We start from the raw sequence: 57,671 nt of genomic DNA, 5'->3' as shown, positions 1-57,671 counted from the left end.
CACAGTTGCCGAAAGGCCTGAGCTGTTCGGTTACATGCTGATATTTCTGGCTATTCCTGAAACGCTTGCCATCTTTGGGTTCGTTATTGCAGCGATGATCCTGATCATGTAAGAAAAGACCTTGAGAGACTCAATAGTCTCCCCATGATCATCATAAGAGCAGTGCCTGCGCTTTGGAAAAAGAGAGATATATTTGAGTCTTTCAGATGAAAGAGAGATGGAGTGGCACATGAGCGAACAACTGATAAAAACCGTTGATGAGTCTGCCGAAGAGGAGATACAGAGAATCCTGGAGGAGGCAGAAGCCCGGGCTGAGCGGATACGAGAGGAAGCAGACGCCGAAGGCATGAAACTGAAACAGCTCCATCTTGAGCACTGGAAGAATGCCGGTGCTCTGGAACGGATTTCAGTTGTTGCCGCCCGGGAAAAAGCAAGGCTTGAACTATTGCAGATAAAAGAAGAATTTTTTGAGGCCGTCTTCCTTCGTGCAGAAGAAGAGATCGCTTCCTTCAGAGAAAGTCCGGAGTATGAAACCTTTTTGAAGGCTGCAACGCGTGAAGCTCTCTCTCTCCTTGACCACGACGCCGCCATCCTCCACATCGATCCTGCAGATCAGGATCTCTTTTCCCGGATTAAAACCGATACCGGCCTGAATCACGATGTGATTGCAGATATTGAGACGCCTGGAGGATTAATTGCAATGACTCCGGATGAGAGTATCGCCGTTGACAACACACTTGAGTCGAGGCTTGCGAAATCCAGGGAACTGCTCAGGAAAGAGATCTTTTCTATACTGGAAGGAGGGTGAGATGGATTACGGAAATGCGAATGCCCGGATTAAAAGCATGAAAAGCCGGCTTCTGGATCAACAGGATCTCGATGAGCTCTCAAACAAACCGGATATCGATTCCTTAATCATTGCACTTGAGGATACCGCATACAGAACAGAGATTCAGAAGGCAGGTATAGAATTTTCCGGGATCTCCCAGATCGAGACGGCAATACGACGGGATCTCGTCTTCTCGTTCCGGCAGATTCTCCGCTTCTTCAGGGGTGAATCCGATGAGGCCTACATTCGCATTCTGCTCAATCGCTTTGATGTCCAGAATATCAAAACGGTGCTGCGTGGAAAGAAGATTGGCGCTCACCACAATGAGATCATCGCAAATCTTGTACCGGCAGGAGAACTTGGTATGGCTGCACTCAGCGAGCTGACTGAACAGCCGGATGTCAGGGCTGTTATTGACCTGCTTGCAACCTGGAGGATCGATTATGCCGCTCCCCTGACCCGGAAACTACCAGCCTATCTTGAAAAACGTGATCTTGCCATCCTCGAATTCGCACTGGATCAGTTTTACTTCAATCATGCTCTCTCAATCCTGAAAGAGGATGAGAGTGATGATGGTGTCATTGTTCTAGAGATGATCCAGACTGGAATTGATGTTGCGAACCTCAAAATTGTGCTCAGAATCATCAGGGACCGGATCAATGTTGATGATCCCAATGACTACCTGATCGCAGGAGGCAAATATATCAGGATCGATCAGCTGGCACCGATGCTGACTGCACGATCTGTCGAGGAGTTCGTCAGGGAACTGGCAGATACCGCGTATGCATTTCTTGGAGATGTCAACAGGGAAGATCTTGTCCATGAGAAGCTTTCTTCACTTGAACGGGAACTTGAGCGATTTATAATCATCAAGGGATGCAGGCACTTCCTCCGGGATCCACTCAGTATCGCCATCCCTATCGGGTATATCTGGGCAAAAGAGAACGAAATCACGAACATCAGGATCATAGCCCGATCCATCATCGGCCAGGTGCCTGAACCAGAACTGCGGAGGGCGTTGACCTATGTATAAATGTATGGTCGTGACCGATCCCGAGACCGCTCCCGGCTTTCAGATGGCTGGAGTTGAAGTCATCGAGCTTGCTGACCCTGATGATGCGGGCAAACTGGTATCCCGCCTGCTCCATCGTGATGATACCGGGGTGATTGCAATGAATGAAGAGTTTATCGAGAGACTGGATCGAAAGATTATGGAACGTATCGAGAAATCGTACAGGCCCATCATCATCCCGATTCCATCGGGGAAGAAGCAGGCGGACCAGGAGAGCTACATCGACAGGCTTCTCCGCAGGGCAATTGGCTACAATATTGTTGTGAGGCGATAGAGACGTGGCAGTAGGCAGCATTTCACGAATATCCGGGCCGGTTGTAAATGCAACAGGACTCCGGGGCTCAATGATGTATGAGGTGGTACGGGTCGGCAAAGATGCATTATTTGGAGAAATTATCCGTCTTGACCGTGATGAGGCGATCATCCAGGTGTATGAAGATACATCCGGCTTAAAGATCGGTGAGAAGGTGGAGAGCACAGGCTCCCAGTTTTCTGTGGCTCTTGGACCCGGGCTTCTCTCTTCAATCTATGATGGCATCCAGCGCCCACTCCCTGTCCTCCAGGATATGAGCGGAGACTTTATCTCGCGGGGTATCTTTCCTCCCGGACTTGATCTCTCCCGACGCTGGACCTTTACTCCGGCTGTTTCAGCAGGCGACCCCGTCAGGGAGGGAGATCTCATCGGTGTTGTGGCAGAATACCATATTGAACACCGGATCATGGTTCCACCGGCAGTTTCGGGAACTGTCAAAGAGATATATGAAGGTGACTTCACAGTAGAAGAGCCGGTCTGTATTCTGGATAACGGCTCCAAAATCCGCATGATGCAGCTCTGGCCGGCCAGAAAACCACGCCCCTTCCGGAAAAAGCTGGATCCGGATACCCTTCTGATCACCGGGCAGCGGATCTTTGATACCATGTTTCCGGTTGCCAAAGGTGGAACCGCAATGATACCCGGGGGCTTTGGAACCGGAAAGACGGTTGCAGAACAAACTCTCGCGAAATGGTCTGATACCCAGATTGTTGTCTATATCGGCTGTGGCGAACGGGGCAACGAGATGACGGATGTTCTCTATGAGTTCCCCGAACTCATTGATCCAAGAACGGGCCTTCCGCTGATTGAGCGTACTGTCCTTATCGCGAATACATCCAATATGCCTGTTGCCGCCCGGGAAGCCTCGATTTATACCGGGATCACCATAGCAGAATACTACCGTGATATGGGGTATGATGTGGCTCTGATGGCAGATTCTACCTCGAGATGGGGAGAGGCACTCAGGGAGATCTCAGGACGGCTTGAAGAGATGCCTGGCGAGGAGGGATATCCTGCATATCTTGCAACACGGCTTGCGGCATTTTATGAGCGTGCCGGCCGTGTGATATGCCACGGAAATGATGAACGGATCGGGTCAATTACCATCATCGGTGCCGTCTCACCTCCGGGCGGAGACTTCTCAGAGCCGATTACCCAGAACACGCTCCGGGTTGCAGGCACCTTCTGGGCACTGGATACTGCTCTTGCCTACCGGCGCCATTTCCCTTCAGTGAACTGGATTAAAAGTTATTCTCTCTACCTGGAGAGTCTTGGAGACTGGTACAACCAGGAAGTAGCCGGAGACTGGCTGAATCTTCGGGAAGAAGCAATTTATCTGCTCCAGAAGGAGGTCGAACTGCAGGAGATCGTCCAGCTGGTCGGGCCGGATGCCCTCCCTGAGAGTGAGAAACTCATCCTTGAGGTTTCCCGGATGATACGGGAGGATTTCCTTCAGCAGAGTGCATTTCATGATATTGATTCCTTCTGTTCGCTTGACAAACAGTACTGGATGCTCAAGACCATTCTCACCTTCTATGAGAGCGGGAAACGATCCATGAACCGGGGCGTCGGGATTGATGCAGTGATGCAGCTGCCGGTAAAAAAGGATATCGGGCGGATGAAGGAGCTGCCCGATGCTGCGATGGTTGAAGAATATATCGAGAGGATAAACCGGGATATCGCATCCCTTCTGGAGGAATCATGATGGCAGTCCCGCTTGCAACCAAGGAGTACAGAACCATAAGCCATGTCGCAGGTCCTTTGATCTTCATCGGGAATACAACCGATGTCTCGTATGATGAGATTGTACGGATACGGCTTGCAGATGGCGAGGAGCGAACCGGAAGGGTGCTTGAGATAGCAGAGGATGTTGCTGTTGTGCAGGTCTTTGAGGGTACAACCGGCATAGACAACAGGAATACGAAAGCCAGCTTCACCGGCAGGCCTCTCATGATGAAGCTCTCTCCGGATATCCTCGGGAGAACCTTTAATGGAATCGGCAAGCCCCGTGATGGCGGCCCGGATATCATTGAGGAGATGGAAATCGATGTGAATGGCATGCCGATCAACCCGGTCGCACGGGATAAGCCTGAAGATTTTATCCAGACCGGCATGTCGGCAATAGACGGGCTCAATACGCTTGTCCGGGGGCAGAAGCTTCCGATCTTCTCGGGTGCGGGCCTGCCTGCAAACAAGCTCGCAGCCCAGATCGGAAGGCAGGCAGAAGTGCTTGGAGAAGGTGAACAGTTCTCTGTTGTCTTTGCGGCAATGGGGATCACCTTCAGGGAGGCTTCCTTCTTCATCCGTTCCTTTGAGAAGTCCGGGGCACTTGGAAGGGTTGTCTTTTTCATGAACCTGACTGATGATCCGACTATCGAGAGGCTGACAACCCCGCGATGTGCCCTCTCGGTTGCAGAATACCTCGCCTATACACTGAACCATCATGTGCTTGTTATTCTCACTGATATGATCAATTACTGTGAGGCGCTCCGTGAGATATCAACCGCCCGGGAAGAGGTTCCCGGACGGAGAGGGTATCCGGGGTATATGTATACCGATCTCTCGACAATTTATGAACGTGCAGGGAAGATCAAAGGAAAGAAAGGCTCAATTACCCAGATTCCGATTCTGACGATGCCGGATGATGATATCACCCATCCGGTACCTGATCTGACAGGCTATATCACCGAGGGACAGATTGTCCTGTCGCGTGATCTCTTCAGGAGAGGTGGCGATCCCCCGATCGACGTTCTTCCGTGCCTCTCAAGGCTGATGAACTCGGGCATTGGTGAGGGGAAGACACGGGAAGACCACCGTAATGTTGCCGACCAGCTCTATGCCTCCTATGCCTATGGACGGGATCTCAGGAGGCTTGTTGCGATTGTTGGAGAGGAGGCGCTGACAGAGCTCGACAGAATGTATCTCAAGCTTGCTGATGAGTTTGAGAAGACCTTTATTTCACAGGGAGATGAGAACCGGGGGATCGAAAAGACCCTTGCAATCGGGTGGAACCTGCTTGCAATGCTCCCTGATGAGGAACTCAAACGGATTTCTGTTGAAAACATCGAGAAATACCATCCCGGATACCAGGAGGAATGATGAATGGAGCAGGTTAATCCCACCCGCATGGAGCTTATCAGGGTGAAAAACCAGATCAAGCTCGCAGAACAGGGAAAAGATCTCCTGCGCCAGAAGATGGATGCACTCATCCAGGAATTCTTTTTAATCATGAAGGATGTATCCGACTCAAGGGCGGAACTGGAGGTTGTGGACCGGTCAGCCCGGCATTCCCTGCATATGGCAGTCGCAGTCGATGATTCTGTGGCAGTCAGGTCTGCTGCCCTTGCAACGCGGCGCGGGGTCTTTCTGGATATTTCCGGCAAAAACATCATGGGTGTACCTGTTCCGATCCTCGAGAAGAAGACGATCTCCAAGGGAACCTTTGAGCGGGGGTATAGTGTCGTCGGTGTCTCTGCGAGGATCGATGAGGTTGCGGAGAAGTTTGAGAAGGAACTGGATCTGATCATCCAGCTGGCTGAGACCGAGACCGCTCTCCGGAGACTTGGGGAAGAGATCCAGATGAACCGGAGGCGTGTGAATGCCCTTGAGCAGGTGGTGATACCAGATCTGTTAGATACCGCAAAAAGCATCAAAATTGCAATAGAGGAACGTGAAAGAGAAGATCTCTTCAGATTAAAGAAAGTGAAGAAGATCATATCACGCAGGAAGCAGAAAGAGAAAGCTGCTGCCGGATGACCTGTTTGAATCCTGCTCCAATACTCTTTTTTTCACCTGGGCCAGATCAGGTGGGTCTGATGGTGTTGCTCTATTGAGTGCAACTCAGATTTCTACTGGACAAAACAAAGGCTGCCGCTCTTGTGCCTGGTATCTGGTAACGGTGAGATTTTTCAGCTCCTCTGATTTAATTGCCTGGCTCCATCAAAATCAATACTCTGATAGGAAACGACTCCCACATATATATCAGGATACAGAGAAGAGAAAGAGAGTATATCATAGTAGTATACAAGCCTTGTGCCATGAGAGAGGGTTTGGACAGATGGGTACTGGCAGGCGCATTCCAATCAGCAAAATCAGCAGAGGATATGACCTGATCAAGCAGGGTTCCTACCTTGATGCGGTTCTGACATATGATAGTGTACTCTCTACTGACCCAACTGATTCAGTTGCCTGGACCTGTCGTGGTATAGCACTTGCCGGGCTTGGGCAAAACGATGATGCCATAGCATCATATGATCGTGCACTCACGATGAACCCCCACGACTCTCTTGCCTGGATTGGCCGTGGGAATGCTCTCTATGAACTTGGAAACTACAGCGAGGCGCTGAACTCCTATGATCGTGCCATTGCAAGCGATCCTGAAGATTCGTGTGCCTGGCTGAACCGGGCTGCAGAGCTTGCCAACCTTGGCAGGTATGTTGATTCACTGGCATCATATGATAAGGCCCTCTCTCTTGATCCAACAGATGCGGCTGCCTGGATTGGCCGTGGGAATGCTCTATCTGAACTCAGCCGCCCGGGAGACGCCCTTGTATCCTTTGATAAAGCCCTGGAACTTGATCCGGATGATGCGGCTGCCTGGAATGCCCGTGGGAATGCGCTTATCGGGCTTGGGAGATATACCGATGCGATCGCATCCTGTGATCGTGCCCTTTCAATCGACCGCAAAAACGCCCATGCCTGGTATAATCGTGGGAATGCGCTCGCATATATCGGCAGGCATGCAGATGCACTTGCCGCCTATGATCGCGCACTCGCTATCAGCCGCACGCGTGCCCAGGTCTGGTATAACCGGGGAAATACGCTCAGGAGCCTCTCACGGTATGCAGATGCGCTTGCCTCCTATGACCAGGCGCTCTCACTTGATCCAGGACATGCCTATGCCTGGACAGGGCGGGGCAACGCCCTGCTCAGAACCGGATCCTTTACCAAAGCTGTTGAGTCGTATGACAGGGCCCTTGCCCTGAATCAGGATGATCCCGTCGCCTGGAATAACCGTGGGGTGGCACTTGGAGCCCTCGGAAACTATACCGAGGCGCTGGTCTCCTATGATCGTGCACTTGCAATCAATCCTGATGATGCCCTTGCCTGGACCGGACAGGGTGTTGCCCTTGTTGAACTGGGCAGGTATGCCGAAGCCATTCACTCATTTGATCATGCGCTTGGCATCGACTCTGAAAATGCATCTGCCTGGTATAACCGTGGGAATGCCCTCTCAAACCTGGGCATGTACGGGGATGCAGCTGCCTCGTATGACAGGGCCCTTGCCCTGCATCCTGATTATGTCACTGCATGGACAAACCGCGGCAATGCATATCTTGGCCTCGGGCAGCTGGACGATGCGCTCTTTTCATATGAAAAAGCACTTGAGCTGGATCCTGTCAATGCGCCTGCCTGGAGCAACCGCGGCAATGCGCTTGGGATACTCGGGCGGTATGCAGATGCTGTTGCCTCCTGTGACAAGGCGCTTGCGATAGATCCAGAGAACGCCAATGCCTGGATTGGGAGGGGTGTGGCGCTTGAGAAGATCGGGCGGCATACACAAGCAATAGAGTCGTATGACAGGGCTGTTTTTGTCGATCCAATGCATGCACTGGCATGGTATATCCGTGGCAACGCACTTGGGCATCTTGGGAGGTTTAAGGAGGCACTTGCCTCGTATGATCGCTGCCTTGCGATCAGCCCGGGTGATGCCCTTGCCTGGAGCAACCGTGGAGTTGCACTGGAAAAATTGCTCAGGTTTGAGCATGCCGTCTCCTCGTATGACAGGGCGCTGGCTCTCAATCCTCGTGATGCCCATGCATGGTGCAACCGCGGCAATGCACTTGGTGGCCTTGGCAGGTTTGATGAAGCGGTTCTCTCATATGATAAAGCGCTTGAGCATGATCCGGATCTTGGCAGTGTCTGGACAGGCAGGGGTGTTGCCCTTGAAAAGATGGGATGCTATGATGATGCCCGTATCTCGTATGAGCATGCGCTCACCTTCAATCCGGATGATGCTGTTGCTGCGACAGGATATATGAATGCACGGGAAAAAAGTGCATGCCATGGGGACGACATCGGTTTCCCGGAAGGAACGGAGCGAAATATCCGCCCCCGTTCTCTGGCAGCCGGAGATTGTGGGAATGGGTCTGTTGTGCATGGCTTTGACTGGCACGGTGCTGCTCAGGGTGAAGGCGCTTTAGACTCTGCTGCACCCCCTGGCAATGAAGCCGGTACAGATGTATACTCTCCTTCCAAAAAGACGTTTATATCCCCGGTCATTGCAGGAGGGATCTGCAGTTCCGGGTATTCTCTCTCAAACAGGTCCACAAACGATCTGAAGCCGGTTCTCTTTCATATCTGGAAGCGATCCGGCATCCTGAGGAAGGCAGATGGAATGCAGCCTGGTGCATTGCATCCCGAAATGGAGATCAGCCGGATATCGTCTGCACTTGGCCTTTCTGGAGATATTCGTGCTCTCTGTTTAGATGTCTGCCGCGATCTCATGGGAAGCAGAGATTACCTGGATGTATCCCCGGCAGCCCTCGCAGCAACAGCCGTCTCTCTTGCCTGCAGGCAAGCCGGCACTCCATGCTCAGATGCCATGGTGGCTGGTGTCTCCCGGCTCTCCCAGGCCGGGCTTTTGAGCCTGACAGCGTCTGTACAGCAGGCATCCGGCAAAGCCCGTCTCCTTGAATTGTATCCTGACCTCGAACAGTGCTGCAATGAACTACAGCTGGATCAGCTGGCCTCTGAAGAGGCGGCACTGATTCTTCAGAAGGCAGAAGAAGAGAGCCCAGGCAGCGGGAGAGGCAGAAACGGCCTTCTTGCTGCTGTTCTCTATAAAGCAGCCAACCGGTCCGGGCAGGCATACTCACAACGTGAGGTTGCGGCAGCTGCCGGTGTCTCTGTCTCCACACTCAGGAAATGGTATAAACATCTCCCAAAATGATCATGCTGATGCAACAGCTGATCTGCTCACATCCGTTTTTCACAGGTCCCGGGTGTGCCGGTTTCCTGACCCGGACAGACGTTCGGTAGTATTATGTACAGCGAGCGTGGAATCAGAGGTATCTGAAAAATTGCACATCAGCACGTCATGAGCGCTGGTTCTGGAGGGGATGGCACGTGGATATGAACAGCGGGTCTATGGATGAAATGCTTGCATGCGGAGATGTACAGCTGGCAAACTCTCTCTTCACTGAAGCCGTGGAGACCTTTGAGCGCATTATTGAGAGGGATCCCACACATGCTACTGCATGGAACAACAGGGGTGTTGCCCTTATCGGGCTTGGGAGATATACTGATGCACTTCACTCATTTAACCGGGTTCTTGATATTTTGCAGAACGATGATTCCGAAGGCAACACCAGGTCCGGCTCCGCTGATCAGGACACCCCTGGTGCAGGTGCAGATGAGACTGGAGACTCTGACTCCTCTTTTGCCTCTCTCCCAGGAAAACTTCCCGATGATGCGGATACCTGGTATAATCATGGGATAGCCCTCTCCAAACTTGGACGGTATACTGAGGCAATTGCATCATTTGACAATGCTCTTGCCCTTGACCCTGATGATCCCGATACCTGGGGCAACCGTGGTGATACCTGTGGTGCACTGGGAAAGCACGAAGAGGCTGTGAGATCGTATGATCGTGTCCTCGCTATAGATCCTCTGGATGCAGGGATATGGACGTCACGGGGGCTGTCACTTGCGGCGCTCGGCCGGCTTGATGAGGCGCTTGAATCATTTGCCGATGCCCTCGCCCTTGACCCTGAGGATCTGGATGCCTGGATTGGCCGTGCCGTGATCCTCCATGAACATGAAGACTATACGGGGGCTGTCCATGCCTATGATATGGCGCTCTCAATCGACCCTGCTATCTTTGATCTCTGGTATAAGCGGGGGAGAGCTCTTGCTGAATCCGGACACTTCAATGAGGCGGTGAGATCATTTCAGCAGGTGCTTGCGCTTGAGCCGGGTCATACCGATGCAGAAGATGCCCTGCAGGTGCTTGTTCTGGAGCAAAATAGGAAATAGAGATAATTGTCTGGATTCTGTGTCGCTCGTGCTGCACCGGGATGTATTTTTTTGGCTCTTCGCTGATTTGTATGGGTTTTACAAGGGGGCGAGTCATCATCTGGTTATCAGGTGTTTGCATCAACATTCGGATCTGTTCACTGAGGCGTTTTTCCCCAGCGCCCCTGCCCCGTCCGCAGGTGCTTCGCAGGGGAGGTTCGTGCCGGGTTTCCGCAGATGCTGGTGCGGGAGGGGGCGGGAATGCTTTCGTTTGGCGTGCCAGAAGCAGATAAACGCCCGATTCCTTTGGAATCGCCTTTCAGGTTGCTCTCTCGAGCACGGATAGATCTGCTCTGTCATCCTGCTCCCTTCGCCTGACCCGCCCCCCGATACCCGCGCCGCACCTGCTTCAAACTACCCGCATAAAATAGCGAGGAGGCATTTTTCCCGCAACCCTTTCCCGCACGTCACCGTTTTGGAATTCCTCGTGCTGCCTTTTTTGCAGCAAGCGATTCTATGGCGCTTTGATCAATCTCTCCTTCAACAAGGAGCGCACCAGAGGCAACAGCTGATCTGACAAATGCCTCGCCTGTCTCACTCCTGATAATCAATGTGGTATACCCATCACCTGACCCGACGGCGCCAGCTGAGATATCCGCACTCCGGGCAGTCAGATCAGTGCAGATCCGGCACCCGGGACGGACAGCCTCGTCAAGTTCTTTCAGCGGCACGGTGAGTGTCTCACCACCTGCTCTGGTGACAACAAGTCCGCCTTTGACATCCAGCTTCTCCACCTGATGTGTTCTGATGCCATACCGGCGATCGAGGATAGTGTTGACGAGGTGATCGTAATCAAAGCTCTCGGTACAGAAAAGGCCGAATACGACCCTGATAGAGGTTGCAAACGGCCGGATAAGATCATTGTCGCTTGCTTTCATTACAGCTATTGCCTCGGTTGCACAGGGCAGGCCAATGACTGCAATCTTCCTGCATTTTTTCTGGATAACAGCTTTCTTGAGTGACGCAAGCAGCGGGACCCACCAGGCATACCGGCTTCCGGCATGCCGGATCAGTTCACCTGATGAGGTTATCAGGACAGACCTCGGCCTGAGCGTGAACCGGTCCTCAGTCACTGTCACAACAGAGTCAATGAGCCCCGAATCAAGTGCATCAGCAAGGATCGCCGTGACTGCCCCGCCGCTCTGACGGTGTGGCACCTCAATTCCTGCCCGTGCAGATACAATAGACTGGTATTCCCCAAGCAGTCCTCTCCCCTGAAAATCGCCCACCCGGGGGCATGAATCATAGCATGCGCCGCAGGGAACCTGATCTGTCAGCTCTTTGCAGTAATGCCTGTTCTCAGGGCAGGTGTTCTGTTCACTGCAGAAGACGATCGCATCGGCAGGGCAGACGGCAACACATGCTCCGCACCCACTGCACCTGCCGGTTTCCCAGACTTCGCGTAACAGATCTTCGTAACTGGAGTTTGCCATGTTTCATCACTCCCAGGTATATTTATTTGCAAACGGCCGTCCGCTTGAGGGGGTGATAATGGTATACTCATCATCAAGCAGAGGTTTTGGATCACGACCATAAACCGCCGCATATCGTCTGATATATGGATCAATCAGTCTCTTCTCCTCCTCGGTTGCCCGGCTCTTCTTCGCCCCGACTCCCAGTGTCTGGTCAGGAACGTCTCCCCGGATAATGATCAGCCCGCCGTGGATGCCGGATCCGATCCCCCGGTTGGGCAGAACCCGTTTCTCTCCGGATCCAAGAACGAGCACGAGGCCGCCTGCCATATACTCGCCGAGGAAGGCACAGGCATTCCCTCCGATGATCAGAACAGGCCTGTGGTCTCCATACTCCTTCATATGGATGCCGCCCCTGTACCCGATGTCATCACGGACCATCACAAGCCCTCCCCGCATGGAATGGGCGGTTGCGTCCCCTGCACTGCCGTGGATGATGATCTCGCCACCATCCATCGTATTGCCGGGCGCATGGTCACAGTTTCCAAAGACCTCGATTGAAGGGCCGCTCATGAACATCCCGAGATCTCCTCCGGGAGTGCCGTGAACTGTTATCTTCACTCTGCCTTTCAACCCGTCAGCGATGAAACGCTGCCCAAGTACATGCTCGATCCGGATCTTCTCTGTTCCTTTGGCAACAGCAGATCGTATCGCCTTGTTGAGCGGTGTGTAATGCATCCCCTCTGCATTGATTACCAGTTCATTCTCCATCCTTCATGCTCCAACAGGTTGTACGTCCAGAATGTTCATCATAGCCTCGTCAAGGAGGTATCCTCTCAGGCGGTCACGGTTGCCGCGGAGGCTCTCGATACTGTTAATCCCAGCAGCCCCCATCAGCTCGGATATCTCCAGGGTCCATCCTCGAATCAGGTTTGCCACATGCTGCCACTCGACATCAGGGTTCAGCCTCCTGGTGAGCGAGGAGTTCTGGGTGGCAATACCCCATGGGCAGAGTCCCCGGTAACAGGTTCCGCAGACCCTGCATCCCATTGCAATTAATGCCGCAGTACCAATATAGATTGCATCTGCGCCGAGTGCGATAGCCTTTGTCACTTCTGCTGCGTCCCGGATGCCGCCGGAGGCGATGATGGAGACCTCGTTTCTGATACCCTGGGATCGGAGCTTCTGATCGACTGCTGCAATTGCTGCTTCAATGGGGATGCCGACATGATCCCGGAATACCCGCGGTGCAGCACCTGTTCCTCCCCGGAACCCGTCAATAACGACTGCATCAGCAGATGATCTGGCAATCCCCGATGCAATGGCAGCGACATTGTGTACAGCCGCTATCTTGACAAATACTGGTTTTTTCCATTCTGTCGCCTCTTTTAAAGAGTGGACAAGCTGTTTTAAGTCTTCAATCGAGTAGATGTCATGATGCGGCGCCGGGCTGATTGCATCGCTTCGCTCGGGGATCATCCTGGTCTGTGAAATATCGGGATCGATCTTCTCCCCCGGCAGGTGGCCGCCTATGCCTGGCTTTGCGCCCTGGCCAATCTTGATCTCGATTGCCGCGCCCCGCTCCAGGTAGTCGATATCCACACCAAACCGCCCGGATGCCACCTGGACGATCATATTATCCTGGAATTCCCTGAGAGCCGGATGCAGCCCCCCTTCTCCGGTTCCCATGAATGTACCCTCACTGGCAACAGCCCGTGCCATCGAGAGCTGGGCATTCAGGCTGATTGCACCGTAGCTCATATGCCCGATCATAATCGGTGTATTCAGTCTGAGGTTCGGATGGAGCCTGGTTTTCAGTTCGATATCCCCATTTCTTTTCTTCCGGAGATCCAGCTTTCTGGGTTTCTTTCCGATATAGGTGCGAAGTTCCATCGGTTCACGGAGCGGGTCAATACTTGGGTTTGTCACCTGGCATGCATCCAGGAGAAGCCGGTCAAAGATGATCGGGAGATCGCTTGCATTCCCCATCCCGGCAAGGACGATTCTCCCTGTCCGTGCCTGGTTGTAGATGGCTTCCCGTGATTCCCGTGTCCAGAGCGGGTGGCTCCGGTAATCGACTGGTTTTTCTTCGATTGTGATCGAATCCCGCGGACACATGGCAACGCACCGGTGGCAGGCAACACACCTCCGTGAATCAACACTGATATGCTCGCCTTCCCGCCTGTATGTCCCATAGGGGCAGTTTTCCACGCAGCGTTCACAGAGCATGCATTGATCGGCATCTATCCTGACCTTGAATTTTGCTGGAACGGATCCGGGGTTCATGACTGTACCCTCCCGATGACAGGCTCTCCGGCTTGTGGCATCCAGACATGATCGAGGCTGCTCTCCATCCGCCGGATGGCTGCTTCCTCACTTGCAATGTAGAGCCTGTCTCCTGCTTCAGCGGCAATGAGTGGCCGCAGCTTGATCCGGTCGGTGAACCCGACAATGCCGTCTGCGGTTGCAACAACGATTGCAAAGGGTCCGTTCATGAGCGCAGATCCATATGTCTGCCGTATGGCATGGTTCAGCTCCATCTCAGGCTTCTTCATCCTGTCAATCTCGTCCCAGAATGGGGGTGCGAATGCGCGCACCATGAGTTCACGGGGCAGGCCATGTCTCCTTGAGAGGAGATCACAGAGATAGGCGACGACCTCGGTGTCGGTAAACATTGTGCAACGGTACCCGAAACTCTCAATATATCGCCTGTTTGTTCCATATGACGTGATTTCACCGTTATGAATAACCGACCAGTCGAGGAGGTTAAAGGGGTGGGCACCTCCCCACCATCCCGGTGTGTTTGTCGGGTAGCGGTTGTGGGCAAGCCAGATGTAGCCTTCATACTGGTCAATCTGATAAAAATCCGCGACTGCCTCCGGCCACCCGGATGCTTTGAACACGCCGATATTCTTTCCTGATGAGAAGACCAGGGCACCCTGGATGGAGGTGTTGATCTTCATGACAAGCATCATTATGATATCTTCTTCAGGAGTGTCGCTCCCGGGCATCAGGGTTGGATCAGGCTTGAAGAAATATCGCCAGGGTATGCGTGTTCTCCGGAGATCCGGCTGCTCGACAGTTGGGATCTCCTCTTCATGCTCTATTTTGCCCCAGGCCCGGAGGATCTCGTCAACTGCACCTTTTGGCTCCACAAGGTTATTGAAGAAGAGATGAATGGCATAATAGTCGGCAAAATCGGGGTACACTCCATATGCCGCATACCCTGCTCCTTCGCCGCTCCCCCGCTCATCCATCAGGGAAAGGGCGTTTTTTATTGAGGATCCATCCATTCCTGACCTGGATCTGTCAACAACACTAATAATTCCACACATGGGTTATCACACTTTGATCAATTCTTTCATGAATTGTTGGCTATACATGGTTGTTCAATAAACTATTTATAGTAATCAGTAGAAGATATCTTCCATATGACCGGAGACGACATGTCCAGGATGCTGGAACAGATAGAGAATGACCGGGTAAAATTCATCCGGCTTCAGTTTACCGATATCATCGGTATGGCAAAGAATGTCGCTATCCCGGCCAAACAGGCTGAGAAAGCGCTCACCGAAGGCATCAGCTTTGATGGCTCCTCAATCCAGGGGTTTGCCAGGCTCGAAGAATCGGATATGGTGTTGAAACCTGACATTTCGACGTACCGGATTCTCCCGTGGAGGCCGGAGACGAACCGGGCTGCCAGGTTCATCTGTGATGTCTATACGCCGAATGGAAAACCCTTTGAGGGTGATCCGCGGCACATCCTGAGGAAGCAGGTTGAGGAAGCAGCCAAAATGGGCTATATCTTCAACACAGGCCCTGAGCTTGAGTTCTTCCTCTTCAGGCAGGAGAATGGAAAACCATCGCTTGAACTCCAGGATGTCGGCGGGTACTTCGATCTTGCACCAACAGATCTCGCCGAGGACGTCAGGCGCGACATCATTCTCGCGCTCACTGACATGGACTTTGATATCGAAGCCTCGCACCACGAGGTTGCCGAATCGCAGCACGAGATCGATTTCAAGTACGGTGATGCCCTGACAACGGCAGATAATGTGATCACCTTTAAATTTGCAACAAAGACGATTGCACTCCAAAAAGGACTCCATGCGACCTTTATGGCAAAGCCGATCTATGGGATCAATGGATCCGGCATGCATACGAACTGTTCACTGGCAACAATGGATGGGCAGAATGCATTCTATGATCCAGATGCGCCAAAACAGCTCTCGGATACGGCACTGAAGTTCGTCGGAGGTCTTCTGAAGCATGTGAAAGCAATCACACGGATTGCAAATCCGACAGTAAACTCGTACAAACGGCTTGTTCCAGGGTATGAGGCACCTGTTTACATCGGATGGAGCGCCTCGAACCGGAGTGCCCTTGTACGGGTTCCGGCACCGCGCGGCAGGAGCACTCGGGTTGAACTGCGGAGCCCTGATCCGACCTGTAATCCGTATCTGACCTTTGCTGCGATCCTTGCAGCTGGTCTTGACGGTATCAGAAATGATATCGAACCGCCACAGAGTATCGATCGCAACATCTTCCATATGACTGCGGAAGAGCGGATGAGTAATGGGATCGAAACCCTTCCGGGGAGCCTTTTCGAGGCAAACCAGTCCCTGATGGCAGATCCATTGATCTGCGGCATCCTCGGTGAGCATGTCGCCGGGAATCTCAACTCGATTGCAGAAATCGAATGGGATTCATTCAGGACTGCGGTTACCGACTGGGAGACGAACCGGTACCTCTCAAAATACTGACCGGTTTTTCCCCTCCTTTTTTTTGAGGCCGTATATCCGGCTTTTTGTAGCCGGATGGTTGATTGAGGCCTTCTGTTTTGTTTGGTTGTGTGAATGCGTTTTATAGATCCACCCTGGTTGTACAGAATCAAATAGTAACTTTTAATATGCATGGAAGATAACTTCCTTCTATGTCATGCACCAGGAGGACTTCGACCGGTTTGAAAAAACTAGTGGAGATCTCCTCTCTGCATGACTCTGGTTGTGATTTTGTGGGTTTCTCCTGCCACGCCTGACAACAGCACTGAACTGAGAACAAAAGTTGCAGTTCCGGGAGATGACCTGGTGTCAGCTTCCCGGACTGAAGAAACGGGGTATAAAAAATGGAACTTGATTCGTCTGCAATCACGTTTATCCTGATTGCAACGGCAATGGTTATGCTGATGACGCCCGGTGTCGGGCTCTTCTACGGGGGCATGGTGCGCCGGAAGAACTACATCTCCGCGATTGCGCTTGCCATGATCTCGTTTGCAGTCGTGAGCATACAGTGGGTGCTGATCGGCTACTCGCTCGCTTTTGGACCTGATGTCGGTGGCTTCATCGGAAACCTTGACCACATCGGCTTACGGGGCGTTGGCATGGAAGGTGACGGGATTCCGGATCTCCTCTTCATGGTCTTCCAGCTGGTCTTTGCGGGTCTTGCACTTGCAATTCTGACGTCAGCACTGGCTGAACGGGTGAAGATAAGCTCATTTATCGTCTTTGGTCTCCTCTGGACCACACTTGTCTACGATCCGCTTGCCCACTGGGCATGGGGTGGTGGCTGGGCTCACCAGCTCGGTGCGCTTGACTTTGCCGGGGGAACAGTTGTTCATATCAGTTCGGGTTTCGGGGCTCTTGCAGCCGCACTGGTTATAGGCAAACGGATAGGCTTTGGCTCTCACTCAATGGAACCAAATAACATCCCGATGACCCTGATGGGCGGTGCGCTCCTCTGGTTTGGCTGGTTTGGGTTTAATGCAGGCTCTGCCCTTGCTCCAGACATTATTGCGGTGAATGCCTTCGTCGTGACCAATGTCGCAGCTGCCGCCGGTGCACTTGCCTGGATGTTTGCTGCCTGGATATATGGGAAGCCATCGTCCCTTGGTATGATATCCGGGGCAATTGCAGGACTTGTGGCAATCACTCCTGCAGCAGGATATGTTGATATCCTCGCATCGATTCCAATCGGGCTCATCGCCGGCCTGGTCTGTTACAAAGCCATGCTCTGGCGTATCAACAAAGGTCTTGATGAGAGCCTGGATGCCTGGGCGATTCATGGTGTCGGAGGTCTCTGGGGTGCGCTTGCAACCGGTGTCTTTGCCACAGCAGCAGTTGGAGGGGTAAACGGGCTTCTCTATGGAAACCCGGCACAGCTTGGTATCCAGGCACTTGATGCTTTTGCTGCAGTTATCTATGCCTTCGTTGTGACCTACATCCTTGCGTATGCCGTCCACAAGACACTCGGTCTCCGGGTAACCGAGGATGAAGAGTATGTCGGACTTGATATCTCCCAGCATGGAGAGAAAGCAGGTAGTTAGGAGTGATGTACAATGAAAAAGATCGAGGCAGTTATCCGTCCTGAACGCTATGAGATCGTCGAAAAAAACCTTGAAGACCAGGGTTTTACGGCCATGACCGTCTCAGAGGTGAAAGGGCGCGGGTCCCAGAAGGGGATCACCCTCCAGTACCGTGGAGGGACGATGCAGGTGAACCTCCTCCCAAAAATCAAGATCGAGATGGTTGTCGAGGATGAGGATCTCGAACGGGCAGTGGCAATCATCCAGGAATCGGCACGCACGGGTAAAGTCGGTGATGGCCGTATATTCGTCCTGCCGGTTGAGAAGACCTACTGGGTGCGAAAGATGCTGTGACGTGCATAGCCACAAATGGAATGGGGCTCCACCAATCAACGTACTATCTACCATCTCCAGCAGAGAGGGAAGGGCATGGTGGAGCCCGAATCTTTCCCTCCCTCTCATTTCAACAACGCTGTTTCAGGAATCTTTTTCTCTCAAAAAAAGTTGTTTTGGAAGATATTTGAAAAAAAGTGTGGCTTTCTGATCCGGGATTAGAGATCCAGCCAGCCGCGAAGCCTCATTGCCTCGACAACCCTTGATATTGAGACAATATAGGCTGCCTTCCGCATAGAGATGCCACGGGCATTTGAGGTTTTGTAGACCTCATGGTAGGCTTCCACCATCTTCTTGTCGAGTTTCTGGTTGACCTGGTCTTCTGTCCAGTAATCCAATGTCCGGTTCTGCACCATCTCAAAGTACGAGACGGTTACACCGCCTGCATTGCTCAGAATGTCAGGGATGATATGGACGCCCTTTTCAGTCAGGATCTGGTCAGCCTCGGCAGTTGTCGGGCCGTTTGCAAGTTCTGCCAGGATTTTTGTGTTGATCCTGCCTGCGTTCTCTGCGGTGATTGCATCTTCGAGTGCGGCTGCAATGACGATGTCGGCCTCAATCTCAAGCACCTCGGCACTTCCCACCTCCTGTGTATTGGGTGAGCCAACAACAGATCCGGTCTTCTGCTTATGCTTCTGGACCTCCTCAAGGTTGAGTCCATCGGGATTGTATACTCCTCCACGTGAGTCTGAGACCGCAATAATCTTACAGTTATGCAGGTTCCGTGCAAGATATGCGGCATTCATACCGACATTGCCAAAACCCTGAACAACAACCGTCGCTCCCCTGAGTTCGATCTCAAGCTCCTTTGCTGCCTCCCTGATTGTGATGATGCCGCCGCGGCCGGTTGCCTCGGTCCTGCCAAGCGACCCGCCGATCCGGATTGGCTTTCCGGTGATGATCCCGGGTTTATACTCTCCGCTGAGCCGTGCGTATTCATCCATCATCCATCCCATAATGGATGCATCTGTTCCGACATCGGGTGCCGGGACATCGGTCTCCGGTCCGATGAACTTCCAGATCCTTCCCATATATCCACGGGTGAGGCGCTCAAGCTCTGCACGCGAGAGCTTCTTTGGATCACAGACGATACCGCCTTTTGCACCGCCAAGCGGGAGGTTTAATAGTGCACATTTCCAGGTCATCCAGGCAGCAAGTGACCGGACAATCTCTTCTGTCTCTTCGGGATGGTACCTGATACCGCCTTTCATCGGGCCCATTGCATTGTTGTGCTGGATACGGTACCCGGTAAAGACCCTGACATTTCCGTCATCCATCCTGACTGGTATCGATACCTTCAGCTCCCTCTTTGGGTTCTGAAGAAGCTCTGTTGTACTTCTGTCAAGGTTAAGGTCACAGACGCAATCCTCGATAATATCATACTGTGCTTCTGTAGAAGAGTTCTTTTCATGATCCATGTACTATCTCCTTATACATTTCGTCTGGTGCTTGTTCCAAACGCACATACGTGTACTGCGTTTTTATTATAAGTCCTTGTCTTCCACCAATTTATATGTGTTCCGGAACATTGTTTCTCTATATAAAGCCATCTCATCCCTACCGGGGGAGGATGGCAATCATTGCCACTCCTATCAGCACCATTACGCCAGCAAAGACTATCCTGAGCCTGTTTGCAGGAAGGTTGTGAGCAGTTGCAACCCCAAGACGGGTAAACGGAACCATTGTGGCTGTCAGAACAACCCATTGCAAAATGTCAATATACCCAAGAAATCCGTTTGTGAGCTCCTCCACCATGAGGCCATGGTAAATATAGGCAAGTATTCCTCCGATTGAGAAGAAGAGGATGCAGGCAGATGATGTGGCAATAGCCCGGTGAATCGGGAGATTAAAGATGAGAAGCAGCACGGGCACAAGAAGGACGCCACCCCCAAGTCCAACAAGTCCTGAGAGGATGCCAATTGCAAGACCAGCCATTGTCCATGCACCATGGCCTGTTCTTGTCACCCCTCCTGGATCCGGCACTCCCCTGAGGAGCCTGAATGCGCCGACTATTACCATAATCCCAAAGAGGGGTTTGAGGATCTCCACCGGGAGGTATGAGGCAAGTGTTCCTCCGGCAAAGCCGCCTGCAAGCCCCGCCATGCCGATTGGAACTGCGGCCTGCCAGTCGACAGCCTGCCGTTTGTGATGAGCCATTGCAGCTGTGCATGATACCAGGAAGACGACTGCAAGGCTTGTTCCAATCGCAATCCGGATTGCATATGTTGGATCGATGCCGGTATGGATAAGAAGGAGGTACTGGACCGGTACCATCAGAAAACCCCCGCCAATACCGAGGAGCCCTGCACAGTACCCGGCAATAATACCGGTTGCAATAAGAATCAGAATGATAAGCCAGAGATCCAGGAGAATCACCAGTCTGCCTTATACGGGCTCTTCTCCCCGATATTCGGCAAGAAGCCTCTCCGTACGTTCCTTCTTCTGTATCTGCCTGATGAGCGAGGTGATTTTTGTTTTCCACTCACTATTGGTATTGGTTGAGAGTGTGTCCTCAAGTGCCGGGACGGCTGCCTGCCCCATCAGCAGCAGTATCTCTTCAGCAGCCTCTCCAATACCCGTCTCTCCTGATTCAATTGCCCCAAGAAGTGCTGGTACAGCTGGTCTTCCCATTCCTGCAAGAATCTCCTTTACACGATCCCGAACCCGCCTCCGGGAGTCGCCAAGCGTATATATTAGGGGCTGTATGGCCGGAACACCGATTGCAGTGAGTGCAGCAGCAGCATTCTTTCTGACGTTCTCATCTGGTGATGTCAGGGCATTGATCAGGACAGGAATACCTGTTGCATCTGCTGCTGCCACCAAAATATCAGATGCAGCATCACGAATCACTGGTTCGTCTGCAGAAGAGAGGATTTTCTGAAGGTTGGGCCCAAGTCCGGTTCCAACCAGGCGGACGATCTCATATATGAAGGCACGTTCACCATCATTTCCATACGCATATCTCCTCACTATCTCCGGGAGAGAGCGGCGTACAATATGTCGGAGCGCACCTTTTGCATGTGATCTGATTGCCGGATCCCTTCTGTTCTGAATGGTAAAAACACGATCGACAGCCTCGATATCGCCAATTGCGCCAAGTGTTGAGAGTGCGGCAAAGACCACCCTGGGGGAGGGATGGTCGGTTGCAAGGAGGAGCTGGTCAACCGCACCCTCGCCCCGGGTCCGTTCAAGAAGGCTGATCGCCCTGATGATCTTCTTCTCATCTCCGCTTTCAAGCGCATTCCTTAGTCCTTCAACAGGTGCAGAGACATTCATGTAACTGAGCGCATCTCCGATTTGTTTCAGGAGCTGGCCGGCTTTCTTCCCCCCTCCCTCTCCTGGTGTCGGCAGGGAGAGCGCCAGCCTGACGAAGAGTCCTGCACAACGGGGATCCCGAATTGCCAGGAGGACCTGCAGTCCGCGAATGCGGATCATCGGATCTGCATGGGCGAGGAGCGGCCGGACATGGGGAGTTGCCCCGGTACCAAGGGTGACAAGCTGCTCTGCCGCCTTGAAAGCCCGTGCATCTTTTTCCCGTATCAGGAGGCGGACAAGCCCTTCAAAATCTGCATCTCCACGAAGCAGGGCAAAATCCCTATCCTCGGCTGCTTCAAGATCCCTATTCATCAGCCTGATGGTTTTTCTTCTCTCCTCCCGGATCACCTCATCTTCAGGCCGTACTTCAGCAGCATGGTCAAACGAGATAACTGCCTGGTGATACCGCTTCATTGCGACAAGCAGTTTTCCACGGGCATACCAGATTTCAGGATTTTTCTTCTGTTCACGGAGTGCTGCATCAAAGAGGTGTAATGCCTCATCATACTCACCCCGTTTTGCAAGAAGAATCCCAAGTGCATACTGGGCAGAGGAAGGCTCTTTGAGTGTTGCAGCTGCCTTCTCGAGGCTGTCCTGTGCATGATCCAGTTTCCCTGTCATGCTCATGAGAAGACCATGCAGGTACCATCCCTCTCCATCATCGGGATCCTGCCGGATCACCTCTCCGATCTGCTCTTCTGCCTCACTGAGCATACCGGACTTGAGCAGGGCTTTCCCACGCTCTATCCAGGCTTTTGTATTGTCCGGGCTCAGCTCGATTGCCCTGGTTGCATAGTAGAGTTTTCGAGCGGGATCCCTCTCCAGGCGTGCACGCAGAATCAGCTCATCAGCCCTGGATGTTTCTCTCCCGCCATCTTCCATCATGCATTCCCCGGTTTTTTTATCACTTTTTGTATATGGACTATATGAGCATTTGTATCTATTGCAGCAATCTCCCTCTCTGATCAGGGGATGATCTCACATCCATTATATCTTGTGTGCCGAAAAGATGCCATATTGACTCTGCCATCCGCAATCAGCCTGCGTATTGTGGGGAGATGGCCACACAGTTCTGCTCTGAGATGATAAATGGTTGAACAGACTGCTCTGACACCATCATCCGGCCACGGCTTTACTATATTTGAATAGAGGCATCTTCCCCCACAGAAGGTGAGTATTGCACAATCCCTACAGGGTGAACCGGGCTGAACCTGTGGCAGAGCCAGTGGGTTGCTGGTGCTGATTGTGCCAAGTGTATAGTCAGCCATCCCGATCATGATCGGGCAGGGTATGATTGAGCCATCTGTCTGGATGGTATAATTGGTTAAACCCGATCCGCACCTCAGGTGGGTGGGCGAGTCAGTCAGGAGATCCTCAGTTGTCTGGAGGAAGGGATACCACCCGGGAACCTCCCCATGTACCTGCATATGGCTGACCCAGTCCTGGAGCAGGGCTGATATTCCGGGGTTATAGCTCTCTGCTATCCAGACTGAGGCATTCCTTGCCGCATAATCGCCCCTGAAGTTGGCATCCAGCTGCCAGTGAATCGAGGAGAAGGGGTTCTCCTGCAGCTCCTGGAGATGCCTGACCATTGCCCGGATATCCATATCTTCGCAGACGGTCATTCGTGCGATCAGTTCACCACGATACCCCTGGGATCGGATCATCCGGGCATTTGCAAGAACCCTTTCATATACTCCGTCTCCGCGGTTTGCATCATTCTGTGCAGCGTCGCCGTCTATTGAGACGAGGATAGTCTCCAGGCGGTTATGGTATGCTCCTGGCAGGCGGTCAAGGAGCAGGCCGTTTGTCTGGAGCATGTACCTTGAGCAGGGTGCTTCATCCATAATCCTGCAGATGAGTCCGGTATTGAGGAGAGGCTCTCCCCCGATGAAGGTGAGGACAGGGTCAGGGTCTGATCCAAGAAAGCGATAGAGCTCTTTGAGAAGCGTTTCATCAAATGAGATCGGGAGGTCATCTCTGATGGCAGACTGGCAAACTGGTTCGTCAAGCTCTTCAAAGAGTGCTCCGCGGCAGTACCTGCATGCAAGGTTGCAGTCATCTGTTACAACGATATGAAAAAAGACCACGATCTCCTCCAAAAAACGTGCTGTCAGGTGTCCTATACTAATTGTGTGCAGCAATCATAAGCCCTTCCTCCACCCACGATAGGAATAATTAAGAATAGCGGTGGTCATCTTCTTCCTATGAACGAACATTCAGGAACTCCCCATTTTCTGAGGGGGGCGCTTGCCATACTTCTTGGTATGATCGTCCTCTTCTGGCCCGGCCTGACAGTCGAGATCGTCGCAATTATCTTTGCGGTTTTTATTCTTGCCAATGGACTGCTGCTGATTTCCCTCTCACTTGCCCGAACAACAGAGGGATCATCCGGTACTCTGCTCCTTCTCTCTGGTATCCTCGTATTCATCGGGGGGATCATTGGGGTTTTGAACCCGATGTACATGGCGGTGACACTCACCCTGCTGATTGCTGTCCTTGCCATCCTCTCAGGGCTATCTGATCTCTGGGCTGCAGCAACGGCAATTGGACCTGGAACTCATCGCATCCTGCATGGTCTCTCAGGTCTGCTCCTGGTCATTCTCGGAGGAGTCTTCATCATCTTCCCGATGCTTGGGGCAGTCATCCTCGTCGCTGTCTATATAGGTATATTTGCAATTGCAATCGGCATCCTGAGCATTGCACAGGGGTTCATGACGCCGGTATCTGCCTGAAAAAAGATTTAGATGATGATGGTCTGGCTCTTTGTATCTTTTTCATCATCATAATCGGTGATGATCACTTCTGTTGAGAGGATCATCCCGGCAATCGATCCGGCATTCTGGAGTCCGATCCTGACGACCTTCGCCGGGTCGATGACACCACTTGCGATTAAGTCTTCATAGACCCCTTTCTTTGCGTTATAGCCGATCTTCTGATCGGTTTCACCCCTGAGCCGTGCAATCACATCAGCTCCTTCAAGGCCCGAGTTCTTTCCGATCTGCCTGACCGGCTCTTCGAGGGCACGGCGGACGATACTGACACCGACTGCCCGGTCATCCTCAAACGCGAGAGTTTCAAGGCTCTGTATTCCACGGAGAAGCGTAATTCCTCCGCCCACGACAACACCCTCCTCAACAGCAGCCTTGGTTGCGTTGAGGGCATCGTCGATTCGCATCTTCTTCTCCTTGAGTTCGGTCTCGGTTGCGGCACCAACCTTGATGACTGCAACGCCACCGCCAAGGCTGGCAAGGCGCCGTTTCAGCTCGTTTGTCTTAAATTCAGCATCACTGATCCGTACCTGCGACTCGATCAGGTTCATCCGCTCTTCAATTGCCTCACGCTTTCCTTTTCCGCCGACGATCAATGTCTTCTCATCATCAATGCGGATTGTATGGCAGGATCCAAGCTGGGTCCGGGTGACGTTCTCAAGTTTCAGGCCACGCTCCTCGGAGATGACAGAACCTCCGGTGAGGGTTGCGATATCTTCGAGATAGGAGAGCCTGTCCTCGCCAAATCCTGGTGCCCTGACTGCGCAGACTTTCAGTGAGCCGCGGATGATATTGAGGATCAGCGCTGCCTGTGCCTCTCCATCCACATTCTCTGCGATGATCAGAAGGGGCCTGCCTTCTGAGGAGACGAGCTCGAGAATCGGGACGATCTGCTTGATGGTGCTGATCGTTTTGTCGGTGATCAGGATGTAGGGGTTTTCATATTCACAGACCATCTTCTCCTGGTCGGTGACCATATAGGGGGATATGAACCCGTTCTCAAACTGCATTCCTTTCACAACTTCAAGGCCGGTCTCGAGGCTTTTTGCATCCTCCACACTGATCAGGCCGTTATAGCCGACCTTCTCCATTGCATCTGCGATCAGGCTGCCGATCTCCTCGTCATTATTGGCAGAGATGGTGGCTACCTGGAGGATCTTCTCCTGGTCACGAACCGGGATGCTGGTTGATTCGATATAGCTGACCACGTTCTGGATGCCTGCATCAATACCCTTCTTTACTTCAATCGGGTTTGCACCGGTTGATATGGTCTTGACCCCTTCAGTGAGTATCGACTGGGCAAGAAGGCACGCGGTTGTGGTGCCGTCGCCGGTTTTGTCCTGGGTGCGGGATGCGACCTCCTTGACGAGCTTTGCACCCATATTCTCGAACTTGTCATGAAGCGAGATCTCTTTTGCGATTGTGACCCCGTCGTTTGTGATGATTGGGTTTGTCGCCTTGTCGATGACGACATACCGGCCTTTTGGGCCAAGTGTCACCTTGACTGTATCTGATACCTTGTTCACTCCCGAAAGGAGGGATTTTCGTGCCTCTTCATCAAACATTATCTGTTTTGTTGATGTCATCAGTTCCCACCTCACTCCACTTTTGCGAGGACGTCTTTAAACTCGATCATAACGAGCTCCTCGCTATCGACAGTGATCTTCTCTGAACTGTACCCGCCATAGAGGATCCGATCACCTGCTTTCAGAGGGAGTTTCTTCCCATCCTTGAATGTGCCACAGGCAACCACATCACCCTCTTTTCTCTTCTCCTGGGCGCTGTCCGGGATGTATATTCCGCTCTTTGTCTTTTCCTCAGGCTCGGTCTGCCTGATGAGAACACGCTCACCAATTGGAACAATTGCCATTGTGTATCACCTCTTCTGAAAGAATCAGGCTTCTTGCCCTGTCATAAGGTGAGTAGCGGTTCTATATATTCTTTACGTATTCGTCAGGCAAAGATTATGAAGAGATCCCCTGCAGCGTCCGGCTCACAAAATTCAAAGCGCAGATCATCCGGGGCGGAATTGGGTTATCTGGTCGTGCTCTGATCGGGTCTGGTCTGGATAAGAACTATATGTGATCATCACCGTGGATAGAATCATAGGATAGATTCCCATGACTGACAAAGACAATAGCCAGGAGACTGGCATGGAACGCAGAGGACCTGCTGGCCAGGGTACCACTATCCGGGACTGGTGGCCGAACAGATTGAACCTGCAGGTTCTTCACCAGCACTCTTCCCTCTCCAATCCGATGGATAATGATTTCAATTATGCCGAGGAGTTCAAAAAACTCGATCTCGCGGCTGTGAAGAAGGATCTTCATGCAGTGATGACAGACTCGCAGGAATGGTGGCCTGCGGACTTTGGCCACTATGGTCCCTTGTTCATTCGTATGGCCTGGCACAGCGCAGGCACGTACCGCCTTGGTGACGGGCGTGGGGGCGCAGGGAGTGGCCAGCAGCGCTTCCCGCCACTCAACAGCTGGCCTGACAACGTCAACCTCGACAAGGCACGCCGACTGCTCTGGCCCATCAAGCAGAAGTATGGCAGGAGCATCTCTTGGGCTGATCTCATGATCCTTACCGGCAACGTCGCTCTTGAGTCGATGGGGTTTCCGACATTTGGCTTTGCCGGCGGTCGCGAGGATGTCTTTGAACCGGAAGAGGATGTCTACTGGGGATCCGAGAGCGAGTGGCTGGATGACAAACGCTACTCCGGAGACCGGGATCTGGAAAACCCGCTTGCTGCCGTGCAGATGGGCCTGATCTATGTCAATCCTGAAGGCCCGGACGGCAACCCCGATCCGATTGCGGCGGCCAGGGATATCCGTGAGACATTTGCCCGCATGGCCATGAATGATGAAGAGACGGTGGCACTGATCGCAGGCGGCCATAGCTTTGGAAAATGCCATGGGGCCGGCCCTGCATCGCATGTGGGTCCGGAACCCGAAGCAGCCCCCATCGAGGAGCAGGGTCTTGGCTGGAAGAGCAGCTTCGGTACCGGGAAAGGCGGGGATACGATCTCCAGCGGACTTGAGGTTACCTGGACAAACACGCCAACAAAGTGGAGCAGCAACTTCCTCAGGATCCTCTTTGCCCACGAATGGGAACTGACGAAGAGTCCGGCGGGTGCGCACCAGTGGAAGCCAAAGGGTGACGGAGGTGCCAACACCGTCCCGGATGCCCACGACCCATCGAAGCGGAATGCACCGTCAATGCTGACCACTGACCTCTCGCTCCGGTATGATCCGGAATACGAAAAGATAGCTCGCCGCTTCCTGGAGAATCCTGACCAGTTCACCGATGCATTCGCCAGGGCATGGTTCAAGCTGACACACCGCGATATGGGGCCACGAGCACGCTATCTCGGGCCCGAGGTGCCTGATGAAGAGCTGATCTGGCAGGACCCAATCCCACCGGTTGCGTATGAGGTAATTGATGCAGAGGATATCGTTGCATTGAAGGAGAAGGTGCTGGCATCAGGCCTTTCTGTTTCAGAGCTTGTCTCGACTGCCTGGGCCTCTGCGTCCACCTTCCGCGGCTCTGACAAACGGGGCGGAGCAAACGGTGCCAGGATCCGGCTTTTACCGCAGAAGGACTGGGAGGTCAACGAGCCTGCACGCCTCGCAACGGTACTCAGAACCCTCGAAGAGATACAGGCCTCATTCAATGATGCGCAGAAGGGTGGCAAAAAGGTCTCACTTGCAGATCTGATCGTGCTTGCCGGGTGTGCCGGTGTTGAGCAGGCTGCACGGAATGCCGGCCATACAGTGACGGTTCCCTTCACACCTGGACGAAATGATGCAACAGATGAGCAGACCGATGCGGATTCATTTGCTGTGCTTGAGCCGAAAGCAGATGGTTTCCGCAACTACCAGAAGGCCCGGTATGCCGTGCCTGCAGAGGAGCTGCTCATTGACAAAGCGCAGCTTCTGACCCTGACTGCACCTGAGATGACGGTGCTCCTGGGCGGGATGCGGGTGCTGAACACCAATTTCAAACGCTCCCCCCACGGTGTCTTCACCAATAAACCAGAAGCACTCACAAACGACTTCTTCGTCAATCTGCTCGACATGGAGACTGAGTGGAAGCCGGTTCCAGGTGATGATGGCGTGTTTGAAGGCTGTGATCGGAAGACGGGTGATCTCAGGTGGACCGGGACCAGGGTTGATCTGATCTTTGGGTCGAACTCCCAGCTTCGGGCTCTTGCCGAGGTGTATGGCAGTTTCGATGCAGAGGAGAAGTTTGTCAGGGACTTTGTTGCCGTATGGGCGAAGGTGATGAACCTTGACCGCTTCGATACCGCCTGAATAGGATCTCTCTAACGCCTGCATACAAAGCAGGCATTTCAGATAATGGGCCACATGGGGATTTGGCAGATGCCCTGATGGCATCCCATGTGGCAGCCCGTCAGGGCTTTGGGCCGGGGGAATAGTCCCCGGCTGCATGCACGCCATCCCGTGTGTGTGGAGGATGAGGAGGTGCGGTGATTGCTGATACCAGGTTGTTTCTCTCTCACAATAGCAGACGTGTCCAGCACAACTGGTGATCCGGCCAGTTTCTCCTGGCTTCCTCCTCTCAGGTATCCCGTGCCTGATCCTTGGGAAGCATTATCTATGTATTTGTCATTTTGTTCTCTGATAGAGAGAGGGTTTCTTCATGCCTGATATGGCAATCGTTTTTGGAACGCTTGCGTTGGCGTTATTTCTCTTTGCAACCGGAAAGATACGTTACGATATAGTTGCACTGATAGCGCTTTTAATCGTCACGTTTTCCGGGATCATTGATCCAATGGATGCGTTTCTCGGGTTTGGCCACCCTGCGGTGATTACGGTTGCAGCTGTGCTGATCATCAGTAAAGCTCTCCAGAACTCCGGCCTGATCGATATCATCAGCAGGTGGGTTTCACGGGTAGGTGATGGGGATATCCGGCAGATTTTCTCACTATCAGGCATTGTTGCTCTCCTTTCTGCTTTCATGAATAATGTCGGGGCCCTTGCTCTCATGATGCCGGTCGCTATCAGGACCGCACGCAAAAGTGGCAAATCTCCCTCATATCTTCTGATGCCCATTGCATTTGCCTCACTTCTTGGCGGTATGACCACCCTCATGGGGACTCCTCCCAATATCATCATAGCAACATTTCGTGCCGAGAACGGCGCAGATCCATTTATGATCTTTGATTTTGCCTATGTCGGCGTTGGTGTGGCCATATGCGGCCTGCTCTTCATCGCGCTCATCGGCTGGAGGCTTGTTCCGTTCAGGGAGAGTCCCGTATCTAAAGAAGAGCTCTTTTCCGTGAAGGATTACTTAACAGAGGTCAGGGTTCCGGAAGGCTCACGGTTTTCTGGCAGTATGATAATGGATATCGGTGCTGCCACAGAGGCAGAGGTGATGGTCGTTGGATTGATCAGAAACGGGAGGACGATTGTTGCCCCTTCAATCTATGAGACAATACTTGAGGAGGATATTCTGATCATCAAGGCCGATTCTGATGATCTCCAGATTCTCCTTGATGCAACACGGCTTGAACTCACAGAAATTGATGAAGTGACCGAGGAGGTAATCGGATCTGAATCAGTCGGAATCATTGAGGCAATTGTAAAACCGGACTCACCCATCCTTGATCAGACCGCATATTCTGCAAATCTTCGCTGGATCTATGGCATCAACCTTCTGGCAGTTGCACGGGAAGGAGGGAGGGTCAGGAACCGGCTGAACCAGGTGCGGTTCCGGCCAGGAGATATCCTCCTCCTCCAGGGAAAAATGGATGCAATCCAGGCTGCTCTGCCAAAGATCGGCTGTCTGCCGCTTGCAGAGCGCGGCATCAGGATAGGAGGGCATAAGACGCTTCTGATGGCAGTTGCAATCTTTGGAACTGCCCTTCTGATATCAGCACTCGGTATCTTCCCTGTGCAGATCACCTTCAGTGCCGCAGTGGTGCTGATGATCCTCACCTCCATCGTCTCACTCCGGGAGACCTATGAGAGTGTGGAATGGCCTATTCTCATTCTTCTTGGGGCAATGATCCCGGTTGGCCAGGCACTTGAGACGACCGGGGGTGCAGCACTCATTGCAGGCAGCATTGTGACGGGGGCATCATATTTTCCACCCTGGGTAACGCTGATGCTTCTGCTGATAATCACGATGTTTCTCTCTGATCTTGTGAACAATGCAGCGGCAGCTGTTCTGATGGCACCTATTGCAATTGGGATCGCCCTTGATATGGGTGCATCAATTGATCCCTTCCTGATGGCAGTTGCAATCGGTGCATCCTGTGCATTTCTGACCCCTATTGGACATCAGTCAAATACACTTGTCATGGGGCCGGGGGGCTACCAGTTCACGGATTACTGGAGGATGGGTCTTGTTCTTGAGTGTATCATCGTTGTTGTCTCTATTCCGCTTCTCCTGCTCTTCTGGCCGATGTTCTGATCACCTGGAATAAATCGCTTCAGCATCCCCAAACTGGATGACCCTGCCCGAGAGGAAGGTTGCCAGCTCCTGCTTTGTTGCGCCTCCGGAGAGGGGTATTTCCTCGTCCAGGGCATATACCTTGAAGCTGTAGCGATGGTGCGGACCGGGTTCCGGACAGGGACCTGAGTAGCCGATCTCCCCAAAGTCATTGATCCCCTGGACGGCACGGACCGGAAACGTGATCACCGGCTCTTTTGGGAGGGACTCGGGGAGTATCCTGACCGGTTCGATATTCCAGATGATCCAGTGTGTGAGATTGCCGCCACGTTCTGCAGATGAGTCTACCATAATCACTGCAAGTGACCTGACATGCTCGTTCAACCCCTCGATAGCGAGAGGTGGTGAGCGGTTTCTTCCATCACAGGTGTAATCCGGGGGGAATTCCCGGGTGGTTAGGGTTACTGTGAGTTTTTCCATGTCTCTTCACCAGATAATTGAGATGGATCTGATTGTATAAGAAAATAACCTGCATCAGAGATGTAATTCAGCAGGTATCTGGATCTGCCTCATCGCTGGCAGAAGGCTTCTGTCTGGCCGAACTGGAGCACATGTCCTTTCATGGCATTGATGACGGTGTGGGCTTCTGATCCCGGAGCGCAGTCCAGTCTGGCATCCAGTCCATAGATCTTGAAGAAATACCGGTGTACTGCACCAGCCGGGGGTTTTGGCCCGGCATACCCGATAGTGCCGTAATCATTTGTGCCCTGCCTGGCATGGGTGGGTGTATTGATCTCCTGTTCTTGTGGAAACCCTGCCGGTATGGCATGTATCCCCGGTATGTCCCAGGCAATCCATGTGCAGAATGAGCATCCGGGTTCATAGGGATTAAATGCAAAGACTGCAAGATATGGTGATTTAAGGTTGGTAAGCCTGATACCAGGTGAGATATTGCCTCCATCGCCTGTATGGGTTGGCGGGAACTCACTGAATCCAAGGTTTACAGTCAGCTTTTCCATAGTGCCATTTATACACCGTTGAGATAAAAAAAGGTTGGATTGGAGTTTCAATGACAGAAAAACTTGAGGTTTATACTGACGGAGCCTCCCGGGGAAACCCCGGGGATGCGGCTCTTGCCTATGTGATTCTGAGGAATGGCAACGTCATAGCAGAGTATGGCGAGGCTATCGGCAGGGCGACAAATAACCAGGCCGAATACAGGGCGCTTATTGCAGCTCTTGAAAGAGCCCTGGCTCTTGGGGCTGATACACTCGATCTCTATTCGGACAGCGAGCTCATGATCAGGCAGCTGACGGGCAGGTACAATGTCCGGGCAAAGGGACTGCTCTCCCTTTTTGAGAGGGCAAATAGCCTGAAAAACCAGTTCTCAAGGGTGAACTTCCACGCGGTTCCCCGCACGAGCCCGTATATCCGGCGCGCTGACAGCCTTGCCAATGCAGCACTGGATGGAGAAGAACATCATCTGGATTGTGATATGCCGCAGGGTGCGGAGGTGATACCAATTGGCATTGTCCGCTCCCCGTATAAGACGAGAAACGACGCTCCACGGCAGGGGAAAATCGATCCGGTCATGAGTACTATTGAGGTATTCCCGGAATACGAACCAGGCCTTGCCGGAATCTCGGAGTATAACCGGATTGTTATCCTCTCCTGGTTTGACCAGAGCAGGCGCGATCTCCTGTGGGTTGATAAACCCGGACGGGGTTTTTCGCGCGGCGTCTTTGCAACCCGCTCCCCCGACAGGCCCAATCCGATAGGCCTGACCACGGTTGATCTGGTCGGACAGAAAGGCCGGATTCTTCATGTCAGGGGACTTGATGCACTTGATGGCACCCCGGTTCTTGATATCAAGCCACTTGTTTCTGATACTGATTGGGATACAGAAGGGGCATGACTCATGATCCCGATGTACTGGTGTTTTCTTTTGCACCAATCTATACACCTTTAACCCTCTCTTTGCAACCTATCATCACGCAGATAGTACCTGAGGTAAACAATGACCGATCAACAGTATGAACAGGATTGCAATGGACAGTGCGAAGGATGCAGCGTCAAAACTGATGAGTGCGAGGCAAAACTTCCAAAGAAAGCTGATATCGATGTGAAGCATGTGGTTCTTGTCCTCTCGGGGAAAGGAGGCGTCGGGAAGAGTACGGTTTCTGTAAATCTTGCCTATGCGCTCTCCAACCATGGATTCAGGACAGGCCTCATGGATATCGATATCCATGGGCCGAGCATTCCCAAGATGCTTGGGCTGGATGAACACAAACTCCAGGTGATGGGAGAGAAGATCCTGCCTGCCAGGGTTACCGGATCGCTCTCTGTTATCTCAATGGCGTTTCTGCTTCCTGAGAAGTCTACACCGGTTATCTGGCGTGGCCCGATGAAGATGGCTGCGATCCAGCAGTTCCTCTCTGATGTGGACTGGGGTGAGCTTGATTTCCTTGTTGTCGATCTTCCGCCGGGAACAGGAGATGAAGCACTCTCTATAGTGCAGCTTGCACCAAATATTGCCGGTGCAATCATCGTGACCACTCCCCAGGATGTTGCAGTGCTCGATTCAAGCAAAGCACTCAGATTTATTGAACAGATCGGGCTGAAGCCGCTTGGGATTGTCGAAAACATGAGTGGCATGGTCTGTCCCCACTGCCAGGAAGAGGTTGACCTCTTTGGAAAGGAGGGTGGCAAAAAGGCTGCAGAGGAGTTCAAAGTTCCGTTCCTTGGAAGCATCCCTCTTGATATCGATATGAGGAAGGCAGGTGATGAAGGGAAGCCTTTCATTATCCGGCGTGGGGATTCCCCCACCTGGAAGGCTGTCGATGCCGTGATGGAAAACCTTATAGATGTCATTGAGAAGTGATCTTCATCACTCTTTTTTTCTGCAAAACCCAAAATAACAATATTTAATAATGATTCAATCGATTCTATCAACAGCTTCAGGCAGCACTCTTTTGTGCCTGATCTAAAACCAGATGCAGGTAGTCATATGAAGATTGGAATTGTTGGCGGAACCGGGGATATCGGCGAGGGGATGGCTCTTCGCCTCTCCCATATCCATGAAGTTATCCTTGGATCAAGGGATGAAGCAAAGGCATGTACTGCGAGTGACTGCACTATTGACACCCTGAGGAGCAGGGGGGTTCATGCACAATGCAGGGGCGTCTCCAACCAGGAGGCTGTTGATGCCGGTGATGTTATTGTGCTTGCCCTTCCCTTTGCCCATGTCGAATCGACTCTGGCGGGGCTGTCAGGATTTGAGGATAAAATTGTTGTATCTCCGGTGAACCCGATAGCACGGTCCGATCACTTCTCCTATGATCCGCCTGCGGAAGGTTCTGCAGCCGTGTTTATCAAAAACCGCCTTCCAAAGAGTGCCACAGTCGTCTCGGCCTTTAATAATATTGCTGCTCATAAGTGGAAGGAACTGGATGCCCTTCTTGACTACTCTGTTGCGGTCTGCAGCGATGATGCCGATGCGAAAGCGATTGTGATGGACTTAATTTGGGATATTCGGAGCTTAACTCCCCTGGATGCGGGCCCATTATCTGTATCATCGATTGTTGAAAGTATCACCCCGCTTGTGCTGAATATCGCAAAGAATAACCAGATGCGTGATGTCGGGGTCTATTTCAGGTAGCACCTCCACTTTTTTCCAGGGCTTCTCTCTTCAGTTGCACGTAGCGGGGACGGCTACGCTGACAATTTGCCATCTGAACACCATTGATTGTCAAATCCGTCATCACTATCTCTTCTCCCGCCAATGAACTTGTAATGACTGGCCGACAGGCACTCCTCCCGGTATTTCTTCTCGTCCTCTGCCTCACCGCCGGGTGCACACTGGTGCAGCAGGATGTTGTCCCTCCCTCAATTACGCCGGTTGCAACAGAAAATGGAGTCCTGCTCATCTCGCACAGCTTTCTCTTTGAGGAGCATGAGATCACCCTGCATATTCCAGTCGATGCCGGGGTGTATTATGGCGCAGTGGCAAGTGAGAAACAGATCCTGCTCTATACCGATCTTGAGGATAGGGAGTGGCTGCCGATCTATTACGCTGCCTTCATCACCGATCCGCTCCAGGAGCCGTTCTTCAATGAGCTTATGCAGGCACTTTGGATGATTCAGCAGGATCTCAGCCTCGATGATGACCGGTTCCTTGAGCTCTGCACCGTCTTTGTCCAGTCTCTCCCCTATGATGATGATACCACCCTGGTGGAGCCGAAATATCCGATCGAGACGTTTGGTGATGGGACCGGTGACTGTGATGACAAAAGTCTTCTCCTCGCGGGGATTCTCTCGCGTGCAGGCTATGAGACAGCCCTCCTCCTGTACCTGGAAGAAAAACATATGGCAGTCGGTGTCAGGGCTTCCGGGTGTGTTGCCACTGAAGACGGGTATGCCTATATCGAGACAACAAAGCCACATTTTGTCGGCCTCTATCCCGAGCGACTGGAGGGGGATATCGTTCTCTCATCCCAGCCGATTATAATCCCTGTCGGAGAGGGAGAGAAGCGGTATGATTCCTGTCATGAAACAGCGGCCTTTTCAGCTATACTGCACTTCTGCAGGGATCAGGTGGATGCTCTGAATGCCAGGATGGAAACAGAATCCCGGGAGCTCAGGGAGCTTGAGGAGGAGATTGCAGATCTCCGCTCATCGATGGATTTGCATCTCCGTGAGGGGCGGTATACTGAGTATAACCGCCAGGTTCCCGTATTTAATGCAATGATTGCTGAATATAACATGAGAATCGATGCATACAACGAGCTTGTCAGGGAAGCGGAGCGGTATGTCGGGATACATGCTATGATCCTGGAGCAGAAGCATGACCGGCCCGGCCTGTACCAGAGGATGAAGCGCGATGGTATACTCGCTGAAGTGTATTGAGGAATGCTGCTTTTGCCTGGCCGGAATGGCTGTTCGTTTTTAAAATTCCTTTGAAATGGCTACTTTAACCGGGTTTGTGGTTTTGTTCCGGGTTTCTTTTGTGTATTGTTCATTTTATTCAATTCACGTGATCTGTTAAAATCTTCCTCAAGTTTTATCATATATCCAATAATTGCGCCTCTTTTATCTTTTCTTGCCTTTACATTCATTTTGAAGGCCTTTCGCTTTTTGAAGATCTTTGATTTTATCACGATGTCAGTTGCCCTGCCGATAGCAGCAACCTCGCGTACTGTTTCGAGAAGCGAGTTTGAGGTACTTTTGTATCCTGTTGATGCTGCATGGTCGTAATCTATAACTCTCTCTATTGATTCAAAGAATGATTTCTTATGGGATATGCTGGTCATATGTTCGGCATAGGGATTTGAATAGATGATTTTTCCATCGGCATCAACAAAGATAATTCCCAGATCAAGGTGAATGACCTCCCTGAAGCTGTGCGGATCGACTTCAGTCTGGCGGTATGCTTCATATGAATTCATTGCCATTTCTATGGAATTGAGCAGATCCCGGTCAGTAAAGGGTTTTTGGACAAAGCCAAAAGGCATCGCCTCTTTGGCTCTGTTCAGACAATCCAGCCCGGAGTATGCAGTACAGAAGACAACCGGGATCGAAAAGAAGAGGTAGATGTATTTTGCCGCAGAAATCCCGCTTGCTTTCCCTTCGAGCCCGATATCCATCATGACCAGATCAGGTGTAAACTCGATTGCATGCATGATCGCATCATCGGCTGAGGTTACCATTCCCGAAACTCCATATCCAAGTTTCTTCAACCGATCAGACAGGATCCGTGCGATCAAAGGATCGTCTTCAACAATCAGTATCTGTTTTGTCATGTTCATACACTCTTCATCCAGGCGACGTCCACCCCTGTTGCCACACTCTCAATGCATTTGGCAGGAATGAATGATTCTGTTTTTTTAAAGGGGTTTTTAAACCTTATTAATGGTAACGTATATGTTTTTATGAACCTACCTGGGTATTTGTAAACGATAAAGTTTCTGAAATATAACGGGGAGAGTGCATCGGCATATCTTGTGTAAGGAAATGTAGTATTTTTAAGAATAAATATGAGCGAAAACCTCCCTGGATTCTGTCAGGGAATCCAAAAACCAATGAAACAGAGTATGAAGAATGATGACCTGTTTCTGCAGGAATAGTATTGCGTATTCGTTTCCAGAGGTTGCCGGCATCTGGTTGTTCTCGTCTGGTGTGTTGTGCAGATTCCCGCTTACCCTATCATGTACCTGCCTTCCGGAACCACAATCTCAAACCGGGCACCCTCACCCGGTGTTCCGGTTTCAGTAATCGACATTCCGGTGATAGCCAGTATCTCACGGGCAAGGAATAAGCCATAGCCGGTATTTCTCCCGACTCCACGGGTGAAAATGTGCTCCTTTGTATCCTCGGGGATGCCTGTTCCATCGTCCTCCCAGGTGATCAGCAGATCTGTATCGGCCTGTTCAGTGGTAATACGGATGCTGGTTGCACCGTCTCCATGGCGGAGCGTGTTATCATAGAGGTTTGAGAAGACCTTCTCAATCATCGGGTCTGCAAAGAGTGTGACCTCTGGGCCCTGGCAGGAGAGTGAGAGGCGCGAGTCGGTGATCTTTCTGATGGAGGTATGCATTGGTATCCATGCAGGATCTGAGGCACCAAGCTGCTCATACTCCCGGGTGAACATAAGCTGGCGCTCTATTGCCAATACTGCCGTCTCCATCTTCCTGAGGTTTTTTTCAACCACCGGGCTGATCTCGCTTTTGTTTGTAAGCTTGAGGTAGCCACGTACGACCATGATCATGTTGAGGATATCGTGCCTGGTGACGCTTGTGAGCAGGTGGAGTTTGTTATTTGTCAGGCGGAGTGCCTCTTCTGCAGACTTCCTGTCGGTAATATCCCGTCCGACAGACTGGTATTCTTTGATACGGCCATTTTTATTATATATGGCATGGTCACTCCACTCCTGCCACCGGATCGAACCATCAGGCATGATGATCCGGTGCTCGATTCTCCCGGCAGGGTTTGCTTCTGTGAGTGATGCAAAGAATGCCTGTACTCGTGCCTGATCCTCTGGATGGATCTCTGGTTCAAACTGTTCTCCAAGGAACTCTTCTTTTGTTTTTCCAAAGTACCGGGCATAGGCGTCATTGACGAGGATATGGGTTCCATCGGGCCTGAACCTGGAGATGAACTCACTCTGGGATTCGATAACAGCCTGGTAGCGCTGTTCACTTTCCCGAAGTGCCTGCTGGGCGGTGATGATCTCATCAAGCTGCTGACGAATCTCTTCTTCACTGGCGGCGAGCTGTTCATATGCCGCCATAAGCTCGGTATTTATTTCCCGGAGCTCATCTTCACGCTGCATCTGTTCGGTTATATCCCGTCCAACAGACTGGTATTCATAGACTTTTCCCTTTGTATCAAAGAATGCACGGGTGCTCCACCGCTGCCAGACAATGTCTCCATTAGGCATGATGATCCGCTGCTTATTATAGCAGGAAGGGTTATCCGGGGTGAGACCTGCAAAAGTACGGGACACCTCTTCTTTGTCCTCGTCATGGATGACGGGCTTGAAACGGCTTCCAATGATCTCTTCTTCGGCCTTCCCATAGAAGCGGCAGTATGCATCATTTACAAAAATGTGTGTTCCATCCGGTTTGAACCTGCAGATGTATTCTGTCTGCGTCTCGACAACATTTCTATACCGCTCTTCACTTCTTCTCAGGGCCTCCTCTGCATTTTTCCGCTCAATTGCATGCCTGACCTTGTTCTGTAGTTCAGCAAACTGTGATCGTGCATCCCCTCCTTTCTGGAGGTAAAAGTCAGCTCCGTTGTTGAATGCTTCAATAACAACCTCCTCACGCCCTTTCCCGGTAAAGATAATGAATGGTGTTCTGTCACCGTTCTGCCTGAGATACTTCAGAAACTGAATGCCATTCATCCCCGGCATCTGGTAGTCAGAAATAATTGCGTCAAATGAATGTTTTTGAAGAATGCCTATTGCGTCACGAGCACTTTCACAGGTCGAAACGATCATTTTCTTGTTCTGTTCGAGAAACATTCTCCCAATTTCGAGAAGACCGGGTTCATCATCAATGTAGAGGAGTGTGTGTGCAGTCATGGGAATACGCCCTGTGGCATGAATTATCTGGCGGAGAAGGGTGGAGCGAATAGGTGCTGCCTGTGTATACAGGTACGTTTTCCTTATCCTACTTATATACTTTTCCTTTCACGCCGGTGTAAATTTTTAGCATTTGAGTTTGAAATGTAAAATAAGCCAAGAATTTGCGTTATTTGAGGGTATAAGAAGGGGTGGGGTTACTTTTATAAAATGTATTTTTGTTGTATATAAAATAGATGGTTTGTACCGTCTCTTCCCGGTTGGGGACGAGTGCCTGTACCCGGGCAGTCCATATACTCTGGAATTGCTTTTATTTACTGTTTTGGGTATCCAATTGCCTGAAGTGACTCGTGTATCTCATCAAGGATTACCGGATCATCGATTGTTGCAGGTACGGTGTATGGCGCGCCATCTGCGATCTTTTTTAGTGTGCCCCTGAGTATCTTTCCTGACCGGGTTTTTGGGAGTCTCTTCACGAGTACAACGGTTTTAAAGGACGCAATAGGACCAATCTTCTGACGGACGAGCTGGATTAATTCTGATTCAAGTATGCCGGCATCTATTGCTGATCCGGATTGTACCACCACAAAGCCGAGTGGGATCTCGCCTTTGACTGGATCATATACGCCCGAGACGGCACATTCCGCGACATCGGGGTGGGACGCAAGCACCTCTTCCATAGCTCCTGTTGAGAGGCGATGGCCGGCAACATTGATGATATCATCTGTCCTGCCCATGATCCAGAGATAGCCATCAGCATCAATAAAGCCTGCATCAGAGGTGAGGTAATAGCCCGGATATGCCGAGAAGTAGGAAGTCCTGTAATCTGCGTCATTATTCCAGAGTGTCGTGAAGCAGCCTGGAGGAAGCGGCATCTTTACCACGACGTTTCCTGGTTCTCCGGGAGCTAATGGCTTCTCTTCTGAATTCAGCACCTGGATGTCATAGCCTGGCACCGGCTTTGTGCAGGAGCCGGGTTTTATTGGGAGCAGTTCAAGGCCGGCGCAGTTTGCCCCGATTGCCCACCCGGTCTCTGTCTGCCACCAGTGATCGATGACCGGCACAGAGAGCATTTCTTCTGCCCAGTGGAGGGTGTCCGGGTCGCATCGTTCACCTGCGAGGAAGAGCATCCGCAGTGACGTGAGATCATACCTGCTGATGTACTCGCCATCTGGATCTTCCTTTCTGATTGCCCGGAATGCTGTTGGTGCACAGAAGAGGACTGATACCCCGTGTTCTTCGATGACCCGCCAGAAGGAGCCGGGATCAGGTGTCCCAACCGACTTTCCTTCATAGAGGATCGTCGTGCACCCATACAGGAGCGGCCCGTAGACGATATAGGAGTGGCCGACGACCCATCCGATATCCGAGGCTGCCCAGTATACTTCTCCTGGTTTCATGCCGTAGATATACTCCATGCTCCAGTGGAGAGCAACAAGATGGCCGCCGTTGTCTCTCACAACACCCTTCGGCTTTCCGGTTGTGCCGGATGTGTAGAGGAGGTAGAGGGGATCTGTTGCCTTCACCGGAACAACTGGTGCCGGATCTGCTGCAAGCAGGCTCTCCCAGGAGATCTCGGTTTCGGGGTTCAGTTCAATTGGATGTTCTCTTCTCTGGACATAGATGCATGCCTTTGGCATATGAGAGGAGATGGAGAGGGCTTCATCAAGGAGCGGCTTGTAGGGTATGATCCGGTCCACCTCGATTCCGCAGGAGGCAGATACAATCAATGCGGGTTCTGCATCATCAATCCGTTTTGCCAGCTCACGTGAGGCAAAGCCCCCAAAGACTACGGAGTGAATCGCCCCGATTCGTGCACAGGCGAGCATGGCGATGACGGCTTCCGGGATCATCGGCATATAGATGATGACCCTGTCGCCCCTGTTGATCCCGAGTGCCTGGAACCCGCCGGCACAACGTGCAACAGCATCGAGGAGCTCGAGATAGGTGTACTTTTTGATTGTGCCTGTCACCGGGCTGTCATAGATCAGGGCAACCTGCTCGCCCCTGCCTTCCTCGACATGGTAATCAAGAGCATTATAGCAGGTATTGACGATACCTCCTTCAAACCACCGGTAAAAGGGTGGATTGTCGCTGTTGAGAACGGTATCGTACTCCTGTATCCACCTGATCCGTTGAGCTGCATTCCCCCAGAATGCAACCGGGTTCTCTATTGACTCATTGAATGCCTCTTCATATTCTCCGCTCATATCCCACCTCCAGCTACCGTCACTCAAAAAACAACCGTCTGCACCATCCATAACGATCACGTGCTGCCGGAGTTTCACTGATCAGATCCGGATGCCTGCTGCATCCGAAACCTCAATTGACATAGTAAAAACGAAAGAAAAGTTCTTAATTATTGTCAAATGGATCGGGGCAGAATTCTCTGCTCACTGCTCGTCTGCACCCCTCTCCATGATTTTCTCCAAAATAATTGTCATTTCATGGATTCCATAGGCAGCAGGTATCTCAAATGTTCCTGTTGCAAAAAGAGATCCGGATACATCGGTTATCTCAAGGCTTTGTGTACCTGTTCCCACAAATGTGACCGGATCACTGCTGCCGATTGCCTGGAGATGGGGACTTGCCTGTATCCTGAAATGCGTGGCACCCGGGAGTTCGTGAACATGGGAGATTCTGATCTGGCAGAAGCCGAGTGCTCCAACCTGTATGGCGGCTGCTGCAAACTGTTGCTGCCTGATGGTATGCGTGATGCCATCTGCATCAATAAAGCTTTGAACGGCCAGAATTCTCTTCTTCTTCTCTTCCACTGGAACAGGCTGATTGGTTGAGGAGCTGAGCAGCTCATCATTGAGTGTATACACAAGCTCCTCCATTGGTACCTTCTCTTCAGAGACAAGCCTGTTGACACACGCTGCTCCCTCTTCCGGATGCCTGATGAGGTAGTCGATAGAGACTGCCACTGTCCCGATATAGAGAGAACGGGATGGGACGCCGGGTAATGGCTCCTCCCCCGGGGTGCCCGGAGCGTCAGGAGCTGTATAGCTTTCATCAGGCAGGGCCCCGTCCACTGGCTCTTTGTTCTGCTCTTCAGTTGGCTCTATCGCTTGTTCGATTCTCTGCTCTTCAGGGAGCTCCTCCACCAACTCTTCTGGCAGGTGGTCAAAAGCCGGTATATCTGCCTGTGGCTCTTCTGGTGTCTCCTCTGCCAGCTCCTCTGGCATCTCTCCTGCCCGGGGAGCCTCATCCGGTACTGGCAGCTCATCAGCGACCCCTTTCTCGTGCCCCGGGATCTGTTGTACTGGCTGTCGTGTATCGTATATATCCGGTTCCTTGAGGTATTCATCCAGCAGCAGCTCTTCTGAAGGCTCCAGGATCAGCTCTTCCACTTCCTCCACGTCATCAGGTATTTGCTCTTCAGCCAGCTCCTCCGGGCCCTCTCCTGCTGCAGGAGTCTCGTCTGGTACAGGCGGCGGCAGCTCACCTGGAACTGGCATCTCTTCTTCGATTACCTGCTGCGGTATCCCGGGCTGTTCCGGTGCCTCTTCATCAGGGAGCAAAACCTCAGCTGCGGGTGCTTCCTCTCTGCTGGTGGAAGGTGCGGCGGGTCCGGATTCCGGAAATGCTGTGGCTCTTTTGTGAACAGCACCGGCATCTCCTGTGGCCTCTTGGGCTGCATCTGGTTCGATCTCGAGAGCAGCATCAATGTCTGCATCAGTGTCTGCATCGGTTTCAGCATCCCTGGATACATCTGTAAACGGTACTTGTGGGGCCTCGGTGACGGTTATTGCCTCCTCTTTTGTCCGGGTGTCTCTGCCATCCGGATTTGTCACAGTCAGGGAGACCGGGTATATCCCAGGGGTTTCGTATGTCCTTTGAGGATTCTGCTCTTCAGAAGTGGAGCCGTCGCCAAATTCCCAGAACCATGATCTGGGGCTGCCCTTGGATCTGTCAGAGAACCTGACAGCGAGCGGGGCACTTCCCGCAAAGGGTGTGGCCGTAAAGTCTGCAACAGGCTTCTCCTTTTCTGCCCCAAATGCTGTTTCAAAGGCTGCTTCAACGTCTTTCAAAGAAGCGATCCCAGATGCTGCGTCTCCCGCTCCTGCTACCCTGGCGGCCGGCTCTTCTGGTTGAACCAGGTTTTCTCTCTCTTCTTCGACTGCTGATCCTTCTTCCTGGCTGACTAGAACAGGAGAGAACTTCTGTATCCGGTGGTTCTCGGTATCGACAACATATACATTTCCCCGTCCATCTATTGCCAGATCATGTGGCCTGCTGAAATAACCCTCACGTGTGCCTTTCTCCCCCCATTTTGTGATGAAGCGGCCGTTCTTGTCAAATACCTGGATCCTGTGGTTGTCTGTATCTGCCACGTAGACATAGCCCTTTGAATCAACAGCAACGCCCTCGGGTTTTTTGAATTCACCGTCATTTGTGCCCTCAGATCCCCACTGCAGGAGAAATGCACCGGCGTGAGAAAACTTCTGTATCCTGTGGTTGCCGATATCGGCGACATAGATGTTTCCTTCTGTGTCAATGGCTATTCCCCGGGGGTAGATGAACTGGCCGTCACCCGATCCAAATGATCCCAGTTTTTCGATGAATCTGCCATCGGTTGCGAACTTCTGCACCCGGTTATTCCAGTATTCCACCACATAGACAAAACCCGAACTATCTGTTGCGATACCGAGTGGAGAATTGAATCTTCCGGTGCTGGAGCCAAACAAACCCCATTGTGTGATGAATTTCCCGTTTGTATCGAACTTCTGGATCCGGTTATTGTCTGTATCTGCAACAAAGACGTTGCCTCTCGTATCGGCAGCCACCCCTTCAGGGTTCTGGAACTGGCCATCTTCTGTCCCCCAGTGTCCCCATGTGGCAATGATATTCCCGTTTTCATCAAATTTCTGGATCCGGTTGTTCCATGAATCTGCGACATAGATCAACTGATCCGCATCAATGGATATGCTGAAGGGTGCTTTAAACTCGCCTTTCCCTGTTCCCTGGATTCCCCAGGTGCCTATACACTCACCAGGCTGCGTCTTCTTCATGGACTCTTCCTCATGTATGCTGGTTTCTGTCTCTGATCTCTTCCCCGACAATTCCCAACCGGCGGTCGCATTCGCTGCATCGCCACCCGCCTCCCTGATCTTTGCACTCCTGGTGAACCTGAAGGGGGGGATCTCTCGTTCTGCCGGGGCAGCCGGGTTTTCTGCCGAAGAAGCCGGCTTTCCTTCAGGGGCAGACGGTATGGTACCTGTCGTCCTGCCTGCTGCCGGTTGCAGCTGTTCCTCCTGTTTTAATCCAGTACTGATAGATGTATCTGACATAACCCGTTCTGATCTGCTGCCTGCAAAGATCTGGATGCGGTGGTTTTCTGAATCTGCTACATAGACGGTGCCGTTTCTGTCCAGCGTGACATCGTATGGTTTTTTGAACTCCCGCTCACCTGAGCCGTATCGGCCCCACATGGTGATGAATGTGCCATTGCTGCTGAATTTCTGGATACGGGCGTTTCCGGTATCTGCGACATAGAGATTACCATCGCAATCCACAGAGATGCCGCCGGGCTGGCTAAACTCTCCCTCTGCCTGCCCCTCGCGTCCCCAGGTGGATATCAGGTTGCCTACATCGTCGAACTGGCGGATGCAGGCATGGCCGGTGTCAGCCACAAAGACATTTCCTTTTCTGTCAACAGCGATACCCTGGGGGAGGCGGGCCTCGGTATCGCCTGAGAAGGTGAGCGAGTCGTCTATCCTCCATTCTATGATGAATGTGCCTGCACTATCGAATTTCTGGATCCGGTTGTTGCCGCTGTCTATGACATAGACATACCCGTACCTGTCTACTGCAACACCAAGGGGCCACTCAAATTCTCCCATCTCTGGTCCCCATGCCCCCCAGGTGCCGATGAATGTGCCGTGGGAATCAAACTTCTGGATGCGGTTGTTTCTGCTATCAGCAACATATATGTCGCCATTGTGATCTATGGCGAGTCCCCGGGGTTTCCAGAACTGCCCCTCTCCTGTGCCCCAGGATCCAAATTCCGCAACCAGCGTCCCGGAAGAGTCAAATTTCCTTATTATATGGTTGGAGAGGTCGGCGACATAGAGCGTCCCGTCGGCATGCACGGCGACTCCACGCGGTGATGACCAGATGCCTTTGAAACTCAGGCTTTTCACAAAGATGTAGCCGGAGGGGTTATTGCTGTTCTCACTGTTCTCACTGGTGCTGTCGTTTGTGCTGCTGTCATTTCTGTTGTTATATTTTTGGCTGGTATTCTGGCTGCCAGTCTGGCTGATGTCTCCACGCGTTGGATCACCCCTGTTCCAATCATTGGTGTTGTTCATGGCATGCTCTTGATGGTTGCTTCCGATCTTCTCTTCTCTCTCTCCTCTCTCCAATTCCGGGTTCCCGAACCTGGCTTCCCCGATCACACTACTTGTAATCATGGTCAGGTACGTTGCCGGGTAATCAAAGAGATACTAATTCTTCACCAATAAAACTATCCTGCCATGGAGACCGCATCTGCAGTGGTAATCCCGTCTTCCCGGTATCACCTGACTTCTACCTGCTTTGCTCACCATTCCTGGACATCATCAGTAATTTTGACTCTTTCTTTCCTGACCCTCCCTTGCCTTTATCTCTGTATAGATCCCTCCTATCCTGTTCCAGTACTCTTCGCCGTGTGTCTTCCAGTCTTTTGCTGCGAGTCCGGAGGTTGATGGAGCAACGAATACAGCACTCTCTCCAATCATTATAGTTTGTAATCCATAGCGTACATCCCTTTTCTTCAAGGCGTGCCTGGCGGCCTCCTTCCCATTAAAAACGATGAAACGGGGTTTGTACTCCAGCATCTTCTGAATGCAATTATCTGTTTCGTATTTTGCTTTTGTCAGGGATCTGTCGGATCCCGACTCAGTCTTATTCAGATCCGTAAGCCCTATTCCGTATTCCAACACAATCCTGCAATCATCAATGGAGGCGGGCATTACGTTCTCTCTGCCGGTTATCCGGGAGAACTGCGGCCAGAATTTATTGCCGGGGCCGCAATAGTAGCATCCCCTCTCTGCTGATTTCCTGCTGGCGGCAGATCCGCAAAAGACGATGAGCTGGTTATGGGCCAGGATATCTTCGAGAATGTACATCTGCTTGTGATTGTGAGGATGCGATACCGCATGTTCTGTTTTCGCAATCGCTCTTTTCATTCGCAGGGGTTTTCATGATGCATTGGGTTTGATGTGCACATATACATCATCTGGCTGAGTCACTTTCCTTTATCTGCCAGAAATCTCTCTGAAAGCAGGGTGATATCCTGGAGATCAATGACGTGGTACCCCTCATTCCTGAGCTGTTCTTTCCCGTGAATCTCTCTGGCGATCAGTGCATAGCGTTCTTTCCGCTCGCCGTTTCTCCATCGCACGTGTTCTGCCTTCTCCCTCTGAGCTGCCATGATGGATCGTGCATCCCGCATGCCGATTTCAGACCATTTGCATTCGCAGAAAAGGGCGGAGCCTGTCCGCTCATCGAGCCCGACTATATCAATCTCTATCTCATTCTGCCACCATCGCCCCAGGCGTGAGTATGGCGTATCCGGAAACAGGATTCCTCTCCGTACCAGATCTTCAATAAGTATCTCAAACATCTCTCCACAATATGGAGCGATTGAGTCCTGAATCGAATGGAGAACCGCCTCCACCTTGCCGGTTTCAGTCTCTGCCCGCCTTGGATACACAAAGCGGAACCAGAATGTGAGATACGGGTCGCGCAACCGGTAATGCCGTCTCCTGAACCCCGCATGTGCGGTGATCGGCGCCTCATCAAGGATGAGCTTCATACGTGAGAGTATTGCAAGATATTTGGATACCATCCCTTTATCAAGGCCTGTTGCCTGGCAGATTGCTGATAGTGTCGTATGTCCGGAGACAAGGGCGCGAAGAATCGAGATATAGTTGCCAGCTTCCCGGAACTCATAGTGCATAAGGAGTTCTGCCTCAGAATACAGGTATGCACCCTTTGTCAGGATCTGCTCCTCCACATTCTCCCAGAAGGAGAGATCCGGGTTGAATAATCTGAGATATGCCGGTATTCCTCCAAGGATGCACCATGTCAGAATCAGGTCATGTTCAGTATAGGGGAGGATCTCCCTGAGGTAGGGGTAGGGGAGCGGCTCAACCTGCCACTGGCCTGTTCTTCTGCCGTACAGGGGGCTTGTATATGCCAGTACTTCACTTTCCATTGCGCTCACTGATGATCCTGAGATGATAAGCATCACCGGCTCATGGGCGAGTATCTGATCCCATATCTTCTGGAAGATTGATGGAGTTGCCTTGTCCCGTCCGATTAGGTACGGAAACTCATCGATCACAATCACAACTTTTCCTCCATCAGATGGTGCGAATCTCCGGTGGGAAATGAGCGCCTGAAAAACTGCTTTCCAATCCGGATAGCTTCCCCGCTCAAAATCAGGATCCTGGAGGTATTCTCCTGCATAGTGCGCAAAATCAGAAATATTCAGGGCTGTTCCCTCCTCGGAGGCAAGGAAGTAGAAGCCTCTTGCCTTCTTTAAGAATTGGGCGAGGAGAGTTGTCTTCCCGACACGCCGCCTGCCATAGATGATTATGCACTCCGGGTTCTGTGAATGGTATCGATCAAGAAGGAACCGGAGCTCATCATTCCGGTCGACGAAGATTTGTTGAGACATAAGTATACTACTTTGTAGTCAACTTAGATGATAAAGGTGATGGAGTCTGGTGGATCAGTGTGTGGTGAATGGATACGCCATCCGCCAGAATATGATAAAAGCCGGAATATCCCAGCTTATGGCTCTTCGTACACGGTTTCATTTAGAATGACATCTCAGGTTCAATGTATCCGATTATCGGGTAATGTATGCCTGAATCGTAATTTAACGTCCTTAAAAGAGAGCCGCCGGAGGGAGTTGAACCCTCGACCTGCTGATTACGAATCAGCCGCTATACCGGGCTAAGCCACGGCGGCACTGCGATACTACGCGACAATACGCTATAATACGCGACAATAGTATTGGCTTTGAAAAGCTAAAAAAGGTTCTGCTCCTTTCAACGTCTTTCTATTCTCCTTCGAAAGCCCTGGTGGCTTTTCCCGGCTCATTCCATCGTTTACGAGTAGCCCCGCATCGTGACGGTGTCTGTGGCCTGCTGCTCTTTTGGCGCCTCGATTGTGCCGAACTTTGCCTCAAACTCGGCAATACTCTGCTGAAGAACCCCGAGAAACTTCTTTGCATGCTTTGGGCTGATCGTTACAATAGACTTGGCCTTTGCCTGGTTGATATTTGGTATCTGGTGGAGGAAGAGGAAGGTGAACTCATCGTCCCTGAAGGCGATCTGGATCATATTGCTGTAGACGGGGTCAAGATCCTGTGGGACATTCACGGTTATTTCCTTGGAAGCCATGCAAATCTATTAGCTAAGAGAAGTGAAAAATGTTCTTACGCATGTCTCTGCCCGGAAAAACACCAGAGCCAGATACCAGAGGCGATCCTTTAACCAGATTTGATCAGGATGCAACCCAGGAAGCTGGTAGCGGTTCTAAGCCCTATACCAGATCTGATCACAATACCCGGCACGCTACTCCGGGTGCAGCCGACCCCCGGTATATCCCGGTTTCAACACTTGTCCGGGTCTCGGTCTGCCCGGTCAGGGTCTACCTTGAGCGAAACGAGGCGGTTGCTGAGCCATTTGAGTATACGATATCTAAACAGATCGGCTACCACCTGGATGGCTGCTCTCAATTCTGTGATGATCCTGAGGGTTTCAGTGATTTCGGGCTTGAGAACGAAGCGATATGGGAAGAGATCAGGCTGGTCAGGCCGGATATCCCTGCTATGATGCGGGTCTATCTTGATGAATGCATTACTGCCTGGGAAGGCGGCGACGCATCCCTGGATGTGCCTGTTGCAGTTGATATAGCCGTTGCAAACAAAAAGTATGGCATATCAGGACGGATTGACTGGGTATTTGATCGGGATCCCGTCATCGGCATCCTCCGTGCCACCCGTGCCCCGACATACGGGGTCTGGCGCCAGGATCGGATCCGGGCAGCGGCATACCTGCTCGCAGCAGAAGAGATGCAGGAGATCCAGGCGCTTGCATCCCCGGCTGAGCCAGTATCAGCCGGGTTTCTAAAGCCGCAGCCGCGACAGTCAGGTGTCAGAATCGTCTATATCCCATCCGGTGTTGTGCGGACAGTTACCCCGACTGCAACGGATCGCCGCGTGCTCCTTGATGCACTGAAGAAAGCCGCGGCAATATACCGGGGTGAAACGCCGCGTAAACCCCCGGATGCACCCTGTGAACGCTGTCCAAAGCATGAGAACTGCATAGCCCGGACAAGGCGTGATCCCCCCTCGCTCTTTGACCGGTTCTTCAAAAAGACCTGAAGAGAAATGGTTTGAATGGACGTCGACTTTTTTTTTTGAAAATTAACCTAAGATGTGAATCATCGGTCAAGGAGCGTCCTTGAGATGATATATTCTCCCCGGGCCTCACGGGTTGTGCCGACGATCAGAATGTTTGTGTCTCCGTGCTCCTCAACAACCCCTGCTGCCTCGATCACCTCTCCTTCAAGCGCCTGGCCGGCATAGGTGTGCGTAAAACTGAGGACATGGCTGATCTCGTCGTGATCGATGGCATAGACTGAGGGGTTGTCAAAGGCAAGCGATGCATCAGTCACCCTGGCTTCGATCACATCCCGTCCGATACCCTCGCCTTTGCGGATGGAAACAGCATTCAGCTGGTCGTAGCCACGTGAGAAGAGGAGGTCAAAGTATGTCCCTTCATACTCGCCCCGGTTAAATTTCCTGGATTCATGGGCAACAAAATCATCAAAGGAGATCTCTGGAACCCGTTTCCGGTAGACCTTCTCCCACATCCCCTCACTCATCCGAGGGATCAGCCCTTTTGCAACTGCATCCGCAAGCTGTCTCTGTGCTGAAAACCAGTGCTCCCCATACACAACAAGGTCAATGTCTGAGGCGTCGTTCTCAAGTCCGCAGAGGAGGGACCCGGTCACGCCGAAACTTCTCTTGGGGAGATCAAAGAGGCTCATCAGGCTCCGGAGACGGGGATTTTCCGGCAGAATCCTGGACATCTCTTCTTCAGGCTTCAGGACAGTTGCGATCTCAGAGTGCGGAATCCGATGGACTGTGTCTGCCCATTCAGGGTGCTGTTTTTGTATCCAGGCATATGCCTCATCAAACTCGATCTTCCGGTACCGAATCCCGCGGGGTCCGGTTCTCTCTCCACCCGTATCAGGCAGGTACCGCAGGATACAGCCTGTTCGCTCATCATTATCATAGACAGAGACGGCATAGATTGCCCCTGCATGATCAATGAGAAAGTCTCGAAGCCGGATAGGTCTCTCCATTCCATCTCAGTCCATTTTTAAGAGGAAATCAACGATCTCGTCAAGCTCTGAACCCGGACGGACAATCTCTTTTGCCTGGAGATCGACGACGGTGCTTGGTGTGCCCGGGAGTTCTCCACCGTCGACAAAAAAATCATGGCGGACATTCACTTCCGATATTGTCCGTGGTGATATATCGCCGGATATATTGGCGCTTGTCGCGGTGATCGGGGCATCCAGTTCCCGGACAATGGCAAGTGCAATCTCATGGTCAGGCCAGCGGATGCCGATCATCCCGGTTCCGCCGGTCAGTTCTGCAGGAAGACACTGTTTTGCCCTGAGTATGACAGTTACCGGACCCGGAAGGAAGCGGTTGATGAACTGTTCTGCGGCATCATCAACATAGGCAACGCATGCGAGCATCTCCATATCAGAGACTGCAATTGAGATTGGCTTGCCCCGGAGCCTGCTCTTTGCCTCATAGACACGATCAATTGCAATATCTGAGAAGGCATCTCCTCCAAGTCCATATACCGTCTCTGTCGGGTAGACGATCAGTCCGTCACGGCGAAGGACATCCACTGCACGCTGTATACTATTTTCCATCATTTTCATTCACAATTGCCTGATTTTTAGAATTCACGGCCTTTTACACGTTCAATATCAAAAATTGCCTTTTCAGAGACATGCATCACAGCAAACACCCCTGCCTGGATGGGATCAGTCACGACGAGATCGGCATGCTTTGTCACGCTTCCTGCCATTTTCAGGGCGATTACCGGTATTCCTTCTGCTTTTACATTTAGCACCGCAGCACTGATCTTTCCTCCCATGATCGAGCCTGCAAGCACCAGGATAGAGGCACGCGGGAGCCGGGTCACGGCATCAACAGCAAGTGCCAGTGTATCCTCCCCGACAAGCGGGATGGTATCGACTGAGATCCGCTCGCCCCGGATATTATGGCGGTCTGCTTCATTGACTGCACCCATTGCAACCTGCGCAACCTGGGCGCCGCCGCCGATGATGATGACCCGCTGGCCGAAGATCTTTGAGAAGGTTTCGTGGGTCTCAACCTCAAGGACATTGGGAAGCGTGGTCAGCGCAGCAATGATTGATCCGAAGTTATCATCCACCTCAATCTCAAGATCGACCCATGCAAGACCTGCATCCGGGCCTCTCTTCATAATCTCCTGCTGTATGGTGAGGATATTCACATTATAATTGGCAAGAACTGTTGCAATATCCCGGAGAACGCCTTTTTTATTCTCCGTGATGATGCTTATTGCGTAACTCGAGGAAGGGGACATCGTTTTGTATTCTCTGGAGCTACCGGGATGCTCTTGTATCAATCAATTGTATTCCTCTGCAATTCACTGTCAGTCATGATCTCTTCTGCTGGTAAAAAGGTTATATCAAACAGGCAGAAAATGCTATCGGAAGATACGCATCAATTCCGGCAGCCGGTTGTGGTTCAGGGGTGTATACCGGGTGCATACCGGGTACAACAGGATGCAACGAGCATGGGCGCAACGAACCTGGTTGTTGGTATAGAGAACTGGCATTATATTGTAGCGGCATTGCTGGTTTGGATGATTAATTAATTATATTCTGGATAAAGGATGCATGGCTTATGAGTTTATTCCTTTAAAAAAAGAAAACTCCAAGTGCGATAACCGGGATTCGAACCCGGGCTAGAGGCTTGGGAAGCCCCTGTCCTACCGCTAGACTATTATCGCGCTTCCTCATTTTATCTGCGTCATTGTTTATAGACGTTATTGTTGTGCATCACACCACAACGCCTATACCCGGTATACCAGCCAGGCACTTCGCGGAGGGGGAATTCTTCCTGGTTCTTCTTAACCCGCTACCAACACAGGCGAGTGAATGAAGAGGGCATCGGTGCCGGTAGTACCTAGGCCTCGTATTATCTCAACCCGGATGGAGCCGGTATTGGCAGGTATAGTGTGACACGTTCCTTCAAATATTTGCCAGTCATCTTGTATTACTTCGTCAAAATTATGTACTATAACACAGGCATCAATGTACTTATCCTTATCATCGTAAAACGCCAGTTGAGACCAGCCACTATTAATCGTTCCATTCTTCTTTGCATAAAAGGAGAGCGTATATGCTTTATCGGTCTCTATGCCGTCTACAGACTGCCTCAGAAACCCGCCACCATCTGATATGTCCATCACTATGTTGTTTCCATTGACTGCTTCTGATGTTATCCTGCTTGTTCCCTGCCAGCTATCAGGTCTCTCTCCCAGAGTCCCAGAGAACGCCGGGTTGATGAGTAGATTCCCTGGTTCAATAACACCCTCTGCATGGATAAGATCCTCTTGTGTACGGCTTGCAGTTCCAAAGATATTTGTCGCCTGCAGCGTGACGGTGTATGTACCTGCGCTCTCATAGGTATGCACAGGATTCTGTTCGGCTGATGTATTCCCGTCCCCAAAGTCCCAGCTCCACGCATATGGCATTCGTGTTGAGGTATCGGTGAAAGAGACCGTGAGTGGTATCTGTCCATGAGCAGGTACTGCGGTAAAGTGTACCTCAGGCGGACAGCCACCGGGAGGAGTGGCGGCCTGGGCTGCAATCTCAGCAGCGGTAAATGCATCTGTTGAATACCCGACATTGGCGATGCTGCCTTTGAAGAACTTATGCCCATCCCCTCCTTCTGATCCAATCCGGATCGGAGGATTGAACGACCATATATGGAGGGCTCCGGTGAGTGGCTGACTCTTCTCCAGGACACCATCCACATATAGTTTCAATGTGGCATTGTCATAGACGAGTGCCAGATGGTACCATGTGAAGAGATCCGGCCGCCTGTTGGCATCTGAAGGCGCCCAATCGATTGTTGTCTTAGCGCCTGGTCCATGGTTTACCCCGCCCTGCCAACCCTTCCAGAGATTGAGATCCAGTCCATGGCCATCCCAGTCTCTCATCTGGATGACCTTGGCAGTTTTATACTCTGTTGGATAGACCCAAGCCTCAAAGCTGACTGCGGAGACTGGCTTTAGGTTTGGGTTCCCCTCAATATTGACGTATGATGTGCTGCCATCAAAGAGGAGATAGCCACGATCCTGACATTCGATCCAGTTCGGATTGATGATACTCCCGTCATAGGATCCGGCTCTGTCGGAGGCAATGGCTCCTGTCCCTTCATCAAGTGGCCAGAAGGCTGAATACGTCACAGGTATGGGTCCTGGTTCAAAAAATGCAATAAGGCTCACGTCTCTGTCCGGCATGGTATAGGTGAAGTTGGAATCAATACTGATCTCCTCACCTGCTTCTGTCCACTTAACAAATCTGTAGCCCTCTTTTTGTGTGGCAATGACTGGGATCCCAGCACCATGTGAATAATTTCCTTCACCCGCCACACTGCCTCCCTGAACCGGTTCTGCCTCCAGTGTCAGCATATGGAAGGTTGACCCCTGTCCATTGCCGGAGATTGCAAAGGTGGATCCAAATACCCGTACCTCGGCATTCGTGTCGATGATGACAAGCTCAAGATCACCCGCAGGGAAGCCGGTGCCCTCTGCTGCGGTTAACCTGTCAATCGTTATCTTCGGACCACTTGGGGTATTATAGAGATAGAGAACCTGCCCCGCCTTCCAGGTGACGGGATAATCCGCTCCCGCCAGCACCGGTCCGCCCCCGGCTGCCGTCGTCCTGATATCGATTGGGATGCCACGGGCGGCGCCTGATCCATTCAGGAAGACCTCGTCGCCGCCCCGGTGGCTGATGGTGAGAAACTCTGTTCCGTTGATCTCATCCACACCAGCCTCGGCTGCGATGAATGCCGACTTCTCAAGCCCGCCGGGGATGCCGTAGATGAAGGCATACATGATGATCGCGATAATTGCGGTGAGGAGGACGAGCAGCATGACGCTGATTGCGGGGGTGACTGCATTATCCGGCTCTCTTCTGGACATCTCCATCCTCTCCTCATTGTTCTTGTATTATTTCAGGATGGGGGCAGGCCAGCATTAAATCTCGCCTGGATCTCGGCTTGTGTGAATGCCCGTTCGTATGTGTTGAGGCCACGGATCTCGCCGTCGAATTTTCGTTGATTATCGGTAAAGAAGGTTACCCCCTCCGGCCCACCTACCTGGTACTTTCCAGGCGAGTCGATAATCGTACCCTGTTGAGAAATTGAGTTCTCATGAGTTCCACCATTAACAAAGATACGCAACCATTCATTATCCTGATTGTATACTCCAACCACATGGTACCAGCTACCTTCCACCGGAGAAGTGGTTGACCATCTGAAACGCCTTTGCTGATCTGTATTGATAGCTATCTCAAATAAGGAATTATCGGAGTTGTGTTGGAGGTGATAGGGACTATTGTCATTATTTGTCCCATCAACAACTATGGTTGCATGGTTATGTGATCCATCCGGGGGAGCGGGATCCCGATTCCACTTTACCCATGCCTCTACCGTGAATCCTGCAATTTCAGGTGCAACCACAATCTCCCTTGAGAAATCGTCTGATCCTCCACTGTTCGACACCGTGAGCGTGACAGTATACGTCCCCGGATCAGCGAAGGTATGTGACGGGTTCTCTGCTGGTGATTCCGGGCTCCCGTCCCCAAAGTCCCAGTTCCATGAATCGATCACGCCGGTCGAGGTATCCGTGAACTGGATGGTAAGGGGTGCTGTTCCTGAATTTGGATCGGCGGTAAAGCCTGCAACTGGTGGTTCATCTGGCCCCGGCCCGCTTCCTGCCATGGCAAGGGTGGATCCAAATACCCGTACCTCGGCATTCGTGTCGATGATGACAAGCTCAAGATCACCCGCAGGAAAACCGGTTCCCTCTGCCGCGGTTAACCTGTCGATTGTTATCTTCGGACCACTCGGGGTATTATAGAGATAGAGAACCTGCCCGGCCTTCCAGGTGACGGGATAGTCTGCTCCCGCCAGCACCGGCCCGCCCCCGGCAACCGTCGTCCTGATATCGATTGGGATGCCACGGGCGGCGCCCGATCCGTTCAGGAAGACCTCGTCGCCGCCCCGGTGCTGAATGGCAACATACTCTGTACCATTGATCTCAAGGACGCCTGCCTCGGCTGCGATGAATGCCGACTTCTCAAGCCCGCCGGGGATTCCGTAGATGAAGGCATACATGATGATCGCGATGATTGCGGTGAGGAGCACGAGCAGCATGACGCTTATTGCGGGGGTGACTGCACTTTCTGAATCTTCCCTTATCATTTCGTCTTCCTCCTCACCTTTTCATATTATGCCGGGGGGAGGCCTGCGTTATACTGTGCCTGTATTTCGGCCGGGCTTAACGCCCGCTCGTATGTGTTGAGGCCACGGATCTCGCCGTCGAATTTTCTCTGGTTCTGGTTTCCACCAAAGGTAATGCCACCCGGCCCTCCAACCTGGTACAGAGTCGGTGATGGGATAAGTCCTGCAGTACTGACCCCCATGCTTCTCTCTGCATTGGCATCTACATAGATGATCAGGCTTCCTGTCTCCTGGTTGTACACACCAGTCAGGTAGTACCAGACATTTATCAAAGGTTGGGTGTTTGACTCGATATAATCCCCCACCCCGGTTGAATCCGGTGTTCTGATGGCGATCTCAAATCTGGAATTGTCATGTTTATGCAGAAGGTGATATCGGCGGTTGCTGTCGCTGTTTCCGTCTATAACGATGGTAGCCCATCGCTCATCATTCGCAATGGGAGCTGGATTCTTATTCCACTTCACCCATGCCTCGACCGTGAACCCGTCGCCGTCCTCCCATACTTCGATATTTTCTGAGAAAGTGTCTGACCCGCCACTGTTTGTAACCGTGAGCGTGACAGTATACGTCCCCGGATCAGCGAAGGTATGTGACGGGTTTTCTGCTGGTGATTCCGGGCTTCCGTCCCCAAAGTCCCAGCTCCATGAATCGATCACGCCGGTCGAGGTGTCAGTGAACTGGACTGTAAGGGGTGCTTTTCCTGAATTTGGATCGGCGGTGAAGCCTGCAACTGGTGGATCATCCGGCCCCGGCCCACTGCCTGCCATGGCAAGGATGGATCCAAATACCCGTACCTCGGCATTCGAGTCGATGATGACAAGCTCAAGCTCCCCTGCAGGAAAACCTGTTCCCTCTGCTGCGGTTAACCGATCAATCGTTATCTTCGGACCACTTGGGGTATTATAGAGATAGAGAACCTGCCCCGCCTTCCAGGTGACGGGATAATCCGCTCCCGCCAGCACCGGCCCACCCCCGGCCGCGGTCGTCCTGATATCGATTGGGATGCCCCGGGCGGCGCCTGATCCGTTCAGGAAGACCTCGTCGCCGCCCCGGTGCTGAATGGCAACATACTCTGTTCCGTTGATCTCAACAACATCAGCCTCGGCTGCAACATACGCCGACTTCTCAAGCCCGCCGGGGATGCCGTAGATGAAGGCATACATGATGATAGCGATAATTGCGGTAAGGAGGACGAGTAACATGACGCTGATTGCGGGGGTGACTGCATCCTGATCCCTTCTCTTTACTCTAATCGCCTCCAGATGATCTTTTCATATATATTATTATAATTTTTATAGGAAGAGGGCTCCACTTTGTTCTCATAAGTTATGCGTTTTTGATCACGATAATGATCAGCATCAAATTACATCCACATCCTGGATCCAGTTCTGGGTTCGCTGCAGTCCAATTTTTAATATGATTTCCATCATTTCATCAGTTGACTCAATAATGATTGGTTCAACATCTATGGTTCCTGTTCCTTGAACAATAAGGTTGTTGTATGTTATGGTTGCGATACCATCACTATTGATATTTGGATTCCATACCACATCTGCCTGGGTGACAACTGCCTGATCGATAAGCGCACTCCCTGGACGCTCACGAAGCGAGATTGCTCCCGGAACTGTTCCGTCATACGGGTTGCCATTTACATCTCTTACAAGGAATGTAATTGAGTTGGTCGTGTGGCTTTGATACTCAATACTTCCAACTTCTGGTAGTTCACTCACGGTGATATAATCCACTTTCGTCTCTGTATCAGATCCATCTGGATTTGTTACCGTCAGGCTGACAGTGTATGTACCAGCTGCAACGTATGTATGGGTCGGATTCTGGGCTGTCGATGTATTTCCGTCCCCAAAGTCCCAGCTCCATGAGTCTATCACGCCGGTTGAGAGATCAGTAAAGGTTACTTCAAGCGGCCGTGTGCCGGATGTTGGTGAGCCGGCGAAATCTGCAACTGGTGGTGCTCCCGGTTCACTCACGATGATATAATCCACTTTCGTCTCGGTATCAGACCCATCTGGATTTGTTACCGTCAGGCTGACAGTGTATGTACCAGCTGCAACGTATG

Annotated in this window: 47 protein-coding genes and 2 tRNA genes (1 of these 49 only partly in view); 21 read left to right on the top strand and 28 right to left on the bottom strand. The window is 51.9% G+C overall.

Going from position 1 to position 57,671, the window contains the following annotated elements; all coding sequences use genetic code 11:
- From ABCO64_RS00340 to ABCO64_RS00300, 9 genes are all read left to right on the top strand, one after another.
- On the top strand, positions 1-112 hold the 3' portion of the coding sequence (locus ABCO64_RS00340) for an ATPase (RefSeq protein WP_253458389.1). It extends 98 nt beyond the left edge of the window; 112 of the gene's 210 nt are visible here — the last part of the coding sequence; the start codon falls outside the window, past its left edge; the stop codon is at positions 110-112.
- Positions 113-229: 117 nt separating this feature from the next.
- On the top strand, positions 230-808 hold the full coding sequence (locus tag ABCO64_RS00335; protein WP_343089161.1) for a V-type ATP synthase subunit E: 579 nt from the start codon (positions 230-232) through the stop codon (positions 806-808).
- A 1-nt stretch (position 809) separates the two neighbouring features.
- Positions 810-1,862, top strand: coding sequence for a V-type ATPase subunit (locus tag ABCO64_RS00330; protein WP_253458384.1), 1,053 nt, complete (start codon positions 810-812; stop codon positions 1,860-1,862).
- Positions 1,855-2,175: a V-type ATP synthase subunit F gene (locus ABCO64_RS00325; protein WP_253458381.1), complete on the top strand. Its 321-nt coding sequence runs from the start codon at positions 1,855-1,857 to the stop codon at positions 2,173-2,175. The genes ABCO64_RS00330 and ABCO64_RS00325 overlap by 8 nt, the downstream gene beginning before the upstream one ends.
- A gap of 4 nt (positions 2,176-2,179) precedes the next feature.
- Positions 2,180-3,919 (top strand): V-type ATP synthase subunit A, encoded by a 1,740-nt coding sequence (locus ABCO64_RS00320; protein ID WP_292615656.1) that lies wholly within the window; start codon positions 2,180-2,182, stop codon positions 3,917-3,919.
- On the top strand, positions 3,916-5,313 hold the full coding sequence (locus ABCO64_RS00315) for a V-type ATP synthase subunit B (protein WP_292615654.1): 1,398 nt from the start codon (positions 3,916-3,918) through the stop codon (positions 5,311-5,313). The genes ABCO64_RS00320 and ABCO64_RS00315 overlap by 4 nt, the downstream gene beginning before the upstream one ends.
- 3 nt (positions 5,314-5,316) lie before the next feature.
- Positions 5,317-5,970: a V-type ATP synthase subunit D gene (locus tag ABCO64_RS00310; protein WP_292615652.1), complete on the top strand. Its 654-nt coding sequence runs from the start codon at positions 5,317-5,319 to the stop codon at positions 5,968-5,970.
- Positions 5,971-6,271: 301 nt separating this feature from the next.
- Positions 6,272-9,166 (top strand): tetratricopeptide repeat protein, encoded by a 2,895-nt coding sequence (locus ABCO64_RS00305; protein ID WP_253458372.1) that lies wholly within the window; start codon positions 6,272-6,274, stop codon positions 9,164-9,166.
- A gap of 182 nt (positions 9,167-9,348) precedes the next feature.
- Positions 9,349-10,251 carry a tetratricopeptide repeat protein gene (locus ABCO64_RS00300; RefSeq protein ID WP_253458370.1) on the top strand — a complete coding sequence of 301 codons (903 nt, stop codon included), beginning with the start codon at positions 9,349-9,351 and terminating at the stop codon, positions 10,249-10,251.
- 446 nt (positions 10,252-10,697) lie between these two features.
- Here the strand turns inward: ABCO64_RS00300 and ABCO64_RS00295 are convergent, their stop codons facing one another.
- Genes ABCO64_RS00295 through ABCO64_RS00280 form a run of 4 tightly spaced genes read right to left on the bottom strand, consistent with a single transcriptional unit; the run spans position 10,698 to position 15,037 of the window.
- The gene (locus ABCO64_RS00295) at positions 10,698-11,723 is read right to left on the bottom strand and encodes a Coenzyme F420 hydrogenase/dehydrogenase, beta subunit C-terminal domain (protein ID WP_253458368.1); all 1,026 of its coding nucleotides are present in this window, start codon (positions 11,721-11,723) and stop codon (positions 10,698-10,700) included.
- A 6-nt stretch (positions 11,724-11,729) separates the two neighbouring features.
- On the bottom strand, positions 11,730-12,473 hold the full coding sequence (locus tag ABCO64_RS00290) for a GltB/FmdC/FwdC-like GXGXG domain-containing protein (protein ID WP_253458366.1): 744 nt from the start codon (positions 12,471-12,473) through the stop codon (positions 11,730-11,732).
- 3 nt (positions 12,474-12,476) lie between these two features.
- Positions 12,477-13,988, bottom strand: coding sequence for a glutamate synthase-related protein (locus ABCO64_RS00285; RefSeq protein ID WP_253458364.1), 1,512 nt, complete (start codon positions 13,986-13,988; stop codon positions 12,477-12,479).
- Positions 13,985-15,037: a class II glutamine amidotransferase gene (locus tag ABCO64_RS00280; RefSeq protein ID WP_253458361.1), complete on the bottom strand. Its 1,053-nt coding sequence runs from the start codon at positions 15,035-15,037 to the stop codon at positions 13,985-13,987. Before ABCO64_RS00280 ends, ABCO64_RS00285 begins: the two co-directional genes overlap by 4 nt.
- A gap of 96 nt (positions 15,038-15,133) precedes the next feature.
- Here ABCO64_RS00280 and glnA point away from each other — a divergent pair, with 96 nt between their 5' ends.
- The 3 genes from glnA to ABCO64_RS00265 all read left to right on the top strand — a co-directional run bounded on the left by glnA (position 15,134) and on the right by ABCO64_RS00265 (position 18,357).
- Positions 15,134-16,465: a type I glutamate--ammonia ligase gene (gene glnA / locus ABCO64_RS00275; protein WP_253458358.1), complete on the top strand. Its 1,332-nt coding sequence runs from the start codon at positions 15,134-15,136 to the stop codon at positions 16,463-16,465.
- Between the two features lie 362 nt (positions 16,466-16,827).
- Positions 16,828-18,024, top strand: coding sequence for an ammonium transporter (locus tag ABCO64_RS00270; protein WP_253458355.1), 1,197 nt, complete (start codon positions 16,828-16,830; stop codon positions 18,022-18,024).
- Positions 18,025-18,036: 12 nt separating this feature from the next.
- Complete coding sequence (locus tag ABCO64_RS00265; protein WP_253458353.1) at positions 18,037-18,357, top strand: P-II family nitrogen regulator; 321 nt, start codon at positions 18,037-18,039, stop codon at positions 18,355-18,357.
- 197 nt (positions 18,358-18,554) lie between these two features.
- Here the strand turns inward: ABCO64_RS00265 and ABCO64_RS00260 are convergent, their stop codons facing one another.
- The 4 genes from ABCO64_RS00260 to ABCO64_RS00245 all read right to left on the bottom strand — a co-directional run bounded on the left by ABCO64_RS00260 (position 18,555) and on the right by ABCO64_RS00245 (position 23,855).
- Complete coding sequence (locus tag ABCO64_RS00260) at positions 18,555-19,814, bottom strand: Glu/Leu/Phe/Val family dehydrogenase (protein WP_253458350.1); 1,260 nt, start codon at positions 19,812-19,814, stop codon at positions 18,555-18,557.
- 139 nt (positions 19,815-19,953) lie between these two features.
- On the bottom strand, positions 19,954-20,772 hold the full coding sequence (locus ABCO64_RS00255; RefSeq protein WP_253458347.1) for a sulfite exporter TauE/SafE family protein: 819 nt from the start codon (positions 20,770-20,772) through the stop codon (positions 19,954-19,956).
- A 9-nt stretch (positions 20,773-20,781) separates the two neighbouring features.
- Complete coding sequence (locus tag ABCO64_RS00250; protein WP_253458344.1) at positions 20,782-22,596, bottom strand: HEAT repeat domain-containing protein; 1,815 nt, start codon at positions 22,594-22,596, stop codon at positions 20,782-20,784.
- 80 nt (positions 22,597-22,676) lie between these two features.
- A complete protein-coding gene (locus ABCO64_RS00245; protein ID WP_253458342.1) occupies positions 22,677-23,855 on the bottom strand; it encodes a TIGR04084 family radical SAM/SPASM domain-containing protein in 1,179 nt (392 codons plus the stop codon).
- A 63-nt stretch (positions 23,856-23,918) separates the two neighbouring features.
- Between ABCO64_RS00245 and ABCO64_RS00240 the strand changes: the two genes are divergently transcribed.
- Positions 23,919-24,446: an HdeD family acid-resistance protein gene (locus ABCO64_RS00240; protein ID WP_253458340.1), complete on the top strand. Its 528-nt coding sequence runs from the start codon at positions 23,919-23,921 to the stop codon at positions 24,444-24,446.
- 8 nt (positions 24,447-24,454) lie between these two features.
- Here ABCO64_RS00240 and groL read toward each other — a convergent pair whose 3' ends face one another.
- Positions 24,455-26,068: a chaperonin GroEL gene (groL, locus tag ABCO64_RS00235; RefSeq protein WP_253458337.1), complete on the bottom strand. Its 1,614-nt coding sequence runs from the start codon at positions 26,066-26,068 to the stop codon at positions 24,455-24,457.
- An 11-nt stretch (positions 26,069-26,079) separates the two neighbouring features.
- Positions 26,080-26,352 carry a co-chaperone GroES gene (groES, locus tag ABCO64_RS00230; protein WP_253458334.1) on the bottom strand — a complete coding sequence of 91 codons (273 nt, stop codon included), beginning with the start codon at positions 26,350-26,352 and terminating at the stop codon, positions 26,080-26,082.
- Between the two features lie 250 nt (positions 26,353-26,602).
- Between groES and katG the strand changes: the two genes are divergently transcribed.
- Both katG and ABCO64_RS00220 read left to right on the top strand, forming a co-directional pair.
- Positions 26,603-28,798 (top strand): catalase/peroxidase HPI, encoded by a 2,196-nt coding sequence (katG, locus tag ABCO64_RS00225; protein ID WP_292615641.1) that lies wholly within the window; start codon positions 26,603-26,605, stop codon positions 28,796-28,798.
- A gap of 349 nt (positions 28,799-29,147) precedes the next feature.
- On the top strand, positions 29,148-30,923 hold the full coding sequence (locus ABCO64_RS00220; RefSeq protein ID WP_253458332.1) for an SLC13 family permease: 1,776 nt from the start codon (positions 29,148-29,150) through the stop codon (positions 30,921-30,923).
- On the opposite strand, the gene ABCO64_RS00215 is transcribed toward ABCO64_RS00220, so the two are convergent.
- Together ABCO64_RS00215 and ABCO64_RS00210 are read right to left on the bottom strand one after the other, a co-directional pair.
- Positions 30,924-31,382 (bottom strand): YbhB/YbcL family Raf kinase inhibitor-like protein, encoded by a 459-nt coding sequence (locus ABCO64_RS00215; RefSeq protein ID WP_253458330.1) that lies wholly within the window; start codon positions 31,380-31,382, stop codon positions 30,924-30,926.
- An 89-nt stretch (positions 31,383-31,471) separates the two neighbouring features.
- Positions 31,472-31,921: a YbhB/YbcL family Raf kinase inhibitor-like protein gene (locus tag ABCO64_RS00210; protein ID WP_253458328.1), complete on the bottom strand. Its 450-nt coding sequence runs from the start codon at positions 31,919-31,921 to the stop codon at positions 31,472-31,474.
- Between the two features lie 50 nt (positions 31,922-31,971).
- Here ABCO64_RS00210 and tsaA point away from each other — a divergent pair, with 50 nt between their 5' ends.
- The 4 genes from tsaA to ABCO64_RS00190 all read left to right on the top strand — a co-directional run bounded on the left by tsaA (position 31,972) and on the right by ABCO64_RS00190 (position 35,807).
- The gene (gene tsaA / locus ABCO64_RS00205; protein WP_343089160.1) at positions 31,972-32,817 is read left to right on the top strand and encodes a tRNA (N6-threonylcarbamoyladenosine(37)-N6)-methyltransferase TrmO; all 846 of its coding nucleotides are present in this window, start codon (positions 31,972-31,974) and stop codon (positions 32,815-32,817) included.
- A gap of 102 nt (positions 32,818-32,919) precedes the next feature.
- Positions 32,920-33,783 (top strand): Mrp/NBP35 family ATP-binding protein, encoded by an 864-nt coding sequence (locus ABCO64_RS00200; RefSeq protein WP_253458325.1) that lies wholly within the window; start codon positions 32,920-32,922, stop codon positions 33,781-33,783.
- Between the two features lie 126 nt (positions 33,784-33,909).
- Positions 33,910-34,560 carry an NADPH-dependent F420 reductase gene (gene npdG, locus ABCO64_RS00195; protein ID WP_253458323.1) on the top strand — a complete coding sequence of 217 codons (651 nt, stop codon included), beginning with the start codon at positions 33,910-33,912 and terminating at the stop codon, positions 34,558-34,560.
- A gap of 134 nt (positions 34,561-34,694) precedes the next feature.
- The gene (locus ABCO64_RS00190) at positions 34,695-35,807 is read left to right on the top strand and encodes a hypothetical protein (protein WP_253458321.1); all 1,113 of its coding nucleotides are present in this window, start codon (positions 34,695-34,697) and stop codon (positions 35,805-35,807) included.
- Positions 35,808-35,866: 59 nt separating this feature from the next.
- Here ABCO64_RS00190 and ABCO64_RS00185 read toward each other — a convergent pair whose 3' ends face one another.
- The 8 genes from ABCO64_RS00185 to ABCO64_RS00150 all read right to left on the bottom strand — a co-directional run bounded on the left by ABCO64_RS00185 (position 35,867) and on the right by ABCO64_RS00150 (position 48,383).
- The gene (locus tag ABCO64_RS00185; RefSeq protein WP_253458319.1) at positions 35,867-36,706 is read right to left on the bottom strand and encodes a response regulator; all 840 of its coding nucleotides are present in this window, start codon (positions 36,704-36,706) and stop codon (positions 35,867-35,869) included.
- A gap of 389 nt (positions 36,707-37,095) precedes the next feature.
- The gene (locus ABCO64_RS00180) at positions 37,096-38,985 is read right to left on the bottom strand and encodes a hybrid sensor histidine kinase/response regulator (protein WP_253458316.1); all 1,890 of its coding nucleotides are present in this window, start codon (positions 38,983-38,985) and stop codon (positions 37,096-37,098) included.
- Positions 38,986-39,299: 314 nt separating this feature from the next.
- Positions 39,300-41,195 carry a propionyl-CoA synthetase gene (locus tag ABCO64_RS00175; protein ID WP_253458313.1) on the bottom strand — a complete coding sequence of 632 codons (1,896 nt, stop codon included), beginning with the start codon at positions 41,193-41,195 and terminating at the stop codon, positions 39,300-39,302.
- A gap of 183 nt (positions 41,196-41,378) precedes the next feature.
- Positions 41,379-45,401, bottom strand: coding sequence for an SMP-30/gluconolactonase/LRE family protein (locus ABCO64_RS00170; protein ID WP_253458310.1), 4,023 nt, complete (start codon positions 45,399-45,401; stop codon positions 41,379-41,381).
- A 147-nt stretch (positions 45,402-45,548) separates the two neighbouring features.
- Positions 45,549-46,097, bottom strand: a complete 549-nt coding sequence (locus ABCO64_RS00165; protein ID WP_253458308.1) for a mismatch-specific DNA-glycosylase — start codon at positions 46,095-46,097, stop codon at positions 45,549-45,551.
- 119 nt (positions 46,098-46,216) lie between these two features.
- The gene (locus ABCO64_RS00160; protein ID WP_253458305.1) at positions 46,217-47,653 is read right to left on the bottom strand and encodes an ATP-binding protein; all 1,437 of its coding nucleotides are present in this window, start codon (positions 47,651-47,653) and stop codon (positions 46,217-46,219) included.
- Positions 47,654-47,875: 222 nt separating this feature from the next.
- Positions 47,876-47,949: transfer RNA gene (locus ABCO64_RS00155), tRNA-Thr, on the bottom strand.
- A 140-nt stretch (positions 47,950-48,089) separates the two neighbouring features.
- Positions 48,090-48,383, bottom strand: coding sequence for a DUF3467 domain-containing protein (locus ABCO64_RS00150; RefSeq protein WP_253458302.1), 294 nt, complete (start codon positions 48,381-48,383; stop codon positions 48,090-48,092).
- 41 nt (positions 48,384-48,424) lie between these two features.
- Here ABCO64_RS00150 and ABCO64_RS00145 point away from each other — a divergent pair, with 41 nt between their 5' ends.
- The gene (locus ABCO64_RS00145) at positions 48,425-49,369 is read left to right on the top strand and encodes a hypothetical protein (RefSeq protein ID WP_253458299.1); all 945 of its coding nucleotides are present in this window, start codon (positions 48,425-48,427) and stop codon (positions 49,367-49,369) included.
- A 59-nt stretch (positions 49,370-49,428) separates the two neighbouring features.
- Here ABCO64_RS00145 and ABCO64_RS00140 read toward each other — a convergent pair whose 3' ends face one another.
- The 3 genes from ABCO64_RS00140 to ABCO64_RS00130 are packed head-to-tail and all read right to left on the bottom strand — an operon-like array spanning position 49,429 to position 51,641.
- Positions 49,429-50,355 carry a DNA polymerase subunit beta gene (locus tag ABCO64_RS00140; protein ID WP_253458297.1) on the bottom strand — a complete coding sequence of 309 codons (927 nt, stop codon included), beginning with the start codon at positions 50,353-50,355 and terminating at the stop codon, positions 49,429-49,431.
- A 6-nt stretch (positions 50,356-50,361) separates the two neighbouring features.
- A complete protein-coding gene (locus tag ABCO64_RS00135; protein WP_371922858.1) occupies positions 50,362-50,940 on the bottom strand; it encodes an L-threonylcarbamoyladenylate synthase in 579 nt (192 codons plus the stop codon).
- A 26-nt stretch (positions 50,941-50,966) separates the two neighbouring features.
- The gene (locus ABCO64_RS00130; RefSeq protein WP_253458291.1) at positions 50,967-51,641 is read right to left on the bottom strand and encodes a DUF5612 domain-containing protein; all 675 of its coding nucleotides are present in this window, start codon (positions 51,639-51,641) and stop codon (positions 50,967-50,969) included.
- Positions 51,642-51,761: 120 nt separating this feature from the next.
- Here ABCO64_RS00130 and ABCO64_RS00125 point away from each other — a divergent pair, with 120 nt between their 5' ends.
- Positions 51,762-51,935, top strand: coding sequence for a hypothetical protein (locus tag ABCO64_RS00125; protein WP_253458289.1), 174 nt, complete (start codon positions 51,762-51,764; stop codon positions 51,933-51,935).
- Between the two features lie 64 nt (positions 51,936-51,999).
- Here ABCO64_RS00125 and ABCO64_RS00120 read toward each other — a convergent pair.
- From ABCO64_RS00120 to ABCO64_RS00100, 5 genes are all read right to left on the bottom strand, one after another.
- Positions 52,000-52,070 (bottom strand) — tRNA-Gly (locus ABCO64_RS00120).
- A 120-nt stretch (positions 52,071-52,190) separates the two neighbouring features.
- Positions 52,191-54,275 carry a LamG-like jellyroll fold domain-containing protein gene (locus tag ABCO64_RS00115; RefSeq protein WP_253458287.1) on the bottom strand — a complete coding sequence of 695 codons (2,085 nt, stop codon included), beginning with the start codon at positions 54,273-54,275 and terminating at the stop codon, positions 52,191-52,193.
- A 32-nt stretch (positions 54,276-54,307) separates the two neighbouring features.
- Positions 54,308-55,558 (bottom strand): PKD domain-containing protein, encoded by a 1,251-nt coding sequence (locus tag ABCO64_RS00110; protein ID WP_253458285.1) that lies wholly within the window; start codon positions 55,556-55,558, stop codon positions 54,308-54,310.
- Between the two features lie 26 nt (positions 55,559-55,584).
- The gene (locus ABCO64_RS00105) at positions 55,585-56,850 is read right to left on the bottom strand and encodes a PKD domain-containing protein (RefSeq protein ID WP_292615662.1); all 1,266 of its coding nucleotides are present in this window, start codon (positions 56,848-56,850) and stop codon (positions 55,585-55,587) included.
- A gap of 105 nt (positions 56,851-56,955) precedes the next feature.
- Positions 56,956-57,671, bottom strand: a 716-nt coding sequence (locus tag ABCO64_RS00100) for a PKD domain-containing protein (RefSeq protein ID WP_343089159.1), incomplete at its 5' end; no start/stop codon positions are given.

This window comes from Methanocalculus natronophilus, from assembly GCF_038751955.1.
In the GTDB taxonomy this organism is placed as follows: domain Archaea; phylum Halobacteriota; class Methanomicrobia; order Methanomicrobiales; family Methanocorpusculaceae; genus Methanocalculus; species Methanocalculus natronophilus.
This window is presented reverse-complemented; position numbering and strand designations above follow the sequence as displayed.

What these genes read in the sequence shown, in the direction of transcription:
- ABCO64_RS00110 (WP_253458285.1), bottom strand. Translation starts at nt 55,558, where the DNA reads ATGATAAGGGAAGATTCAGAAAGTGCAGTCACCCCCGCAATAAGCGTC.
- glnA (WP_253458358.1), top strand. Translation starts at nt 15,134, where the DNA reads ATGACCGGAGACGACATGTCCAGGATGCTGGAACAGATAGAGAATGAC.
- ABCO64_RS00265 (WP_253458353.1), top strand. Translation starts at nt 18,037, where the DNA reads ATGAAAAAGATCGAGGCAGTTATCCGTCCTGAACGCTATGAGATCGTC.
- ABCO64_RS00115 (WP_253458287.1), bottom strand. Translation starts at nt 54,275, where the DNA reads ATGTCCAGAAGAGAGCCGGATAATGCAGTCACCCCCGCAATCAGCGTC.
- ABCO64_RS00175 (WP_253458313.1), bottom strand. Translation starts at nt 41,195, where the DNA reads ATGAGCGGAGAATATGAAGAGGCATTCAATGAGTCAATAGAGAACCCG.
- groES (WP_253458334.1), bottom strand. Translation starts at nt 26,352, where the DNA reads ATGGCAATTGTTCCAATTGGTGAGCGTGTTCTCATCAGGCAGACCGAG.
- ABCO64_RS00305 (WP_253458372.1), top strand. Translation starts at nt 6,272, where the DNA reads ATGGGTACTGGCAGGCGCATTCCAATCAGCAAAATCAGCAGAGGATAT.
- ABCO64_RS00180 (WP_253458316.1), bottom strand. Translation starts at nt 38,985, where the DNA reads ATGACTGCACACACACTCCTCTACATTGATGATGAACCCGGTCTTCTC.
- npdG (WP_253458323.1), top strand. Translation starts at nt 33,910, where the DNA reads ATGAAGATTGGAATTGTTGGCGGAACCGGGGATATCGGCGAGGGGATG.
- ABCO64_RS00200 (WP_253458325.1), top strand. Translation starts at nt 32,920, where the DNA reads ATGACCGATCAACAGTATGAACAGGATTGCAATGGACAGTGCGAAGGA.
- ABCO64_RS00165 (WP_253458308.1), bottom strand. Translation starts at nt 46,097, where the DNA reads ATGTACATTCTCGAAGATATCCTGGCCCATAACCAGCTCATCGTCTTT.
- ABCO64_RS00295 (WP_253458368.1), bottom strand. Translation starts at nt 11,723, where the DNA reads ATGGCAAACTCCAGTTACGAAGATCTGTTACGCGAAGTCTGGGAAACC.
- ABCO64_RS00260 (WP_253458350.1), bottom strand. Translation starts at nt 19,814, where the DNA reads ATGGATCATGAAAAGAACTCTTCTACAGAAGCACAGTATGATATTATC.
- ABCO64_RS00280 (WP_253458361.1), bottom strand. Translation starts at nt 15,037, where the DNA reads ATGTGTGGAATTATTAGTGTTGTTGACAGATCCAGGTCAGGAATGGAT.
- ABCO64_RS00145 (WP_253458299.1), top strand. Translation starts at nt 48,425, where the DNA reads ATGTCTCTGCCCGGAAAAACACCAGAGCCAGATACCAGAGGCGATCCT.
- ABCO64_RS00270 (WP_253458355.1), top strand. Translation starts at nt 16,828, where the DNA reads ATGGAACTTGATTCGTCTGCAATCACGTTTATCCTGATTGCAACGGCA.
- tsaA (WP_343089160.1), top strand. Translation starts at nt 31,972, where the DNA reads ATGACAGAAAAACTTGAGGTTTATACTGACGGAGCCTCCCGGGGAAAC.
- ABCO64_RS00190 (WP_253458321.1), top strand. Translation starts at nt 34,695, where the DNA reads ATGACTGGCCGACAGGCACTCCTCCCGGTATTTCTTCTCGTCCTCTGC.
- groL (WP_253458337.1), bottom strand. Translation starts at nt 26,068, where the DNA reads ATGACATCAACAAAACAGATAATGTTTGATGAAGAGGCACGAAAATCC.
- ABCO64_RS00285 (WP_253458364.1), bottom strand. Translation starts at nt 13,988, where the DNA reads ATGAACCCCGGATCCGTTCCAGCAAAATTCAAGGTCAGGATAGATGCC.
- ABCO64_RS00290 (WP_253458366.1), bottom strand. Translation starts at nt 12,473, where the DNA reads ATGGAGAATGAACTGGTAATCAATGCAGAGGGGATGCATTACACACCG.
- ABCO64_RS00215 (WP_253458330.1), bottom strand. Translation starts at nt 31,382, where the DNA reads ATGGAAAAACTCACAGTAACCCTAACCACCCGGGAATTCCCCCCGGAT.
- ABCO64_RS00330 (WP_253458384.1), top strand. Translation starts at nt 810, where the DNA reads ATGGATTACGGAAATGCGAATGCCCGGATTAAAAGCATGAAAAGCCGG.
- ABCO64_RS00315 (WP_292615654.1), top strand. Translation starts at nt 3,916, where the DNA reads ATGATGGCAGTCCCGCTTGCAACCAAGGAGTACAGAACCATAAGCCAT.
- ABCO64_RS00335 (WP_343089161.1), top strand. Translation starts at nt 230, where the DNA reads ATGAGCGAACAACTGATAAAAACCGTTGATGAGTCTGCCGAAGAGGAG.
- ABCO64_RS00150 (WP_253458302.1), bottom strand. Translation starts at nt 48,383, where the DNA reads ATGGCTTCCAAGGAAATAACCGTGAATGTCCCACAGGATCTTGACCCC.
- katG (WP_292615641.1), top strand. Translation starts at nt 26,603, where the DNA reads ATGACTGACAAAGACAATAGCCAGGAGACTGGCATGGAACGCAGAGGA.
- ABCO64_RS00210 (WP_253458328.1), bottom strand. Translation starts at nt 31,921, where the DNA reads ATGGAAAAGCTGACTGTAAACCTTGGATTCAGTGAGTTCCCGCCAACC.
- ABCO64_RS00325 (WP_253458381.1), top strand. Translation starts at nt 1,855, where the DNA reads ATGTATAAATGTATGGTCGTGACCGATCCCGAGACCGCTCCCGGCTTT.
- ABCO64_RS00130 (WP_253458291.1), bottom strand. Translation starts at nt 51,641, where the DNA reads ATGTCCCCTTCCTCGAGTTACGCAATAAGCATCATCACGGAGAATAAA.
- ABCO64_RS00140 (WP_253458297.1), bottom strand. Translation starts at nt 50,355, where the DNA reads ATGGAGAGACCTATCCGGCTTCGAGACTTTCTCATTGATCATGCAGGG.
- ABCO64_RS00170 (WP_253458310.1), bottom strand. Translation starts at nt 45,401, where the DNA reads ATGATTACAAGTAGTGTGATCGGGGAAGCCAGGTTCGGGAACCCGGAA.
- ABCO64_RS00135 (WP_371922858.1), bottom strand. Translation starts at nt 50,940, where the DNA reads ATGGAAAATAGTATACAGCGTGCAGTGGATGTCCTTCGCCGTGACGGA.
- ABCO64_RS00220 (WP_253458332.1), top strand. Translation starts at nt 29,148, where the DNA reads ATGCCTGATATGGCAATCGTTTTTGGAACGCTTGCGTTGGCGTTATTT.
- ABCO64_RS00160 (WP_253458305.1), bottom strand. Translation starts at nt 47,653, where the DNA reads ATGTCTCAACAAATCTTCGTCGACCGGAATGATGAGCTCCGGTTCCTT.
- ABCO64_RS00250 (WP_253458344.1), bottom strand. Translation starts at nt 22,596, where the DNA reads ATGATGGAAGATGGCGGGAGAGAAACATCCAGGGCTGATGAGCTGATT.
- ABCO64_RS00300 (WP_253458370.1), top strand. Translation starts at nt 9,349, where the DNA reads ATGAACAGCGGGTCTATGGATGAAATGCTTGCATGCGGAGATGTACAG.
- ABCO64_RS00310 (WP_292615652.1), top strand. Translation starts at nt 5,317, where the DNA reads ATGGAGCAGGTTAATCCCACCCGCATGGAGCTTATCAGGGTGAAAAAC.
- ABCO64_RS00185 (WP_253458319.1), bottom strand. Translation starts at nt 36,706, where the DNA reads ATGAACATGACAAAACAGATACTGATTGTTGAAGACGATCCTTTGATC.
- ABCO64_RS00125 (WP_253458289.1), top strand. Translation starts at nt 51,762, where the DNA reads ATGCTATCGGAAGATACGCATCAATTCCGGCAGCCGGTTGTGGTTCAG.
- ABCO64_RS00240 (WP_253458340.1), top strand. Translation starts at nt 23,919, where the DNA reads ATGAACGAACATTCAGGAACTCCCCATTTTCTGAGGGGGGCGCTTGCC.